The 57,671-nt window shown below is 44.3% G+C and carries 38 protein-coding genes and 1 riboswitch (1 of these 39 running past the window's edge); of the genes, 8 read left to right on the top strand and 30 right to left on the bottom strand.

The features are described 5' to 3' along the window. From M2444_RS26560 to M2444_RS26575, 4 genes are all read left to right on the top strand, one after another. Positions 1–1,230: DUF6385 domain-containing protein (locus M2444_RS26560; protein ID WP_280788475.1), on the top strand; the 1,230-nt coding region annotated here is incomplete at its 5' end. A 153-nt stretch (positions 1,231–1,383) separates the two neighbouring features. Further along, positions 1,384–3,426, top strand: coding sequence for a glycosyltransferase family 2 protein (locus M2444_RS26565; RefSeq protein WP_280788476.1), 2,043 nt, complete (start codon positions 1,384–1,386; stop codon positions 3,424–3,426). Then, positions 3,423–4,844 carry a tetratricopeptide repeat-containing glycosyltransferase family 2 protein gene (locus tag M2444_RS26570; protein WP_094878570.1) on the top strand — a complete coding sequence of 474 codons (1,422 nt, stop codon included), beginning with the start codon at positions 3,423–3,425 and terminating at the stop codon, positions 4,842–4,844. The genes M2444_RS26565 and M2444_RS26570 overlap by 4 nt, the downstream gene beginning before the upstream one ends. 14 nt (positions 4,845–4,858) lie before the next feature. Continuing rightward, entirely contained in the window at positions 4,859–6,808 is a 1,950-nt protein-coding gene (locus tag M2444_RS26575) for a glycosyltransferase (protein ID WP_280788477.1), read from the top strand. 26 nt (positions 6,809–6,834) lie between these two features. On the opposite strand, the gene M2444_RS26580 is transcribed toward M2444_RS26575, so the two are convergent. The 8 genes from M2444_RS26580 to M2444_RS26615 form a co-directional block, all read right to left on the bottom strand. Next, the gene (locus tag M2444_RS26580) at positions 6,835–7,566 is read right to left on the bottom strand and encodes a glycosyltransferase (RefSeq protein WP_280788478.1); all 732 of its coding nucleotides are present in this window, start codon (positions 7,564–7,566) and stop codon (positions 6,835–6,837) included. Further along, complete coding sequence (locus M2444_RS26585) at positions 7,563–8,765, bottom strand: hypothetical protein (RefSeq protein WP_280788479.1); 1,203 nt, start codon at positions 8,763–8,765, stop codon at positions 7,563–7,565. Before M2444_RS26585 ends, M2444_RS26580 begins: the two co-directional genes overlap by 4 nt. After that, positions 8,762–10,216: a glycosyltransferase family protein gene (locus M2444_RS26590; protein ID WP_280788480.1), complete on the bottom strand. Its 1,455-nt coding sequence runs from the start codon at positions 10,214–10,216 to the stop codon at positions 8,762–8,764. Before M2444_RS26590 ends, M2444_RS26585 begins: the two co-directional genes overlap by 4 nt. 69 nt (positions 10,217–10,285) lie before the next feature. Further along, positions 10,286–11,368 carry a sporulation protein YunB gene (gene yunB, locus M2444_RS26595; RefSeq protein WP_373455851.1) on the bottom strand — a complete coding sequence of 361 codons (1,083 nt, stop codon included), beginning with the start codon at positions 11,366–11,368 and terminating at the stop codon, positions 10,286–10,288. A 145-nt stretch (positions 11,369–11,513) separates the two neighbouring features. Further along, entirely contained in the window at positions 11,514–12,125 is a 612-nt protein-coding gene (locus M2444_RS26600; protein WP_094873936.1) for a TVP38/TMEM64 family protein, read from the bottom strand. Between the two features lie 264 nt (positions 12,126–12,389). Further along, positions 12,390–13,259: a glycine betaine ABC transporter substrate-binding protein gene (locus M2444_RS26605; RefSeq protein ID WP_094873938.1), complete on the bottom strand. Its 870-nt coding sequence runs from the start codon at positions 13,257–13,259 to the stop codon at positions 12,390–12,392. Positions 13,260–13,273: 14 nt separating this feature from the next. Further along, positions 13,274–14,107, bottom strand: coding sequence for an ABC transporter permease (locus tag M2444_RS26610; RefSeq protein WP_280788481.1), 834 nt, complete (start codon positions 14,105–14,107; stop codon positions 13,274–13,276). Then, positions 14,107–15,303, bottom strand: a complete 1,197-nt coding sequence (locus tag M2444_RS26615) for a quaternary amine ABC transporter ATP-binding protein (RefSeq protein ID WP_042191675.1) — start codon at positions 15,301–15,303, stop codon at positions 14,107–14,109. The genes M2444_RS26610 and M2444_RS26615 overlap by 1 nt, the downstream gene beginning before the upstream one ends. 259 nt (positions 15,304–15,562) lie before the next feature. Between M2444_RS26615 and M2444_RS26620 the strand changes: the two genes are divergently transcribed. Beyond that, positions 15,563–16,123 (top strand): GbsR/MarR family transcriptional regulator, encoded by a 561-nt coding sequence (locus tag M2444_RS26620; protein WP_094878565.1) that lies wholly within the window; start codon positions 15,563–15,565, stop codon positions 16,121–16,123. 61 nt (positions 16,124–16,184) lie between these two features. On the opposite strand, the gene M2444_RS26625 is transcribed toward M2444_RS26620, so the two are convergent. Then, positions 16,185–21,080 (bottom strand): carbohydrate binding domain-containing protein, encoded by a 4,896-nt coding sequence (locus M2444_RS26625; RefSeq protein ID WP_280788482.1) that lies wholly within the window; start codon positions 21,078–21,080, stop codon positions 16,185–16,187. 307 nt (positions 21,081–21,387) lie between these two features. On the opposite strand from M2444_RS26625, the gene M2444_RS26630 reads away from it, so the two are divergent. Beyond that, positions 21,388–22,404 (top strand): LacI family DNA-binding transcriptional regulator, encoded by a 1,017-nt coding sequence (locus M2444_RS26630; protein WP_094873942.1) that lies wholly within the window; start codon positions 21,388–21,390, stop codon positions 22,402–22,404. Between the two features lie 114 nt (positions 22,405–22,518). On the opposite strand, the gene M2444_RS26635 is transcribed toward M2444_RS26630, so the two are convergent. The 4 genes from M2444_RS26635 to M2444_RS26650 form a co-directional block, all read right to left on the bottom strand. Then, positions 22,519–29,766, bottom strand: coding sequence for an S-layer homology domain-containing protein (locus tag M2444_RS26635; protein ID WP_280788483.1), 7,248 nt, complete (start codon positions 29,764–29,766; stop codon positions 22,519–22,521). A 457-nt stretch (positions 29,767–30,223) separates the two neighbouring features. Continuing rightward, positions 30,224–31,234, bottom strand: coding sequence for a ketoacyl-ACP synthase III (locus M2444_RS26640; RefSeq protein WP_280788484.1), 1,011 nt, complete (start codon positions 31,232–31,234; stop codon positions 30,224–30,226). A gap of 132 nt (positions 31,235–31,366) precedes the next feature. Further along, positions 31,367–32,080, bottom strand: a complete 714-nt coding sequence (locus M2444_RS26645) for a DUF3153 domain-containing protein (RefSeq protein ID WP_094873948.1) — start codon at positions 32,078–32,080, stop codon at positions 31,367–31,369. A 213-nt stretch (positions 32,081–32,293) separates the two neighbouring features. Then, positions 32,294–33,691, bottom strand: coding sequence for an MATE family efflux transporter (locus M2444_RS26650; RefSeq protein ID WP_280788485.1), 1,398 nt, complete (start codon positions 33,689–33,691; stop codon positions 32,294–32,296). 160 nt (positions 33,692–33,851) lie between these two features. Between M2444_RS26650 and M2444_RS26655 the strand changes: the two genes are divergently transcribed. Together M2444_RS26655 and M2444_RS26660 are read left to right on the top strand one after the other, a co-directional pair. Next, positions 33,852–34,733 (top strand): helix-turn-helix transcriptional regulator, encoded by an 882-nt coding sequence (locus M2444_RS26655; RefSeq protein WP_094878665.1) that lies wholly within the window; start codon positions 33,852–33,854, stop codon positions 34,731–34,733. 232 nt (positions 34,734–34,965) lie between these two features. After that, complete coding sequence (locus M2444_RS26660; RefSeq protein ID WP_280788486.1) at positions 34,966–37,005, top strand: exosporium glycoprotein BclB-related protein; 2,040 nt, start codon at positions 34,966–34,968, stop codon at positions 37,003–37,005. Between the two features lie 144 nt (positions 37,006–37,149). Here M2444_RS26660 and M2444_RS26665 read toward each other — a convergent pair whose 3' ends face one another. The 17 genes from M2444_RS26665 to M2444_RS26745 form a co-directional block, all read right to left on the bottom strand. After that, entirely contained in the window at positions 37,150–38,262 is a 1,113-nt protein-coding gene (locus M2444_RS26665; protein ID WP_094877095.1) for a cysteine desulfurase family protein, read from the bottom strand. A gap of 51 nt (positions 38,263–38,313) precedes the next feature. Further along, positions 38,314–39,351 (bottom strand): tRNA 2-selenouridine(34) synthase MnmH, encoded by a 1,038-nt coding sequence (mnmH, locus tag M2444_RS26670; RefSeq protein ID WP_094877096.1) that lies wholly within the window; start codon positions 39,349–39,351, stop codon positions 38,314–38,316. Positions 39,352–39,408: 57 nt separating this feature from the next. After that, a complete protein-coding gene (gene selD / locus M2444_RS26675; RefSeq protein WP_094871799.1) occupies positions 39,409–40,467 on the bottom strand; it encodes a selenide, water dikinase SelD in 1,059 nt (352 codons plus the stop codon). 247 nt (positions 40,468–40,714) lie between these two features. Further along, complete coding sequence (locus M2444_RS26680; protein ID WP_179281653.1) at positions 40,715–41,524, bottom strand: alpha/beta fold hydrolase; 810 nt, start codon at positions 41,522–41,524, stop codon at positions 40,715–40,717. A 105-nt stretch (positions 41,525–41,629) separates the two neighbouring features. Further along, a riboswitch (cyclic di-AMP (ydaO/yuaA leader) is annotated at positions 41,630–41,815 on the bottom strand. A 221-nt stretch (positions 41,816–42,036) separates the two neighbouring features. Beyond that, positions 42,037–42,210: a hypothetical protein gene (locus M2444_RS26685; protein WP_179283680.1), complete on the bottom strand. Its 174-nt coding sequence runs from the start codon at positions 42,208–42,210 to the stop codon at positions 42,037–42,039. A gap of 84 nt (positions 42,211–42,294) precedes the next feature. Beyond that, positions 42,295–43,089 (bottom strand): Nif3-like dinuclear metal center hexameric protein, encoded by a 795-nt coding sequence (locus M2444_RS26690; protein ID WP_280788487.1) that lies wholly within the window; start codon positions 43,087–43,089, stop codon positions 42,295–42,297. Positions 43,090–43,200: 111 nt separating this feature from the next. After that, the gene (locus M2444_RS26695; protein ID WP_094877098.1) at positions 43,201–44,220 is read right to left on the bottom strand and encodes an endo-1,4-beta-xylanase; all 1,020 of its coding nucleotides are present in this window, start codon (positions 44,218–44,220) and stop codon (positions 43,201–43,203) included. A gap of 45 nt (positions 44,221–44,265) precedes the next feature. Next, positions 44,266–45,798 (bottom strand): glycoside hydrolase family 43 protein, encoded by a 1,533-nt coding sequence (locus M2444_RS26700; protein WP_094877099.1) that lies wholly within the window; start codon positions 45,796–45,798, stop codon positions 44,266–44,268. A gap of 47 nt (positions 45,799–45,845) precedes the next feature. Next, positions 45,846–46,748 carry a carbohydrate ABC transporter permease gene (locus tag M2444_RS26705; protein WP_094877124.1) on the bottom strand — a complete coding sequence of 301 codons (903 nt, stop codon included), beginning with the start codon at positions 46,746–46,748 and terminating at the stop codon, positions 45,846–45,848. Between the two features lie 59 nt (positions 46,749–46,807). After that, complete coding sequence (locus tag M2444_RS26710; protein WP_094877100.1) at positions 46,808–47,776, bottom strand: ABC transporter permease; 969 nt, start codon at positions 47,774–47,776, stop codon at positions 46,808–46,810. An 88-nt stretch (positions 47,777–47,864) separates the two neighbouring features. After that, complete coding sequence (locus M2444_RS26715) at positions 47,865–49,568, bottom strand: type 2 periplasmic-binding domain-containing protein (RefSeq protein ID WP_094877101.1); 1,704 nt, start codon at positions 49,566–49,568, stop codon at positions 47,865–47,867. A gap of 115 nt (positions 49,569–49,683) precedes the next feature. Then, positions 49,684–51,222: a response regulator transcription factor gene (locus M2444_RS26720; RefSeq protein WP_280788488.1), complete on the bottom strand. Its 1,539-nt coding sequence runs from the start codon at positions 51,220–51,222 to the stop codon at positions 49,684–49,686. Positions 51,223–51,237: 15 nt separating this feature from the next. Beyond that, complete coding sequence (locus tag M2444_RS26725) at positions 51,238–53,043, bottom strand: sensor histidine kinase (protein ID WP_280788489.1); 1,806 nt, start codon at positions 53,041–53,043, stop codon at positions 51,238–51,240. Between the two features lie 25 nt (positions 53,044–53,068). Beyond that, the gene (locus M2444_RS26730; protein ID WP_094877103.1) at positions 53,069–54,601 is read right to left on the bottom strand and encodes a response regulator; all 1,533 of its coding nucleotides are present in this window, start codon (positions 54,599–54,601) and stop codon (positions 53,069–53,071) included. Positions 54,602–54,797: 196 nt separating this feature from the next. Then, positions 54,798–55,859, bottom strand: a complete 1,062-nt coding sequence (locus M2444_RS26735) for a bifunctional transcriptional activator/DNA repair enzyme AdaA (protein ID WP_280788490.1) — start codon at positions 55,857–55,859, stop codon at positions 54,798–54,800. Between the two features lie 18 nt (positions 55,860–55,877). Continuing rightward, on the bottom strand, positions 55,878–56,657 hold the full coding sequence (locus M2444_RS26740) for an isocitrate lyase/PEP mutase family protein (RefSeq protein WP_280788491.1): 780 nt from the start codon (positions 56,655–56,657) through the stop codon (positions 55,878–55,880). 172 nt (positions 56,658–56,829) lie between these two features. Continuing rightward, positions 56,830–57,671: the 3' portion of an EamA family transporter gene (locus M2444_RS26745; RefSeq protein WP_280788513.1), read on the bottom strand. 73 nt of this gene lie beyond the right edge of the window; the window shows 842 of its 915 coding nt (coding positions 74–915); its start codon lies off the right edge, out of view; the stop codon is at positions 56,830–56,832.

Here is a 57,671-nt window from a genome sequence, read left to right on the forward strand (position 1 = left end):
GCAGGTACAGTCACAAACATTCTTAACGGCACCATTACTAGCGTGCTTGGCGCTACAATCACTGCGGGTACTTTGTCCTCAGCAGGTACAGTCACCAACATTCTTAACGGCACTATTACCAGCGTGCTTGGCGCTACGATCACAGCCGGTACAATCACTAGTGTGCTCGGCGCTACGATCACCGCAGGTACATTATCATCCGCCGGTACAGTTACAAACATCTTAAACGGCACCATTACCAGCGTACTCGGTGCTACAATTACTGCCGGTACTCTCTCTTCCGCAGGTACCATTACCAACATTCTTGAGGGTACCATCACCAGCGTGCTTGGCGCTACAATCACAGCCGGTACAATCACTAGTGTGCTCGGCGCTACGATCACCGCAGGTACATTATCATCCGCCGGTACGGTCACCAACATCTTAAACGGCACCATTACCAGCGTACTCGGTGCTACAATTACTGCCGGTACTCTCTCTTCTGCAGGTACGGTCACCAACATCTTAAACGGCACCATTACCAGCGTACTCGGTGCTACAATTACTGCCGGTACTCTCTCTTCCGCAGGTACGGTCACCAACATCTTAAACGGCACCATTACCAGCGTACTTGGCGCTACGATCACCGCAGGTACATTATCATCCGCTGGTACAGTTACAAACATCTTAAACGGCACCATTACCAGCGTACTCGGTGCTACAATTACTGCCGGTACTCTGTCTTCCGCAGGTACGGTCACCAACATCTTAAACGGCACCATTACCAGCGTACTTGGCGCTACAATCACAGCGGGTACTCTCTCTTCCGCAGGTACGGTCACCAACATCCTTAACGGAACTATCACCAGCGTACTCGGCGCTACAATTACTGCCGGTACACTAAGTAGTGTGACTTCTATATCCCAACGCAGCTTTATTGAACAGACGACTACAGGCATTGCGACCGCTAATACCTATACCCCTCTACCGGCCGTTACTACGAGCGTGCTGGGAACGTATTCCTTCTTCATTAACAATACTGGGGCAAATCCAGTCAACACACGTGTGGAAATCAGTGCTGATGGAGCGAACTATTTTGTCGATACCACGGGGGATAATCCTTTAGCAGCAGGTTCTATCGATGTCATAGTGCCAGCCAGATTCCTGAAATATACCCGCCTATCCTACCAATCAGCTAATTCAGGCTCTGCATCCACGATCAATGTAAGTTTCAATGCTCAGGGCACGTAATCCAGATGACCATCATATGTTGTAACAAGAAAGAGTACATGGATATCCATGTGCTTTTTCTTTAACTATAAGGACACCGAAGGCGTTTATGCTTGTGTCAGCAGCTATACATATGTGCATCAACCACATAATGCCTTCCAAGGAGGAACAATCGTGAATAATATTACGCTTGGCGTCCACCTCATCGTAAAAGATGAAGCTGATCTCCTGCCTCACTGTCTCGCAAGCGTAGCTGGTGCTGATGAAATTGTGATGATCGATACGGGTTCTACTGACGAATCCATAGCTATTGCCGAAGCACACGGGGCTAGAGTCTTCCAACGGGAATGGACAGACGATTTCGCAGCTGCTCGGAATGAAGGGCTCGTTCATGCCTCAACGAATTGGATTCTTATCCTCGATGCCGATGAGTGCTTACAAACCCCACTTACAGAACTCCGCAGCCTTCTACAGAATACACAAGCTCAGGCTTTTACAGTAAACATTGATAATTGGGTAGGTGTACGACCTGAAGATAAGGTAAAACACAGTGCAGTTCGCTTATTCCGAAATGGACAGGGTTATCAATATAGCGGAAGAATTCATGAGGGAATTGACACTTCAATCCTTAGCAAACATAACCTCTCGGCAATTGAGCACAGTCCACTTGAGATTATACACTTTGGATATTTACCTGAAATCATGACACAAAAAGATAAAATCAATCGAAATAGGCACCTGCTGCTCCTCGCTTTAACCGAATATCCGGACGATCCTTTCCACTCCTATAATTTGGCAGTAAACTGCTGTCAGGAAGGTCGTCTTCAGGAAGCTGAGACGTTGCTTCGCCAAGGCCTTCACCATGTAGCACTTGAAGCCTCCTATCGTCCTACGATGATTAGGGATCTTTGCAAAATCTATCATGCGCAAGGAAAAATGAATGCGATTGACCCCTTGCTGATGATTGAACTGGAGCGTTATGGTGACTACCCTGATCTACATTTTTTATTAGGCCAATCTTTAGAGAGCCAAGGACTTTGGGAACGAGCGCTATTAGCTTATCAACATGCAGAGTCCATTCCTGCACATGAGATACTTAGCGGAAAATATGTCTGTGAGCAAGGAATGAGCACCTTTCGCCCCCTATACCGGATGGGTTTAATCTCACAGCGGCTTGGTCTTCTTGAGGATGCTGCAAGATTTTTTCATCGTGCACTTCAACACCATTCTTTATATACGCCTGCCTTGCAGGGAATTGCTGCTGCTTTTCAACGTCTAGCTGTACCCGATGAGGAAATCGCCACTTTACTGATCCAACTTGTTCCCCCAACTACTTCAGTCCGCAGATCCGCGATCATTGACAGTTTATATGAGATAAATGCTTATGAAACCATAACCACCTTATCCCGAGATATTTTTCCATTGGAATTGGATACTGCATATGCAATCATCTCTTCACTCATCATCACCGGCAAATTAGAAGACGCGAGTACAGCTATTGGGCAGATGACCTCACTAGTTTCCCAAGATCACCTTGGTTTAGAGCATCAAAAGCAGTGGTATACTCTTTGGGCCATTTGCCAATGGGAACGATATGGGGAATTTAAAAAGAACTTGCTCAACCATACATCAGGTGAACTTCGTTCTGGACTGGAATACATTGAGCGGTCCCAACGCCAACAAGTGGCATATCCGGTAGAAAAAGAGGTAGATCCCTTATATTCCTCATTCCTTTCCGACCTCATCGGGCAATCCGTAAAGCTGCATCAGCTCACACTTAGTCATACTTTAGTAGACCTGTTCCCTGCTTATCGATCTGAATTTGCCACAGCATTATATAAAGAAGGAGATTGGCAGGCTGCAGGAGAGGAATTTATTGTACTTGTTCGTGATAAGATCGCCGATGCAAACGTGCTTTTTTATATTGGTGAGATGATCTTTGACAAAGGGCATTATTCCGAGGCCAGTGAATGGTTTCAGCAAGCGCTGGAACAAGAGCCTGAGCATGAATCCGCAAGGATCGGCTTATCCCTCTGTTATCTTCAGCAAGCGAAGCTGAGTATGGAAGATGCTCTACAAAATTTAAATGATGCCCATGCTCATGGCCCATTGCAAGAGGATATCGGAGCTATCCTTAAATCCATTACCTTGCTGAATCGTACATCTTGGCACACTCAGTGGAGCTTACGTCAGAGCGAAGGGAGATCTTCCCTATGAACCATTCAAGAAGAAAGCCGCTAATTTCCTTATGCATGATCGTTAAGAACGAAGGAGATAGCTTGAGCCAATGTTTAAAAAGCGTACGGGGAGTCGTCGATGAGATCATTGTAGTCGATACTGGATCCACCGATGCTTCGGTTCAAATTGCCCTAAACTTCGGGGCTAAAATCATACAGCACCCTTGGAGCGGCGACTTTGCTGCTGCCCGCAACGCAGGTCTCCAGCAGGCCCATGGACAATGGATTCTCGTTCTAGATGGAGATGAGGAATTAAGTGAGGAGAGCAAGGGAGAATTACTGCTATGTGCTGAGCATATGGAGTACGAGGCATTTTTCCTACGCATTCATAATCATAAAGGGCTAACCCCCACTTCACAAACGATCACCGTCAATCCGATTATTCGGATGTTTCGTAATCGTCCTAAGTACCGGTTTAGCGGTATCATCCACGAACAGATTGCTGAGGCTATCATAACAGCTACACCCCAGGCACCGATGCATCTGACCACTGTTGTCATCCATCATTATGGTTACGCAGAAGGGGTAGTGATCAAGAAAGATAAAATCAAACGTAATGTCGAGCTGCTGAAAGAACAGCTAAGGTTAAATCCTAAAGATCCTTTCCACCATTTTAATATGGCTGTTGAGTATATGCGTCTTGGGGAGTATCACCCTGCTCTAAATCATATCCAACAATCACTAGAAGAGGCACCGCCTGATACAAGTTACATCCACCTGCTGCACAAATATGAAATTCGCTCGCTTGCAGAATTAAAAGATTTCCCTGGGGCGCTCGCAGCCTGTGATCGTGGAATGAGCGCACATCCGGATTATCCAGACTTAGCCCATCTCAAAGGGGCCCTGCTATTACAATTAGGAGCTTTTGCGGATGCCAAGGTAGCGTTGTTACAAGCTCTGGTCATCGGAGCTGCTCCTCCTGGCTACCATACTGAGGCTGGATTTGGTTCATATTTAACCTATTATATGCTGGGTCAATTATGTGAAGAGATAGGTGATGAGACCGAAGCTATTGCTTGTTACACCAAAACCGCACAGCTTCATCCCGAACCGACTCCCGTCATTACCCGGCTACTACGAGCCCTGAAATGTGCAGGCCGCGAGAGTGAAATTTACGGTTGGTTCCTCGCTCATCTGCCAGACTACACAGTGACTAAGAACAGGATTCTCCTAGAATTATTACAGAGTGAGGGATGTAATGAAGCAGCTGCACAGCTGATAAATGCCACAGAGCAGCCCATTTCTATAGAAGCGGCATTTAATCAAGCATCTGAGCAGGGGCGTTCACAGATTTTGTTAGCGGATCGTCTGCTTGCTTCCTTGTCCTCTTCTGCTACCTATTCTCCAGCAGTCAAAAGAGCACGCCTATCGCTTCCGCTACACAAAGTTTCAGAATAGGAGGGACGTTTCCTATGACTATACCCGAGATCACACTTTGTATGATCGTTAAGAATGAGGCGAACCACTTGGAGAAATGCCTGTCCTCTGTGCAAGGAATCGTATCAGAAATCATCATTGTAGATACCGGGTCTGAGGATAATAGCAGAGACATAGCACTTAAGTTCGGTGCAAAGATCATCGATATGACTTGGGAGAATGATTTCTCGAAAGCACGAAACCTAAGTCTGAAGCATGCAACTTCCCCTTGGATTCTGGTACTTGATGCCGATGAGGCTGTAGATCATTGGAGGAAGGAGCAGCTCCAGCACCTGCTGGACGCAGCGCATATCCACGGATATTGGCTACCCATTATCCACTATACCGGTGACGCCCCTGAAGCGGATTTTGTTACCGATCATGTCTGCCGCCTGTTCAGAAACGATAGAAGAATCATCTTTCGTGGAATCATTCATGAGGAGACGGCCAGCAGCATTTGGGAGCTTCCTGCAGGGGAGATTGCTTACGCTGAATTGCGTATTTATCACTATGGTTATTTAGAAGATGAACTGCAGCGCAAAAATAAATATCAGCGCAATTTAGCTCTCATCAATAGTGGTCTGCAGCTTCAACCGAACCATCTAATTCTTCGTTATGCGCTAGGGGTAGAGCATTATCAACAGGAACAATATCATACAGCTGCAGATGTACTTCTTCCATTACTCGCTGATGTTTCAACCCAATCCGGGTATGCCTCCGATATTTATCTAAAGACTGCCTATGCTTTACAACGATGTAACAGGCAGCAGGAATCTGCGGAAGTCTTTCATGCGGGGAGCTTATTGTTTCCCGATTTCACTGATTTATTAGAGGGCTATGCTGCTTTATTACTCGAACAAGGACAGCTAAGCCAAGCTAGACACTTCTTGCAGCAAGCACTGAAGAGTGGGGATACAGCACTTTCATATCCATCTTCTTCGGGAAGTGGAACGTATCGAACAGAACTACTAGCGGGCAGAGTATGCGAGAAGTTATTTCTATATCCAAATGCGCGGAAACACTACGAGGCTGCTATACAGTTTAAACCAGATTATACGGATGCGTGGAAACAGCTTGTCCCACTAAGCCTGCTATCTGGAGAGAGGTTAAGTATGATCGCATTGACCCGCTATCATATCCACACTCTCTCACCAATTACTTTAGGCTATCTCGTGCCCGCGGCGCTCAATGCTCGTGATTTTGAATGGCTGACCACTCTCTCTTTTGCTTCGCAGCTACCGCTAACCGTTCAAACCATTGTGCAGGCTTTCTTTGCTTGTACTCAGCAGCAAGAGGAGGAACACACCCTCGCCCCCCTTGAGCAGCTCCTTCATAATCCATCTCTTCTTTCCGAACATTCATCAATACTCGGTTATCTCTGGGCTTTGTCTTGCCGTGCTGGAGATAATGAATCAGCCAAGAAGTGGGTTGTCTCCATATTACCATACAGACCAGGGATCCTAACGATTCATCATATTTTAACAAGTCGTTCTGACATTAAGCCTTCTCTTCCTGATCTGAGCTATGCTACACAATTGCTGCTTCAGGTCGGTGCTTGGGACAGTGTATTAACGCTCTATCGTCATTCAGAGGGATCTTCCTTCCAATGGTGCAAACTGCCGCAGCCCTTATTCTATGGATTGCTTGAGGCTCCTATCCCCGTAAAGAAACAGTGGTGTTCCATCTATCTCAGTCAACCCCCTCATTATAATGCTTCGACGGACTGCGCCGAATGGCTATTATATGTGGCAATGGCTTGCTCCTGTGGGGAAACTCCAAAGATCGCTTTATCAGATGAAATGGCTGTGCGCAGAAATGGAGGAACTACCGCTGCAGTGGGACTCTCATACTATAAGCTTATGCTCGCTGCAAAAGCTTCCCCCCATGGAATACCCTCAGGTCATATCCCATGGGGGGTGCTCGTCAGATCTGCCAGTCAGATCTAACCGACTGGCAGATTCGGATTTCAGAGCTATTCTTTCCATTCAATCAAATGGGGCTGCTCATCTAGAATGGACTGGTACTGCTCCAGACTCCCCCAGCGCCCCTCTGGATCAAGCTCCATATAACGCGAATATTTAAGTCGAAGCTCTTCCGGGGAAACTGCCCATCCATAATGCTTCACTCGCAGTTCGGCAAGAAAACCCGGCAATACCGAGTAAGAAAGCGGCAGCCTAGGAACATGATGATCCATTTTCGGGAAGAAATAATGAAAATTCGGCAAGTATCGGACAAGTGTACGAGTATGCTTCGTATGGATATTCCAATGTTCATCTTCACGATAATGGGTGGTGCCACCCCAAAAATCAAATAGCCGGAAGGATACCCAGTCATACACATCCTGATCAATCAGCCGTCTCATCTCCCGTTTAGCTGCCTCTTCATAGAACTCATCAGCGTCTACAGACAGGAGCCAATCCGGATTCGTAGACACCGCTAAATCCCATAACAGCTGTCTTAACTCCCACTCACGATTAAACAAGGAGGTCTCCAGTGTCACAAGCTTCGTAACCTTGGCAAAAGAACGACATAACTGTGCCGTATGATCTGTACTTCCATCATCAACAACTACAATATCATCCACAAACTCACTCAGTTCTTCAAGTACCTGCTCCAGATACCTTCCAGCTTCGTTACGAACCTGCATCATAGCGGTCAAGCGGTTACCTGCTGTTTTGCGGAGAGGCCATTTATGACTACTCATCCCTCCACTCTCCTTTTCAATCGTTTTACGGCCTCTTCTAGATCTGCCATCTCTGATAAAAGCGGCCACGCCTGATTGTCTTGCCCTGCCGCATTCAAGAAGCTGCGCATAGCCTCATGTCGTCTGCCATGTAGCAAGTGTATTGTGCCTTCTATAATCCCATCAACATTCCCCTCCAAATCTTGCTGAAGCTCTAGCGCTTTCTCCCATTGGAAGGTCCGAATATAATTCTGAATCAATAACCTCTTCGCCTCTGAGGTGGTAAGCGAACTCAGAATCCGTATTGCCTCAGCTTCATCCTCATTTAAGCGAAACAGCTCTGCCCGGACAAGTTCGTACTGCCCGGAGTGAAGCCAGCCCTGCAGCCTTTCCGCATCCTGCTTCTCCTCAGCTGTAACTGCCGTAATCGTATATTGTTGAACAGCTGTTTCCAAATCCCCAGTCTTACCCTCTATAGCCGAAAAAAAGCGAAAATGTGAATGAAGGCAATCTAAATATTCATACAGCACCATGAGCTCAAAGGATTGCGCCAGATAGCGGTTTGCTACGGAATCCCCCAACAAGTACAGATAGGAAGCTGCCAAGTAATGCACAACAGGTTGACTGGGCAGCTTAGCACACATGGAAATGTAATAGTCCGCCCGCAACTCAAGCTGTATAGTAACCCAATCGGCAGGTGATCTCGCTGAATCCTGACGCAAGTTCGCAATTGCCTTTCTCCACAGCACCTCATAATCCGTAAGAAAATACAGCCGATCTCCCTGAAAGGTAACTCCATAGGATTCTTGCTGATCCCCGGCGAGATAGAGCACATCTTCCCTGCGCAAGCTCTGCTCTAGATATATCCGTTCAGATCGGGTGGCTACAAGGTCAGCCTTTGCGCCAAGCAAACTGCTGTATTTATCCCATAACCACTTCTTTTCTTCTTCCGGACAGCGTTCTAGCAGAGCCACTACATAAGCTGCCTGCAAAGAGAGAACCTCTGTGAGCCAATAAGGAGAAGAGACAAGAATCGTGTATTGCTTCATGTTCAAAGAATAAATATCTGCAGCCGCAACTGCCCTAATCTGATTGTTAGTCTGCTGCTCACTAGTCATTCGTCCAGCAAAGCAGACCCCTTCCCTATCGGGAAGAAGCTCTAGCAATCTTTTATATTCGTAGTCCTCCCAAGAACCTCCGCTTAGAATTAAATATTTCATGGGTGTGCCTCCTTGGAATCGGACAAATCCCCAATATAGCCAATTACCAGAGAGGCATTAGGGTGCAGCAGCAATTGACGGGAAGTAAACTTCCCATTGCTAATCATCCCAGGTAGGATCCCTCCTTTGTAAGCAACACGTTCAAGAGGTAGAGCGAGCGCTGAATCTCCCCCTGCAAGCAAATGAACCCCAGCTTCTTCCATTTCAGCCGATAAACTTACGATCAGATCTGCGGATCCTTGAGTTATGGCCTTCACTACCCGCTCAACATAACGTTTCTCATATTGGATAGAAGTGGACAAATACAGAATGATCTCGCTCTCATATAATGCAGATGCGTTCTTTAACGCCCGTTGCCATACATCCTCACCATGAACTGTTATCATTACATCATGTTCGCTAACCGGTAACTCAAGCGTAGCGTCCACCAAAGTATCTCTAATCCAAATCCAGCGAATATACTTGTAGCTCTGCTGCTCCCGTACAGCTACCCATCGCTCCTTCAGCTCATCACAATCCCAAGCTTCATCACAATAAACTATGGCCGTTACCAACGGAGATGCTAAGGGAATCCTGCCCAATGGTATAACCGGCTGTGGAAATTTTAAGGACTCAGTATAGGGTACTAAAAGTCCTTCGTTCTCTATCCCGCTTTCAAGTGCCCATTTCTTGTAGTAAGTCTGCCAGCCGTCCGTTTGTTTGGATTCGTCCTTCGTTCTAAGGTATTTATCCAGTGACTGAATAGCATGAACATACACAGCTTCACTCAGTGCCAGTTTCACTCCAACCTGCCGCGCCCTAAGACACCAGTCAGCTATCATGAGATGCCGTGCTTGAAGCGAAGTGTCAAAACCGCCAATTCGCTGAACCAATTCCTTAGAGAATAAAAGACAAGATCCGGTTAGCACTTCCACCTCGTGCCATTCGCCTTGATACCGCCCAAGGCTGTAGCTTACATGCTCCGTTAATTCATGATGAGTACCAAAGTGAAGCCGTTTCTTCCCTTCACCCTTTTCGGTAGAAGAACGCGGAGCAATGACTCTTACGGATGCATCATCAACGGAAGCCCACATTAACTCGCTTAACCAGCCAGGCGATACCATAATCGAATCTTCAAGCAGAATAGCAAAGGTGGTCTCAATATGGGCCAGAGCTAGGTTGGGCATATACTCCTCCTTCTCATAAGGTAGGAAGAGCACTGGTTCCTCCGGCGAGAACTGTCCTGCTAATACCTCCATGGGGAAGTCGGGAGACATTGAAACAGCAATAATGCGCACAGCCACTCCCGAGTGAAGCAGCAGCAGGGGTAAACAGACCGTAGCACATTCCATACGGCTAAGCTCAACTACAATAGAAATCCCATCTTCACTAGGCAAGGGTAGAAGTCCGGCACGTTCAAGGAAACCGTATCTCCCTGCCAAGCGTTCCATATTCAGCGATTCATGTGACATTAGGACTCACGCTCCATTTATTTAAAGCAATTCTACCTATAGTCTATGAGCGGTTAAGCATGATATCCCTTAATTTCCTCCATTTACGCCTTTGCCGCCTTCTTCTGTATGAGCTGCGCCTGTATTTGAAGAATTGGGTGCAGCTGGCGATGAATTGCTATCCTCTTTGCTATTCCCAGTAGTATCCTTGCTCTGATCTGATACTCCATTTTTATCTCCACTTACAGACGGTGCAGGAATAGCAATTCCTGGAGCACTGCTGCCATTAGCACCGACAGGCTGACCCTGATTATCGTAGTAATACATTGGCACGTCTCCGACGACCATCAGATATGACACTGGAATTTCCGTATCCACTACCTGGGGTTCCATGTCAAAAGGAATAACCACCGCTACCTCCGTAACAATATGGATATAGACCTCAACTAAAATCATATTGATTCCGGCATTTTGCTGGCGAGTGCTGAGTTCAACCTTAACAGCACCTTGCGGTTCAATCTTGATCGGAATATCAGGCCCATAAGAGGCGATGAGAGGACTACCTAGTGCCTGACCGAGCGGAATATATTCTGTCTGATTATGCAAATCCTGCAACGTGGTCTGGATTACCTCTGCTGCTTGTGAAGTAATACGCATATGCTCCGCATAGTTCAACATAAAGCCTGATATTTTCCCGTTCTTATCGGTCTTCCAATCAATCAGTTCCTCTGCATTTCCTCCGTTCGCAACTTGTGAAGTAATCGCTTTATTTATCGACTCAGTTGCGATTTGCTTCACACGAATTTGCGCTAAATGCAAAATAGGTGGCTTCATGTGCAGCTCCACGTATCGCAGTGCCTGTAGCACAAGCACAATCAATACTAAGGATGCAATCAGCCAAAATTTACGCCGGCTTCTTGGCTTACGCGTGTTTCCACCGGTAACGTTCATCTTTCTTTCTGCCCTACTCGATGAGCTCATATGACTTCTACTTCGCTTAGCTTCAAAGCGTGCACTCTGTGGTCTAGCCGCTGCCCTACTAGGTTTTGACTTGAACGCGGAGCTTCTTCCAGAGAACCTCGGCGTCCCGCCCCCATTTATTTTTGGCAGCCGAAACTGACCTAGATCAGGTAATCTTAGCCCTCGGTTCCCCCATTTTCTTAATCTCCCCATTGCGATAGTCCCTCCCGCCTTACGTAGAGGTCAAGCCACCTCCACTTAGTTTAAGGTATTCGCAAAGAAGACAAAAAAGAAGAACGTTCCCTCCGGCAGATAATGCCAAAGAAACGTTCTTCATTCATTTGATGATTAATTAGTATTAGTGCATTCTACTCCGTTTATCTTCCTGCAAATGGTCCCAGTGCCGCCGTATAAAGATCCCGATTAGAATAGCGATAAACACGGCATACCAAGTAATATATCCATTCCATTCTTCCCTAGGGACGATTAAGCTTGAGCCGATCGTACCGAATAGCCAAATGTAAGACAGATTCCCAAGCACGGTCCCCCAAACAAAGGATGAGGCTTTTATCGGTGAAACAGCGGACATAAAGTTGATTACATTGTTCGGAATAATAGGAATCGTACGTAGAAGTACCAACGTCCAGATTCCATATCGATCCAAGTAACGCTGCCATTTGTCATACCTTTTCAGCTTGGACCTCCATTTTCGATCAAACCAATTGTAAAGGTAACGTCGAATGAGGAAGTACATCAGTATTCCACCCAGATTACAAGCGAGCCAACTGATTATCATACCTCCAATAACGTTAAATACAGACACATGGAGTACAATCAAAATTACGAACGGAAAAAATCCTAATATACTCTGCAATAGCGCCAATGGAATCGTCACAAATAAAATAGAGGGTCCACTAAGGCCAAGCGTTTGCAGCAGCCAATCTATCCAGGTATTTATGGTCTCTGTCATGAAGCAGTCTCCTCTCTTGACTCCTTGCAGCAGCTGCCTCCTGATTTACTTCGCTAAAGCATAAGTGTGAGCATTAAAATATAAGCAAAGTATAGATATCCCTTTTATTACTTTGCTTATATTCTCAAGAAAAACACCCCTTCCGGGGTGTTTTATTGAATGAGTTTGCTTATGAAGTGCATTTGTAAAGAACAGTGGTTAGCGTACAAGTTACACTTTTGTAATCCATTGATTCTTCACATCATACCACAGAATTCTATCTACTTACAATTCTACACCTTGAATCCACGCATTCACTTTATCGGGGTTGTTTTCTACCCAAGTTTTAGCAGCTTCTTCTGGTGATTTCCCACCTTGAACCTCAACCATTACTTTCGCCATATCTTCTGCTGTCCACTCAAATTGATCCAAGAACTTATAGACATTCGGCATGTCTTCTTTCAGACCTTGACGAACCATCGTATGGATTTGCTCATCCGCACCATATACACCTTTTGGATCTTCCAGATATTTCAGGTCCATATTGGCGAACATCCAGTGTGGTGTCCAACCCGTAACAACGATAGGCTCGTTGTTGTCATAGGCTTTTTGCAGCTCTTGAGCCATCGCTGCTGATGAACTTTCAAGAAGGGTATAATCAGTAAGGCCATATTCAGCTATAGCCTTTTCTGTTGTTGTCATAATACCAGCACCCGGCTCAATCCCGATAATTCGATTGTTCAATTTACCAGCTAGGTCACTGTTTTTCAAATCTTCAATAGAATTAATATCCATGTACGCTGGAACCGCTAAACCAACCTTGGTTCCGTTCAGATTTGGACCCAAATCTTCCATTTTCGCACCATACTTTTCTAAATAAGCAGCATGCGTGCTTGGCAGCCAGGCTGCAACCATTCCATCTGCACTACCGTCAGCAACTCCTGCCCACATTGGACCTGCATCTACCTGCAGCATTTCAACAGTAGCTCCAAGCTTAGTTTCAAGTACTTCCTTTACTACATAAGTACTCGCAATTTCCGAATCCCATGCTACATAAGCCAGTTTTACTTTCTCGTTGCTTGAGGATGAACATCCAGCAATCACAGTAATCATCATAATCACTAACAGGAATAACCCTATATTTTTTTTCTTCATTCTTTTTTAAACCCCTATCTCTGTTTTGGTTTTAGTGCGTTCTGCGTTAAACGGTCGAGTAGAATAGCTATAATAACAATAGCGATCCCCGCCTCGAACCCATCTCCTGTCTTAGCCTGCGATACCGCACGGTATACATAGGCTCCTACACCTTGCGCACCAATCATAGATGAGATGACAACCATCGAGAGTGATAACATAATCGTCTGATTGACGCCTGCCATAATCGTTGGCAGTGCAATCGGCAGCTGCAATTTAACCAGCTTCTGAGTTGGTGTTGAACCAAAAGCATCGGCTGCTTCCACTAACTCCTCTGAAACTTGACGAATACCGAGATTGGTCAAACGAATTGTCGGTGGAATCGCAAAGATGATCGATGCAATTACACCTGGAACTACACCAAGTGAGAAAAAAGATACCGCTGGCAATAAATACACAAATGCCGGCATCGTCTGCATAAAATCCAAAATAGGCGTAACTGTATTTCTAACCGCATTTCTCTGCGCACACAAAATACCAATCGGTACGCCGATTACCACAGCCAATATCGAGGCAGTTAGAACAAGGGCTAAAGATTGCATCGAAGGTCCCCATAATCCGAGATTATCGATTAAGAGCAGTCCGATTATCGCAAATAAAGCCATGCGCCATTTCCCAATCCAATAAGATAAAGCTGCAATAAGTACGATAAGCACTAATGCAGGCAGGAAGGTCAGCGCACCTTCAATTGCAGAAACCATCCCACCGATTATCGTAGCGATAAAGTCAAACAAGGGGCCACAATACGTAGTTAGCCAGTTTTCCAACCACTCGAGGGCCTTTCCTAAAGGCAGTTTTGGAATGTCCATTAAGATCCTTCTCCTTCCGGTACCGCGTTACCCGCGAGTGCGGAAAGAACGGCTCCCTTAATCACAATACCCTTTAATTTATCCGCTTCATCTACGACGGCTACAGGCAAATGTGTCTCAGATATTAGTTCAAAGAAATCATTGAGCAGCGTTTCTGGATATACACGAGGGATCTCCCGCCGTGTAACCTCTAGGATGGATTTATTATCCTTTAGTGCCTGTGCTGCGTCCTCAGCTGTAATAACACCCAAGAGCTTGTTTTCTTTGTCTACCACATACAGGCTGAATATACCGCTGTCGCGCATCAGTTGAAGTGCTACACGTGGTCCGCGCTCAGGTCTAACCGTTTCCGGTTGCCGCATCACATGAGCTGCAGTTAGCACCTTGGACAAGTCCACATCCTCCACGAACCGCTCTACATATTTATTGGCAGGTTGAATGAGAATCTCCTCCGGTGTACCAATCTGCACGATAACACCGTCTTTCATCAGTGCAATCCGATCACCAATCCGCAGGGCTTCGTCTAGATCATGAGTGATGAACACAATCGTCTTCTTCACTCTGGACTGCAATTCCAGCAGCTCCTGCTGCATGTCTTTACGGATCAGCGGATCCAGTGCACTAAAGGCTTCGTCCATGAGCAGGATATCAGGGTCATTAGCAAGTCCTCTTGCTAATCCTACACGCTGCTGCATCCCTCCGCTGAGTTGATCCGGTCGATGATTCTCCCAGCCCTTTAAACCAACGAGATGCAATGCTTCCATGGCCCGTTCAGTTCTCTTCTTTTTATCTACGCCCTGAACCTCAAGTCCGTATTCCGCATTCTCCAATACCGTCCGGTGTGGAAACAATGCGAACTTCTGGAACACCATGCCGATGTTCTTGCGCCGAAATTGCCGAAGCTCCTCCGGATTCATTTTAACGACGTCTTTTCCTTTAAAAAGGACTTGTCCCCCTGTAGGCTCAATCAAACGGTTCAACAAACGAACCAACGTTGACTTACCGCTGCCGGACAATCCCATAATGACGAATATTTCTCCTTCTTCAATGCTGAATTCGGCTTTGTTGACTCCGACCGTCAACTTTAATTCCTGAGCGATCTTTTCCTTCGACCACCCTTGCTCTAATAATGGAATCGCCTTTCCCGCATCATGACCGAATACTTTGGTTAGCTTTTTCACCTCTATAATAGCCATGCCGTCCTCCTTCTCCCGAAAATATATCCGGGTTTAGTTCACTTATAGTAGTGTACCGGACTATTGAAAATTCATGCAAACACCATATACGGATAAAATTTAGTGTACAGTTTTAACTTTACGTACTTTATGTATAGAATACTCTGTTTTACACCAAATTCCTTTCTTCATGATTTCTTTACTTATGGAGGGGGATTTGATTACAATACATTGTATAAGGTTGCAGCAGTCTATCGACCTATTCCTCAGGAGGGACATCATGAACGATTTAGAAGGGTTAACACCCGAACAAATAGAGAAGATTAGTAAGGCCCGTGAACGCGTGATAGACTCTATCGGTAAAAATATGGATCTATACGGCATCACTTTATCCATTGGGCATTTATACGGTTATATGTATTTCAATCAAGGTCCAGTGACATTGGACGAACTTAGCAAAACAATGGGAATGAGCAAAACGTCCATGAGTACGGGAGTCCGTACCCTCCTAGATCTGAAAATGATCGATAAAGTTTGGGGGAGAGGGACTCGCAAAGACCTGTTCACCACTGTACCTGACTGGCATCAGAACTTCAGTGATTACTTCTCTATTAAATGGAGAAAAGCCGTCGAAGGAAATATGATTTCACTAGCGAAATCACTTGCAGAAATTAACGATATGAAAAAAGAGTTTAGTGACGATAGTAAACTTATGCAGCTCTTAAATACAGATGAAGAGAAGATTACCGAATCCATTAATTACTACCGCTGGTTGCTAAAATTAATAGAATCTTTTGAGAATGGTAAGATCTTCGAATTTATCCCTAAAGAAGAATCTTAATTCCAAGCCAAAAAAAACGACAGTGCTCCTGTAAAAAGGAAAACACTGCCGTTTTTTTCGTTTAACTTTCGATTAAGCTTACATCATCCAAATAAATCGTGCTGCCCGCACCAATTTCACTATTCGTCTCCGTACTGTTCCCATCAATAAGCCCTAGTAAAAATACCAGATGAACCCCTGCGTCTGTCGCACCGTTCATGGTAAATGTGTAGCTGAATTCTTTCATGTTCTGGGTCAAGGCTATAAGCTCAGCCTCCATATATTTGGTGTAGTCCCCGCCTTTATGCTCCACAGCTCCCTGAATATTACGGTTTACCGTAGAACGGGCCTTAAACTTCAAGGTGTACGTCTTTCCCTGAATAAGCTTCAGGTTTTCGTAATCCACTTGTGCGCTGTAGGCAGCTTGCCCTGTGCCCGTCAGGTCTATCGCAAATTCGCCATCTTTTACAGCAGCAGATCCGGTTCCATCAAAATACTGGCTCCACCCTTTTGAATCCACATCAAAGCTTCCATTATCCAGCGTGCCGCTTGGGGGTGTCACTGGCGGACCACCTTGTACTTCCCGGACCACAATATCGTCAAAAGAAATCGTATGTGGCGTACTGTTAGCCGTAGGATCAGTGCCCTGCGATTTGCCAATCAGATAATTCAGCTTCAGCGGATTGCTGTTAGACACCGTAAATTGTGCGCCATACGTTGCCCAATCGGCAGTAATATCAAACTTTGCTTGAGCGGAAGCTGCAGAAGTATTGGAGTATTCCAGGATGATTTGCCGAGGAACCGTTGATTTTGCCTTAAAACTCACCTCATACGTTTTTCCGCCTTCCAGCGGGATACCCTCTTGGTAAAATTGTGTATGCCATGCCTCCCATCCTGCCGACGTAATCAAGATTTCTGCCACGCCATCCTTCACATCAAATGCCGAAACACCACCTTCTCCAGACCATGTAGACCAACCCGTCTTATCGCTACCAAACGAACCATTGATGACCAGATTGTTATCATTAGCAAGTATTGTCTGAAGCACATATCCGTTTGCGTAATGGTCAGCTTCTACTGTGATGGTATAGTTGCCCTCGGATGGAAATACTGCTGCATCGATTGTGATTTTCCCAGGTTCAATGGTGTATTGTTCAGTTTCAAGTGTTGTACCATTAACCTTCACTGCAACAATTTTCTTTCTCCAATCCTCATGGTCTATGAAGGTTAGCTCAATCGGCTGCGAAACTCTGTTGTTTGAACTATCGCTTATCAATTCCTGAGGTTTTGCTGGTGCATTTTTAATTTCAAATTTCACATTATCGATAATAATATCATGGCTTTGAGGAATACTATTTCCCTCAACCTTTCCAAGCAGGAATTTAAGAGACAGTGTATCTTTACTGCCTTGACGGAATTCGAATTTGTAATGAGTTGTTGCTGGTGTGAGCTCTACAATATTTGTAAATGAAGCCTGATAAGATGCATTTTCAACATTTACTCCGATTTTCCGGGCTATGGTTGAACTGGCATCAAACTCTAGCACATAATCTATTCCGCTTGCAGCTTTCAAGTTATTTTGAAACAACATCACGGAATAGGGCTGACTACCCGTATTCGTAATGTTAAACTTCGCTGTTCCATCTGTAGCAGTAGCAGTGCTCTGTCCGCCCTGCTCCGTCAACAGCCGATCCCAGGCAAGAAATTCAGCGTTGAATTCACCATTCACCAGCGGATAGTAAACAAGTGATGGATCATAATAAAAGCTCGTGCGCAGCAACTTGAAGTTATCCAAGATGACGGTATCCGCAGCACCATTCAGAATTAATATGAATTGTCCCTCATGATCCGTTGCACCTGCAAGGTTAGTGAAGCTGGCTTTTATTTCTTGTTCACCTTGGGCTAAGTTAACCGATTGCTGCGCATGTACGCTGCCGTCTTTTCCAAGAAGCTGAACTGTGGCTGTACGTGCAGAGGATACTGCAGCATTAAAGGCAAGTTCATAGTCTTGGCCTTGTATAAGCTGAATTCCCTTCTGAAGCAATCGGACTTCGCCACTTTCGCTGCCGCCAATTTTCACATTCAGCTTGCCTTTGTCATCTACTTTAGCCGCGGCCGTTGCACCTTTGGCTGTTTCTACGTGCCAATAGCTCATCCGATTCGGCTCACCAAGATCGAAAGTGCCATTGTACAGATGATTACCGCTACCGAGCGGTGTCTTTATTCCGTCATGGTCAAAAGGAATACGATCTACCTCTTCCAGACGGACATTTCCGAGCCAGACTGGTGAAGCATTAGTACCCATGTTGAACTCTATCCGTGTTGCAATATCAGAGTTTTCTTTCATTTGAAACATCGTTTCGAAATGGGTCATCTCGGAAGTCAGCTCTGCCTTAAGCGCTGGAGAATAAGCGGCAAAGCCCCGTGATTCTCCCCCCGTTAGTTTAACGCTAATATTACGTGATACGTCTGTTTTCGCATCGAAGCTGAGCTTATAGAATCTGCCTTTAGCAACGGATACGATCGCTTGAGGTTGAACGGAATACACATTGCCTCCAGCATTACTGATATTTACCTTTACGAAGTTGTGCCCCCCAATCGGCACAGTAGATACTGTAGCATCGGCTCCTGGTTCTTTAAACAAAACCCAATGTGAAGTATTCGGTATTCCCATTCCATTATCTCCCGGAACCTGCTCCGTGAAGTTGTTGTTATAGACAAGATTGCCATCAGGAAGTGCAAGCTTTGAGCCTTCTAAGTAAGCTTCCTTCTCCAGCGTTACGGGTATCGGCTCACGATACTCACGGCCTGTCAGTTCATAGACTCTGACATAATCAACCTGCATTGACTTTGGAAACACAGTCTCAGGTGTTGGGTCGCCATCGAAGTTGCCGCCAACAGCCAGATTTAACAGCAGGTGGAACTCTTGATTGAATGGTGCTGGATAAGCATTATTCGCAGGCTGGCCATTGCTGATGCTGTACCAGTCATTTTTGGTCAAGAACAGCTCACCATCTACATACCAGCGAATTTCTCCCGGTTCCCACTCAATGGAGTACGTATGGAATTGTTCTATTGTGGAACCTTCCGGGAACACATACTCTTTACCAGAGTACACATTGTTAGGCCACTCGCCGCCGTAATGAATAGTACCCGCTACCGTATTAGGACGGCTGCCCCAGCCCTCCATAATATCAAGCTCACCAGAGGAAGCCCAATTTCCGTACTCGTAGTTCTCGGGCAGCATCCAGATCGCCGGCCAGTACCCTTTTCCGGTAGGTGCTTTAGCTCGAATCTCGAATTTCCCATATTTCTTGCTGAACAGACCTTTTGTCTTAAGTCGCGCAGAAGTGTACTCTTTGCCACTTACTGCTTCTTTATGCGCCGTAATCACTAAATTACCATCTTGTACCTTTGCGTTCTTCTCATCACTTGTATACCATTGCTTCTCGTTGTTACCCCAACCTGGATTGTTAAATTGCGAACCATCTCCAAGGTCATAGGTCCATTTCGTAGGATCAATGGTCCCTTCATTGAATTCATCTCCCCAAACCAGCGTCCACGGATCATTGGTTGGTGTTGGACCTACATTACCAGAATTGCTTGGAGCAGAAGTTGCTACTGGTAATGTCGTTTTCCCAGTGTTTCCTTTTTGTACTGGTGAGCCGCCAATCGTTACTCCATCGGCTTTGTTATCTATTGAGGTTACGCTTCCGCTGCCTTGAATCACTGTGCCTCCGGCACTTGCAGTCAGGATTAACGCAGACACATATGCATTATTCTCCAGAGTCAATTGAGTTGGGCTGCCCACCGTAAGACTGGCAATAGTTCCTGAGATTCTTAGCAAAGAGCCGCTGACTACTGAGTCTGCCGAGCGAACCGCTCCAAATATCCCTCGAAGTGAGATATTATGAGGAACGACGTTCATCTCAATATCCCCAAAGCCTGCTCCCGTAAGATCGCTGCTCTCTTCCAAGATAGCCCCGGATTGCAGCTGCACAGTATCCACAGTTGTTGAACCGCTGGCATAAATTCGAACCTTGCCGTTAGGTTTGGCTACTTGAAGCGGCCCAATAGAAGCATTGTGTAAGCCAATACTTTGCTCACCGCCACCTCGTACAAACGTAGTCCCTGTTACCTTAACACCTTCAAGCTTCGCATTCCCTTCGGCAATCCCCTCCGTTAAATAAAGATTGCCTTGGATGACAGTATCTTTAAGAACCACATCGGCATGATTAATGATTACATTGCCCTTTACTGTTCCAAGCGAAGTCTCTCCAGATTTTAAGATGAGTCCCGAAACCATTCGATCAGCAAGCTGAGCAAGCTCTGCACGTGTAATTCCGCCCTCAGGCTTAAACAAACCTCCAGGATAACCTTTAATAAAGCCAGCACTCGATAGGGCTGCTATCGCTTTCGCAGTTTCATCACTGATTCCGTTCAAATCAGTGAATCCTGCTGTGCTACTTTTGTCCGTATTGAAACGAAACACTTTCTCCAAGGATAACGCCGCCTCAGCACGCGAGAGTGCATGGGAAGGATAAATATTGTTATTCTTATCACTGCTCAAATATCCAGCTGCAATCCCTTTGGCAATATCACTCTTATACCAGTCTGTAGCCAGCACATCCGCTGGAAGCTTATCCGATTGCTCCTGATAATTAAATATACGATTCATAATTGCCGCGAACTCTGCCTTTGTGACTTCCTTGCCCGGTTGAAACGATCCGTCGTCATATCCACTTATAATCCCATTTGCGCTCCAACGCTGTAATGGACCTGCAGCCCAATGGCTTGGAGATACATCCGTAAACGCTTTCAATACATCGATTGTTTCATTTTCCACTTTCGTTACCGCTGAATCAGGTGAGTTTCCCTTTAATGGCTCTGCCGCTGAAGCATTCATGCTCCCAACCGGTGATAGCAGCCCGGTGACAAGGAGCATAGCAGCTATTGCTGCCGTGAAATTCCTCTTCATCCTAAACATCACTCCTCGAATTTCGTAATATTCGTAATTCAAGCGAAGAATCGAAATCGGTTTCGACAATGTTATTGTTGCTTAGATTTCCATATTTGTAAAGATATAATTTTGAATTTTTTTACATTATTTTTTTCGGAATATATCTCAGGATTAAAATATCCGTTTGACTTGTTTCGGCAATAAGAATAGACTTAAAATAACTGTTTTACTCTTCACTCCATTCAAAAAAACTCATAAATAACCGCTCTACCACAGTCTTTCCCCCATATTCCAACTATTAAGCGGAGGGTGGCTTATATTACATATGAATATCAAAATGATTGCCGAAATGGCAGGCGTTTCTGTCTCGACCGTTTCGAAAATTATGAATAATTACAGCGATGTTTCGGAAAAGACCAAGAAAAGAGTCCTGGAGATCATCGAGCAAACTGGATATTCACCATCCAACTCCGCCAAGACACTTGCAACCAAAAAATCAAATCTGATCGGTGTGATTTTTGCAGGTGAGCTTAATGTAGAATTTACGCACCCTTTTTTCGTCGAGGTATTAAATTCCTTCAAGAAACAAATGGGTGTACTGGGATACGATCTCATCTTCTTTTCAAACGAAAAATTTATTAGCAGCGGAGATTACTTCGCGCGCGCTGTTCATTTTAATGTGGATGGCTGTGTCATTATATCTGGACAGAAGATGGAGCCAACGATCCACGATCTGGACATGAGCAGTATCCCTTGTATCGGGGTAGATCTCGAACTAAAAGGGAAGAAGTCAGGCTTTGTTATGTCAGATAACTTCCAAATATCCTCTAAGGTCGTGGAGCATTTTTACCTCCTTGGTTATAGGGAGCTTGGTTTTATAGGAAGTGCTGCGGATTCAGAAATATCCAATCTACGGGAAGCAGGATATACCAAAGCTATCGAAAGTTTCGGTCTCCCTTTGAACCGGCGTTGGTTTGTACATGGCGACGATTTCTTTGAGTCCAGCGGATATACGGCTATGCAACAATTAATTCAAAGCGGCAGTTTACCAAAGGCCATTTTTGCTGCCTCTGATTTGCTGGCTTTAGGAGCCATCCGTGCATTAAAAGAACATGACCTCCGTGTCCCTGAGGATATCGCCATCATCGGCTGCGATGACATCGAAGCCTGCAAATATACTACACCAAGACTGTCTACCATCCGTCAGAACAAACAACGACTTGGCATCCTCGCTGCCCATATGCTCTATGACTTGATTAACAATCAGTCAGGTGGCGGTTCTTTTGTTGTGGAGCCAGTACTTGTTGTGCGCGAGTCCTGCGGAAGCCAATTGAAATCTTAGGGTATAACACGAATAAATCCCCTCAAGGTTTACAATGCCTCAGACCTCGATAAGAGGTCTAAGGCATTGTCTAACTTGAGGGGATTTTTCATTTAGGGAGCTTACCATTTCATTTTAGAATTTCGCAAGTAGATTTGAAATACTCTGAGCTGCCTCGGCACGGGTTGTCATCGATTGCGGAAGGAAGTTACCATCCTGATGACCCGACAGAAGCTTAGCTTCTAGCGCACCTTGTACATAGGTTACCGCCCAAGAACTAACTTTAGAGCTGTCCTTAGTCGCATGGAATGAACTTACTTCCGGCTTAACGCCCGTACGATATGCATAGGCTCTTACCAGCATAGCCGCCATTTCCTCGCGGGTAATCTGTTGATTCGGGTCAAAACGATCCTCGGATACGCCTTGAATAATACCTGCTTCAAAGGTTGCATTGACCGCCTCTTCATACCACGATCCAGCGTCTACATCTTGGAATGAAGTCGGACGACTCGCAGTTAAGGAAAGCGCTCTGCTGAGGAGAGCTGCATATTCCGCTCTTGTGATGGAACCCGATGGGTTAAACATAGAGTCAGATTCTCCCTTCACAATTTGTTTAGCAGATAGTTCCTGAATGGTCTTGTATGCCCAGTGACTTTCAGGTACATCTCGATAGTTGCTTTGGAACGAAAGAACTACGTATTGGCTAAAATGATTCAAATCTACGGTAAGACTGGTTTTGGACGGATTCATCGTCCCACCTAGATAGGTAAAGTTCTCATTGTCCTCAATACGGTAAATACCAGCTAGAGCTGGATTGGTTCCATTCAGAATCGGTAGTGTTATCTTCACGGGTATAGGGAATTGCTTCAGTGAATATTTATTACCAGACTCATCTGACATGATTAATGAGAAGTCCATGATGTCACCAACCCGTGAATACGGTGGAGTTATTGTTAGTTGATTTGATTGAATAGCTTCCATCTTCAAAAGTATTGTTGCTGTCTTCGCAGTTGATGGCAGAAGCTCACGAAGCTCGTTCAATACTTTGGAGGACATAATGGCACGAACCCCATTCACTTGTATCTCTAGATCCCTATTGCCGATCTGATCAAGTTGATCGATCGGAATCATTACTTGATTCTTATCTTCTTGAAGGTGTAAGATGATGTTTCCTTCAGCACTCTTCGTTAAGAGTTCATCTGGGATAACAACCGCCCCTGCGGGCAGCTCCGGCTTCACCACCACTGGCGGCGTAACGCTTGATCCTGGGTTCCCCCCACCCGTTGGTGGTGTTGTCGACGTATCATTTTCGCGCATAACAGTAATTGTATAAATCTGTTTGGTTCCATCTTGAGCTGTCACAGTTACGGTGATCATATTAGTGCCGACATGTAAATCTCCACTACCTGTAATCTTAACTACGCTAGTCGGATCGTATGCCGTATAGGTAATATCCGTTACCGAAGTACTATAGGGAACCGTTACGTTATAGTTCAACGTACTAGGTGCAAAAGCTGGCAGAGTTTCCCCATTCATTCGTAGATCGGACAGCAGAATTTGGTTAGGTAAGGATTCTGACTCACGGATGACGATAATCGTATACATATTCGAGCTGCCGTCTGGAGCTTGAACATGCACTTCCACAAGATTCTCGCCTACTTGCAGAGATTTACCACCCATGACATGAACACTTAGCAAAGGATCTGCCACCTTATAAGTAACCTCTGCGACCGAAACATTATTAGGTACACGAACCGAATAATTCATTTGATCCGGTGTGAAGCCTATCAACGATTGACCGTTTATCTGAAGATCTTCTAGTGTTGCCTGAGAGATCTGTTCTTCTTTAGTTGCAGTGGTCAAATTCGGCATCGTTTCATGCCCTTTCGCATCTGCAATCATCGCTTGCGTAATTTGTACAGCAGTAGCCTTTTCTTGCGGTGTTACTTCTAGCTTAACAATAGGAGCATTTGCTTGAATGCCATTTGTTGACGTTAGAATGATTCTTGTCGCTCCATTAACCGTCTCTTTACGAACCATCTTAACACCTGGTTGAGCCGGTTCAATCGATGAGAAGTTAAGGGTACTAGCGTCTATGTTCAAATCGATGGCTGTCACATCTGAAATAGCATTGTTGATCGATACTTCATAACCTTTGAGCTGTTGTGTAGCAGCATCCACTACTTTCGTGAATTGTAAATCTGCAGCACCCGATTGTTTCTGCTCGGTCTGCGGTATGAACATACCGTCAATGACATGAGAATCTCCAATAGCCGGATTCAAGCCAAGTGCAGTTAGCACCGTTGCAGCCAAGTCTCTTGTATTCCCACCTTGCAATAATTTTTCCTTTCCTGCTTCGGTGGCTACCGTTCTACCATTCGCTGCGAAGAAGATTGTGGTGGCAAGGGGCTCATCTTGGCCGTGACTTGTTGCCATACCCAAAGTTCCGTCTGCATTCTCTTTGCCCCCACCATGGTCAGGCAGCATGAGGATAAGCGTGTCTTCCAGCAAATCATTGTTCTTTAAAGCATCATAAATAGTCTGGACATTCTTGTCCGTCTTCTTTAGTTGTTCATAGTACGCCTTCGTATAGAACCCTTCACCGTGGCCAGCCCCATCCATATCATCCAATTGGAAGAAAATTAACGAGGTATCTTTCGCTTTGCCGCTAGCTGCGTATTGCGTGAATGCCGCTACATCCTCTTCATCCCCCAAGGAATAGCCTTCAACACCAACAGAAGGTTCAATATGCCCCTGAACAATGTTGCTCCATGTAGAGAACACCGTTTGTTTCGTAGCAGGTAATGCCTCTCTTATTTTTTTGAATACCGTTGGGTAGTCCCATGATTCACTGTACGTGTAGGCTGCGGTATCGTCATTATATAGACCATGCTTCTCATAACCAACACCATTAATCATCGAGCCCCAGTTTGGAGACGAGCTGGATGGTAACGTGGTTTTGGCCGTATAGCTAATGGCTCCATGCTCGATAATATTGCGAATGGCTGGAATTTGCAGACGATCGCCTACCTTTTCTTTCTTGGAGCTAGGTGTCTCCCAATAAGGAGCATCTTTTGAGACGGATACACCTCCACCATCAATCCCGATAACTACTACACGTTTATAGGGCTGGTATTGGACCTCGGCTGCAATATCTGTTAACTCTTTATCCGAAATGCCTTTCGCAAGTGCAAGGTCACCTATCGTAACATAACCATCTTCATTAAGATCTTCGGAAGCTTTGGCATGGATCTGAATAACGGCAGGCACCGATTCAAATGCCTTAATCGTTAGTTTTGTTGATCCGGTATAGAAATCTGCATGCTTTACTTCGATGATACCTTGGCCGGAAGCACCAAGCGTATTGAATTTAAGCTCCGAAATTCTGGATTTCGCATACTCCAGCGGATTCTCGATGTTATAGACATTACCCCCTGGCAGTTCTAGTCTAACGATACCAAGGGTCGAATTGTCTGTCTTCGTTGCGCGAGATGCGCTGACAAATTCGAATTGTGCTGGATCATAGGCTATCTCAACGACAGCTTTGTCCACTTTAGTCGTCATATCAGGTGTACGCAGATCTAGGTTATATCGGAATTGCGTACCTTGAATCGTGTGCTTAGCTCCGATCAGATTTAATGAACCTGAAAAATCCTCAATGGAAGCAAGCGGCGGAGCACTGTTATACATATTAGAAACTTCCTGAGCGGTTAATGCTCTTCCATACATATGAAGCTCATCAAGCTGTACTTGCAGCGCATTGCTGTAATTGCCTGTACCATCATTTCCGATCATGGTTGACAATCCTGTATCCAGCGTACCCTTTCGACCTGCAATCGTCATGGTACTTGCGATCCCCTGATAGTTCGAGCCATTAACTTTGGTCACATTTACAGGAACACCATCTTTATAAAAATCAACTCGCCCTGAAGCACGATCATGCGATATGGCTATATGATGCCAAGTACCATCTACAACATTTGGAATTTGGGCATCTGCACGCGATTCGCCGGATGTATTGAAGTTCCATTGAAGTGCACTTCCCTTCAGCGCTAAGGCATAACCTACATTTGCACCAGAATCCCAATTCTTATTGGATAGAATCGCAGGGTCTCCTGAGACAGAAGGTGTTTTAACCCAAAATGCGAACGAGAAGTTCTTGTCCTTGCCGAATTGCAGACTTGTTGGTTTGCCAAGATCAACATATTGCAGCGCTGAACTCTTGGAATCGATACTCAAGGCTTGTCCGACGCGACCTTTCACGAACTGTGGATCTTTAACCGGTGTTGCCGGTATAGCATTTACAGATTGATCCTCCAAATTATTCTCGAAGGACATCTGTAGAAGTGTGTCCGCAGAGAATACTGAGCTACCGGTAAAATCGATTTCACTCATACTGGTGAATAAAGCGGTTGGGTTATAGGTGCTCGTGACAACAAATTTCACATATCTGCCTTGTATCGCTTTATCCAGCCTATTGAAATCTTGATAGCTCGTGCCTTTCCAGGTTTTCTGGAATGTGCCGCTCGCTTTATTCGCCGGATTACTCAGGTACACCGGATCGGTCAAATCCGATAATTGATCCGAGGCGTAGAGTTCAAAATCCTTTGGAAATTCCAGAGCCGTCTGACTTAAGCGGCTAGTGCGCCCAATACCAGTTAAGTTCTTACTACCCTTCATGTCGATAATCACCCAATGTGGAAATGAAGCGACAGGCTCCTGCCATTTGGAATGCCAAATCGTAGCCGTATCATTATCAAGGATGTTCGCAGCATTGGCATTTTCATTGTCCGCATAAGAACTAAAGGAGTCGATAGTGAATGCGTTCTTAGGAATAAAGGAATATATTGCTGCCTGTTGTATTTTTTTATAGACCCACTGAAGCCCGACATAAGCAAGGTCAATTTGGGTTGGGCTATTACTTGCCGTCAGTTGTCTGGCTTTCTGAAGTTGGCTTGCAAGCTCGCCCAGCTGGTCTTTCGGGTAAGATACACCACTGACTTTATCGCTGTTCTGTTGAAAGGATGCAGCGTCATGAATTAATGTAGTGAGCTGTTCAAAGGTAAAAAGCTGAACACCCTTATAGGAATCCGACAATGCTTTGTTTTCCGTGGCTGTGAGAGATCTCTTCCAAATTCTCAGATCATCTATGGTAATCGTTGCTCCGCCATTTCCTTTGTTGCCATCCACACCAATCAGCGTGTTAAAGGTTGTATCTACACTTTGAGTACCAAGCGAGGCAATACTCCCCGATGCCTTCTCCGTCCCATCTACATAAACTTTTGCTAAGTTGTTTGTTCTGTCCGCTGTAATGGTAAAGAGATGCCACTCCATTCCTACACTTGATGCTGTAATATCCGCTCTTTTCGTTCCATCACTAATATTTAAGGTCATACCATTGGTGGAGGCAGGTCCAATATACCAGCCTAGGTTACTGCCACTATTCCAGTTTTTATTGGAAAGGATAGTCTGATCCCCGGAAAGATTGCCTTTGTGCCAGAAAGACACGGTGAAGCTTCCTGCTCCGAATTTCAAATCATCACGCTTGCCCAAATCAATATAATTACTATTACCCGCTGCAATGAGCACAGCTTTATTGGCTTTACCATCGACATACGTTACATTGCCTGCTAGACTTGCTAGCCCTGTCACGTCTTTAGCTTCATCGGATAGGTTACCATCCAATTTCATATCGACAACTAGATCCTTCCACATGGTCGATGGATCAATTGGCGTCAGTTCAGGTCCTTCATTGCCGGCTGTGAACGATTGCTCTAGCGTTGCAGAGCGATTCCCGTAGGCATCCACAGCTGTCACTTGAACAATGTATGAAGTTTGAGGCGCAAGTCCTTCGAGTGGAATATTCATTGCATTCGGAATCGGGGAAAAGTAATAGTCAGAGAATACATTTACAGATTTGCTGCTGACTCCAGACCTTTTATCGATGACATTGATTTCATAATGATGCATAGATTGATCATCTTTCGCTTGCTTAAAGAAAAGTAAAGGTACCGTATCCTGATTCGTTATGTCGAGTTCACTATTGAATACAGGAGCAACCTTATTACGGTTAGCCGTAGTGTACTTGAAATTGCTCTTAATCGCTTCATTCGTCGAGCCTTTTAGCTGAATGACCCACTTGTCTCCAGCAACTGTACCCGAACTGTTGAATGGAGGCTGCGGCTCAGCCGTCCATTTGCCGTCAGTGTAGATATCTCCAGGATCTGCGTTAAGTGCAATCCGATCCACTTCAACCCGATCCGCATACACCTCAACGAAGTCGGCCTGACTGACCGGAAATTCAAAACGTCCTTCAAGTCCCTTCTTAGTCACTTGGGAGTACCCGCGATCGGATTCAATGTAAGACATGGAGCCAAGGTTAACTGAAGTGAAATCCTTCTGGTAAATGGAGCGATCATCACTAATATTCAGATGGGAGTGTCCTGAGAAGGTAATTACTTGAGGATAGTCTTTGAGATCGGAATAAAGATTAGGATTCGATGCCTGCTGCCCATCCATTACCGTATTCGATATAGGCTGGTGTACATTCACGAAGATGGGGGTATTCTGATTCTTCGGATCAGCTGTGAGTTCTGCAAGTCTACCCTTTAACCAATTACGCTGGCCTGTATCTGAGTTGTAGTTGTTCCCGTTTAAAAATATGAAATGATAGCCACCGATTTCAGATTCATAGTAGCCATTCGGCTGGCTTGTGAACCAGTCCGCAGGATAATGTTCGTTGACTTTAGCAACGGTGGAATCGTGGTTGCCTATAGCCATCCGGATTTGGGTGTTATTCCACTGCTTTCTAGCTAAATTTTGCTCAAAAATTTCTCGAACCATCACATGATCATTGGGCTTGTCATTCCCATTATCATTAATCATATCGCCAACGACGAGTATTGCATCCGGGTTCGGGAAAATCGACCCTATCGTATCAAAGAATTGGGTATAACGGGCATCCGCTGAAGCATGTGAGCCTACATGTACGTCTGACATCGCTACAAACTGGAGCAAGGGCTTTTCTTTGGTCTTGATGATATAAGAGAAGGTTACTCCCTTACTTGCCACGCCATTTTTGATCGCAATGGCTGACAAATTCGTTGTTTTGGAAATTAGGATCGGCCCGTTATATTTCAAACTATTTATATCCGGAAGCGTGCCGTCGAGTGTATAGTAAACGTCAGCATTCTGCGTTGCAGTTGTAAGGTGGATCGTCTGCGCTTCTTCATATCGGCCGGTGGGTACAGAAGTCTTTGGTTGATCTACAGATAGAATCTCAGATTCTTCAGCTGCAAACACAGGGGTGATATTCGGCATTGTGGAACAAATCACTGTGAGTGCCAGTAATAATGCAACAAATTTCCTACCTTTTCTGAACAAAATCATCTCTCCCAAGCATTATTTTATAGTTTTGAATAACATGAGAACTCACCATCGACAGAAGAGCTAGCTACCCTATCCCGGATATATTCGATAACGCCTCCTTTCTTCATCCGATTCAAAGTACATCCCATACTATTATTTGGTAGCCTGGGGTCTGCTGTGTATATTGTAGGTATGGATTATTTGCATAACATTAAATATCTGTAAAATTCAAAAGATGCATCCAAAGACTGTGATATGGGTCAAAGCGCCTAACTCAATCCAAAAAGTTGCCTATTAAATGAACAACATCTGCATACTATCAGACCGATATGATCATAACAGTAGCCAAATTCATGCATAATATATGCCAAAAATACTTTAGTAATAAAATAAAAAAGACCATTCCTCGGAAAAATACCGAGAAACGGTCGCATGTTTACAATCTTCTATACTTTATGTTTACCTGAACAACTCACAATGAAGTTGGCTCCCCTACCCGCTCATCTAAGCTCAGCTCTACCAGTTGACCCGCCTGGGTCAATCCCGCGCCAAAGCCATACATTAGAATCTTTTGCCCATTCTTTACTTTGCCCTCACGTATCCCCAAATCAAGAGCTAAAGGAATTGTAGCGGCAGAAGTATTGCCATAATTCACAAGACTATGCAGCACTTGCTCCATCGGATAGTTCAATCGCTCGCAAATCGGCTCAATCATCCGCATATTCGCGCTGTGTGGAATAAACCAGTCGACTTGTTCCAGACCCACTGCTGCCTTTTCAAGCAACTGCTTTATACCAAGAGGGACGGTTCTAACCGCCCAGCGAAACACCTCGCGCCCGTTCTGTACCAGCATCTGTGTGTCTACCAGTTCAATATTGTTAACCGTATGGGCTAGACCTGTGCGATACACATGATGCCCCCCGCTGCCATCAGTAGCTAGCTGAAAGCCTAAAAATCCCGTCGATTCCTTATCACTCTCCACAAGCACTGCCCCAGCTCCATCACCAAAAAGAATACATGTACTGCGATCAGTGTAATCGGTAATCTTGGAGATCGTATCCGCACCAATCACTAGAACCTTACGGTGCATCCCTGAAGCGACATAGCTATGAGCCGTATGAAGCCCATATACAAAACCTGCACAGGCTGCGCTCAAATCTATAGCTCCAGCAGTCTGTGGAATATTTAAACGGTCTTGAATCAAAGAAGCTACAGAGGGAAAGGAAAAATCAGGTGTACTAGTAGCTACCAAGACCATGTCGACATCCTGAACGCTTTTTCCATAACGTTTCATTAGGTCCTGTACTGCAGCTACACATAAATCACTTGTGTATTCATCCTCTCGACTAATTCTGCGTTCACGAATTCCAGTCCGCTGAACAATCCACTCATTATTAGTATCCACCATCTGCTCAAGATCGGCATTCGTCAATCTTTTTGCCGGGACATAAGTTCCGATAGCTGTAATTTTTGCACCTGTCATTCCAATCACCTCTTCAATTAGTATCTGATATTAGTACTTGGTACTAATTATAACTCTACACCTGCTATAAAGTAAAGAAAGCCGGTAAAGCAGCATGGCTTCCCGGCACTATCAATACGTATCTCGACTCACTTAAGCACGATTTACTTTACGGTGTTTTCTTTTTCTGACGAACAATAGAATTGCAGCAATGATCACCACTACTAGGATGATTATCACGATCACAATATTCCATACGTTCGGCACATAAACCTGCATTTTGATTGGCTCTGTATCCCCAAGCGTAACATTCCAACTAAGTGTTCTGCCTTCATCAACAGCTGCATTATTATCACCAATTAGATCTATTGGCAACGTTAGTTTAAAATCAAATGCCAAGTTTTTCAGCACCGCCCGAATAATCGGCTTCGATAAACTCAATGTTCCCATGTTATCCATAATGGTATCCATATAGCTATTAAATTGAGGCTGTGCCTCAACATCATACGTGGTATATAACAAATTCTTTTTAGTAACGAGCTGTAGATCCACAATATCCAACCCCATAGAGGTTGAACCTATATCCTCAAATGAAGCGTAATTTTTCTGGATTTCATAGACTGTAGACTTACCTTCTTGTCGTTTTTCTAGCTGAATCCCATCCTCCTTCAATTTATCTGTCAGACTCTTCTCCATTTTATCGCTGATCAATGCCTCTGTTCGGGAATCCAATTTCACATTCATTGCTAAATCTACGCTTTTATTCTTATTCACCGTGACGTGAACTGTACCATTAGAACATCCCGATATTAATATCATCATTAAGAGCAGTACTAGGATCGTCAAGCCTCTCCATTTTAACGGCATTTTTCTCAAACCCTTCAATAGTATGTATTCCTAAAACAGCTACCCATGCTCTAAAGGCTAACTCATTTATCCCTTTGAATCAAACTTAATATAAATTAATCCTATATATTCTCAGAAAAAAGAGGTTATCTCAAAGTAATAAGTTCTACTCATAAGATCACCTCTTTCTCCAAAAAACCACAGGCAACTCGCTTTCTGTGTTCTATTCATTCCTTAAATGCTAAGGGAGGTCCTTCTTTTACTCCCTCTGTGAATAGATGCATTCTCTTCGTTTTTTAAAATATCCGCCTGACGGAGAACTTTCCTACCTCTCCAGCGCATTAGAACAAGCATCCCCCGCACAAACTCATCAGCAATCATACAGCAGTAGATCCCTGTGAGCCCCCAGCCTAAGCTGATTCCAAACCAATAGGAACAACCAACTCCAATAATGGACATAGACACGATAGAAGTATACATCGTATAACGGGTATCACCGATGGCGTTCAGCGCATTACCCATGCCCATGTTCAGCATTTTGCAAGGCTGCAGTAGGAGATTTAGAGCCAGTAGAGAAATCCCAATCGCAATAATCCGCGGGTCGGAAGTGAAATAACCTAGTAGATTCCTGCCGAAAAGAAATAGCAGTAACATGTTCGCTGATACAATAGCCAAGCCGATATACAGCGTGCGATATGCACTACGATAAGCCTCCTTCAGCTTCCCTGCCCCGAACAAATGCGCGATCTGTATCTGTCCAGCCAGAGCGATTGCATAACCTAACGTGAAGCAAAAGGATTCTAAGGTATTGAGATAAGTCCGTGCGGCTAACGCTTCTGCCCCCAGTACGGCTAGAAAGGAATAGACAATCAACTGCGAGAACACCCAGCAGGAAGAATTAATTCCAAGTGGCCAAGCAATCTTTATAATTTCCTTGAATAGCTTGCCGTTGAATATACGGAAATCCCTAAGTTTAATCTTAATCTCGAAGGAACCTCTAAACATGGTATACAGCATGATCACTCCGACCAGTCTACTGATAATACTTGAGATTGCGATTCCCGCAAGCCCTAGCTGTGGCAGACCGAACATCCCGAATATAAAGGTATAGTTCAGAATAATGTGAATGACATTTATGATGACCCCTGTGTACATTGGACCTTTGGTGTTCCCTGTATTACGAATCGCTGTTCCAAGGGAAGCAATCATCCCCACCAAAAATAGACCGCCACCGACATACGAGATATAAATATTGGACAGTGATAATAGCTCAGGCGAAATATTTAGAATCCCCGCTATTGGACCCGCATAGAAGAACAGGATGATACTCACGACAATACCAAGAATGAGACTAACCGATACGCCCATAATTGCAATCGTACGTGCTTCGCTGAAACGTTTTGAACCCATTCTTTGCGCGATCAGGATTCCAGCCCCGCCCGCAAAGGTGGTAAAAAGTGTGGTCAACGCACCGAACAATTGATTGGAAATGCCGACTACGGCGACTGCATCGTCTGAAATACGGCTGACCATGAGTGTATCCACCGTACCTAGCAGGGTCTGTAGAAACACCTCTATAAATATAGGCCAAGCCAATACCCATAGTCCAAAGCCCTGTCTTTCTTTTTTCACTAAATAAACCTCCCCTTAAACCAAACATGCATACTGGGCCTAAGAAACAGCATATTGTTTCTTTAGGTCAGACTAAATTATAGATGATATACTTTTGGTGATGGTACAGATTTCAAACCAATAATTTCATTATTTCAACCTCATAAAAGGAGATCTCTCCATGAACATTATTAATTTCACCGTCCCGCCAATGCTCTATTATATCGTAAGTGGATTGCACACCTTCTCACCAGGGCATTACCACATGAGCCGCCACAATATAGAGGTATTTGACTTGCTTGTAGTCAAGCAGGGCTGCCTATATATGAATGAAGGAGGTCTCACCTTTCAGGTAGGCGCAGGTCAGGCACTGCTTCTTCGTCCAGATAGCCATCATTTCAGTACGGATAGTTGCAAGGAACACACCTCTTATTATTGGCTGCATTTTCAGACAGTGGGCGATTGGAATATTTCCGAGGCTACAGCTTCAACACCAGAGACAGAACATACCAAAGTGGAGCATCCTCTTCATTCAGACGAATTTAATATACGTACCTTTACCTTACAACTGCCCCAATATACTTCTCTGCTACAACCGTCCAAGATGGAAGAACTGCTCTCGCAGCTGAATCAACTAGCGCCTAATTCCCATTTGAGCGATACTCCATTTCAGCAGCAGTTGCTATTTCAAGAGGTTCTCCAGCAATTATCTACCTCTATGCGCCATGAGCGTCCCTCTCCCTCCAAAATATGTGCAGAGCAAGCTGCCTCCTATTTGCGCAGTCATTTCCGTGAGCGCATCACAGCACAGCAGCTAGGGGAGAACCTGAACTTTCATCCTGTATATATTGCTCGTTGCATGAAAAAGGAATATGGCTGTGCACCAATGGATTACCTGCTGCACTACCGAATTCAGCAGAGTAAGCTGTTGCTGATGCAGACCAGTTACACGATTGCCCGGATCGCCGAGGAGGTTGGCTTCAATCAAGCGCCTTATTTCAGCTCCAGCTTCGTCCGTATTGAAGGAACCACTCCACGGGAATTCCGCCAACGTTTCTCGTAATTGCCCTTCAATATAAAAGAATCGCTCTTATGAAGATCGATGTTAATTAACTACTCTATCAAAAAGGCAGCTACCATATTAGCAGTGGCTTGCCTTTTTGATGTAGGTTCATGTGTATCGACTTCCAGAGCGATTACTGTAACAACTTCCATTTCTCTGAATATGCTGATTGGGCAGGTTCCCAATTTTTAAAGGAATGAAGAGGAGAAGCTCAAGGAGGAGATACAGTAACATGTCGGAACATAATCATAGACCCTTTAAAGGTGACGCTATCCTAAACAAGCAAGGAAGAATAAGCAGTCCTATTAGAAAAAGGGAGTGTGCCGCTCTATTAAAAATAGTCACTGAGCTCTCTGCAGTGGTACCTCCCGCGCTTACGAATCCCACAACACTTCATATTACGAATCTTCAAAGAGTGTTAAGAGAACTCATGGAATTCTTGCATGACGCTAAGATATGCAGCCCTTTTAGAACGGAGCTTCTTTCTGTAGTAGAAATAACCATTGTTTCTACTGAAGTCAGTCCCTTCTCAGTCGTAAGCGTTGGCACCAATCTTCAACAGCTGTTAGCCGAGTTATTATCTTTTATTCTCGCTACGAAGATTGACGCTCATTGCAAAGATCAGTTGGTCATTCAAATCAGACATATTCAGGCTTCTATTTCACAAGCACTTGGCTTACCTATTAAGGGTGCGACGGGGCCACAGGGTCCTCAGGGACTCCAAGGTCCTCAAGGTCCTCAAGGTCCTCAAGGACTCCAGGGTCCTCAAGGATCTACTGGTGCAGGACTGCAAGGTATTGTAGTCTTCAATCCCGCACAAAGTCCTTCTTATCCAGCGGGTCAAGTAGTAACCTTTAATGGCAGCACTTATATAGCTACTGTTGCTGGACCCAAAGGAACACCAGGTAGTTCGTCAGATTATTTATTAATTGCTGGTGGAGCGACAGGCGCGACGGGAGCGCAAGGAGCACCAGGACCTCAGGGACCTCAGGGATCTCAGGGACTTCAAGGACCTCAAGGGCCTCAAGGAGCACAAGGAGCACAAGGAGCGCAAGGAATACAGGGACCGACAGGTCCTGGAGCAGGGGCAACTGGACCGACGGGTGCGACGGGTACGGCCGGGCTTGCGGGGTCGACTGGCGCTACGGGTACGGCCGGGCTTGCGGGGTCGACTGGCGCGACGGGCACGGCCGGGCTGGTTGGACCGACAGGCGTGACGGGTACGGCTGGGCTCGCGGGGCCAACGGGTGCGACGGGTACGGCTGGGCTTGCGGGAGCTACGGGTGCGACGGGTACGGCTGGGCTTGCGGGAGCTACGGGTGCGACGGGTACGGCTGGGCTTGCGGGAGCTACGGGTGCGACGGGTACGGCTGGGCTGGTTGGACCGACAGGCGCGACGGGTACGGCTGGGCTTGCGGGGCCGACAGGCGCGACGGGTACGGCTGGACTTGCTGGGCCAACGGGTGCGACGGGTACGGCTGGACTTGCTGGGCCAACGGGTGCGACGGGTACGGCTGGGCTTGCGGGAGCTACAGGTGCGACGGGTACGGCTGGGCTTGCGGGAGCTACGGGTGCGACGGGTACGGCTGGGCTTGCGGGAGCTACAGGTGCGACGGGTACGGCTGGGCTTGCGGGAGCTACAGGTGCTACCGGTACGGCTGGGCTTGCGGGAGCTACGGGTGCGACGGGTACGGCTGGGCTTGCGGGAGCTACGGGTGTTACCGGGGTTACTGGCGTTACTGGTGCAACCGGGGCTGGTGCAATCATTCCGTTGGCTTCCGGTGGACCTATTATTATGACTACGATTTTAGGTGGTTTGGTTGGAACAACAAGCCTTGTTGGCTTCGGAAGTTCAGCCACAGGCATTTCTCTTGTTGGCGGGAATATAGATTTGACAGGTACAGTTCTTGGACCTCTTATCAACTTTGCATTCTCGACTCCGCGTGCTGGAGTGATAACATCCCTTGCTGCTTACTTCAGTAATACCATAGCTCTATCACTTATTGGTACTACTGTAACTGTGACAGCACAATTGTACCAATCTGCCACACCAAATAACACATTCACTCCTATTCCTGGAGCAATAGTACCACTGCCACCTATCACAGGCGCTATTACTCTAGGCACGTTTGTCAGCGGAGTTACAAATGGTATCGATTTTGCTGTAACACCGCAGACACGTCTGCTTATGGTATTCTCAGCTACTGCCACAGGTCTCACCCTTGTAAATACAGTCACTGGTTATGCAAGTGCTGGCTTTACAATTGTATAATCGCTAAAATCAATAAAAGCATCTGCCTATCCTTTTGAAGGAGTGACAGATGCTTTTTTTAAAACTATACGATATGCAGATTCAACTTCTAGATTTTCCGGAATCACACAAGCGCCATTAGCTACTCCACCACTGGCAATCTATTCACAACAAATATCCTTTCAGCTTACCGATAACCTCATCGATCTCCGTTTTCGTCGTATACCGTCCCACACTAAAACGAACCGCTCCCTGCCCAATACTTGCTGAGACATTCATTGCCTTTAGAACAGGCGAAATCAATGTTTCTCCAGAATGACAAGCTGAGCCTGTTGAGGCAGCCACATCTTCTAGCGAAGCAATCACTTCGTGACCCACAGCTCCTAGAAAGCTAATGTTAAGTGTGTTGGGCAATCGTTTATGCCTATGACCGTTCAGGTGAATTCTGTCGCCAAAAACCTCCTGCAATCGGTCATAGAAATAATCCGCAATCTTTTTCACACGTTCTCTGGAAGCAGAGTCCGAAGCAAGCTCACAGGCTTTTCCTAATCCAATAATGTAAGGTGTGTTTTCGGTACCTGCTCGTCTTCCCTGCTCATGACCTGCCCCATGAATCAATGGTTCGATGTGAATGCCCTCTCGGATGTACAGTGCTCCAATCCCTTTTGGCGCATATAATTTATGACCTGCCAGCGTTAGAAAATCCACCGCTAACTCAGCCACATCGAGTACTACTTTTCCAGCGGACTGTGAAGCATCGGTATGTACAAGAACACCTCGTTCGTGGCAGACCTCGGCTATTTCTTTGATCGGCTGAATCGTGCCCGTTTCGTTGTTAGAGTGCATAATGGAGACTAGTATAGTTTGGTCTGTAAGCTGCTTTTTCACATCGTCTACCTGCACCATTCCATACGCGTCAACAGGTACATAGGTAATCGTGTAGCCCAACTGCTCCAGATACTGACACGGTTTAATTACCGCAGGATGCTCCACAGCAGACACAATAATGTGATTGCCTTTATGTCGATAGGTTTGGGCGACTCCCTTGATGACGGTATTATTCGATTCACTACCCCCACTGGTGAAAAGCACCTCTCCCGGCGCACAATTCAGGAAATTAGCCACCTGTGTTCTCGCTTGCTCGATTCCGAGTTTAGCTTCTTGCCCCAAAGAATGACTGCTTGAAGGATTGCCAAAATGACCATAAAGATAAGGAATCATAACCTCTGCTACTTCCTTATCTACAGGTGTTGTAGCGTTATAGTCTAAATAGATCATTTGTACTGAGCCTCCTCTAAACCCCTCATACATCACGATACATAAAGCTTATTAAGCCTGATTATTTTTCAAAAAAGAACGCACCGCAACCTCAGCTTCATCTAAATTGTTCACCTTAAAGGTAACTCTCTCAATGCCTTCATACTGAGTAGACGTGTAATCGTATTTAGGATCATAGTAGTATTCTAACAGCAGCGCCACAGCTTCCCCGAACAAATCGGCTTGCAAGCACCGTTCGATTTCCGCCGCAATGGGGATATGAATTCGGGATTTGATACTTCGAAAGGCTGAAATACACTGTTCTTTATATTCTTCTGGACGATAATCCTTAAGGATTTGCTGCACTCTAGCTTGCAAAGGCAGTTCAATCCAAATCTGCGTTGCGGTCTCTTTTTGCTCGGTCATAAATGGAGGCATTACGACCTTCCCAATCTTCTTGCTCTCTGCTTCAAACAGTACATAAGGAGCATCCTCAAGCTTAATTAATTCTTCCAAAAGAAGACTATCGAACGTTTTCTGATTATTTGCCTGAAGTCCGATCTCGCCAAAGATAGAACCGCGGTGACCCGCCATTCCTTCCAAATCCAGAACGGGGTAGCCTTGCGCTTTCAGGCGGTGCAGCAGGTTTGTTTTGCCTGTCCCCGTATTTCCATGAATTACATAAGGCTTCGCCTTGAATTCAAAGGACTCCAGTTCATCGAGTACCCATTTACGGTAAGCTTTATAGCCGCCAATCAATCGGTAAGCGTGAATATCCATTAAAGAAAGTACGGTCGCAGTTGTACGGCTGCGCATACCTCCCCTCCAGCAGAATACAGCCTTGTCCCCTTGAATCTCAGCAAATTCTTTGACAAAGGAAGGTAGCTTCGCCGCAGCAATCTCCAAACCGCGTTCTTTCGCAGCCTGCACACTTGTCTGTTTATACAGCGTACCTACTTCAGCTCGTTCCTCATCGTCAAAAAAAGGAATGTTCAAGCTCTCTGGCAATGTCGCATCTTTATATTCAGAAGGAGATCGAACGTCGATAACGGTGATCTGCTTCTTATTCTTTAACACTCTTAGTTCTTCCAGTGTAATATCCTGAAACAATGCGCTCTCTCCTCTGGTGGCTAACTTCTTAGGTCGCCTCTAAGCTGAACTCCATCGTTATTGCGCAGCTATAACTGCAATCTGACCCGGATGTTCTTTCGTGACCTCTCCTATCAATGCCGCTTCTACACCTGCATCTACTAACTCTTTTAGCAAATCCTCACTTTGTTCAGGAGCAACAGAGATTAGCAATCCACCAGAAGTCACAGCATCACACAGAATATAGCGGCTTAATTGATCCATCTCCTCCGGATAAAGAATACTGCCCTCCAAATGGGCAAAGTTATTTTTAGTGCCACCTGGAACAAAGCCCTGCTCCGCGAGCTCTCTTACTCTTGGCAGCATCGGTACATCCCCTTGACGAATAATCAGTCCGTGATTACTTCCCTTTGCCATTTCCGAGGCATGTCCCAGCAGCCCAAATCCGGTAACATCTGTACAAGCATGTACATCATAGGGCTCCATGACTTCAGCCGCTTTTTTATTTAGTGTAGACATGACTGTCGTAAGGCGTGTAGTTTCTTCTGGGGATAGCTGATCCTTTTTAATAGAAGTCGTTAAGATGCCCACACCGATAGGTTTGGTCAAAATCAGCTTGTCTCCTACCTGCGCACCTGCATTCGTTCTTACTTTGTCCGGATGCACAAGGCCCGTAACAGCCAATCCAAATTTAGGCTCTTTATCGTCGATCGAATGTCCGCCCACAAGCGTTGCTCCTGCTTCCTGCACTTTATCCGCTGCACCGCGCAAAATGTCACCGAGAATGCTTTTGTCCAGAACAGAAATAGGGAAGGCCACAATATTAAGCACCGTAAGCGGCTTACCGCCCATAGCATAAATATCACTTAATGCATTGGCTGCTGCAATTTGCCCAAAGGAATAAGGGTCGTCCACGATCGGCGTGAAAAAATCAACAGTCTGCACTAATGCTAGATCATCACTTAATCGATATACTCCAGCGTCATCACTGGTATCCAGACCTACAAGTAGATCCGGATTTGGAACGGTTGGTGGCAGACTGCGAATAACCTGCATGAGATCAGCAGGACCAATTTTGCAGCCGCAGCCCCCTTTTGAAGATAATGAGGTCAATTTTATGGTTTCGGCTTGAGACATCATGACTCAGCTCCTTTAAATAGTTAATGTCGAATATCTTTAATCTTACATCAGTAGACAGCATTGTACAAAATACAAAGCTACTAAAAAAGCTGGCTCACACGTAGCATTCACTACCCTTGAGTCAGCCTTTGGTTCGAAATCCAATTCTTTAGGGAAATCTGCCCTACAGCTCTAATGAAATAGGAGTGTCCCGCATAATTTCAATGGCTGCGGGAGCACTCCTTCTTTTCTCAATTTCATAGGATCAGCTAATCTGCTGAGTGCCCTGCTGCTTCTCCAAAAAACGTTGAAGAATCGCATTAAACTGCTCCGGCTGACACAGATTACTCGGATCTAATGCATTCGGGATAATCGCCAACTGCGCATGCGGCAATTGAGACACCATTTCCTTCATACAATTCACTCCAAATTCATTAAAGTCCCCTACAATACATAAAGCGGGACGGTTAAAAGCTTTTAAGCATCTGGTGTAATCCACATGGCTCGTGGCCAGCCTTTGCCGATATAACTCCCGTGGACGTTTGTCCAGCAGCCCTCTTCTAATCTCATTGTAGGCGAGACTCCAGCGCTCTCGGTACATCATCCGAATCGAAGGCAGCACCAGCTCGCTTGGGAGGTAATACATTAGCAAGCTGCAATACGCTGCCATAAGCTGTATTTTCCCTACAAGGGTTGATCCGTGGCTCCTACAGAAGCTATCCGCGACCACGATTGCTTTTACACGCTCAGGATATTGTTTGGCAATATGTTGCACGACTAAACCGCCATAGGCGATCCCAACAAAAACTGCTTCACGAACCCCCAGGTCATTTAACAGCATAATCAGATCCAGACATTGCGTTTCAATAATCTCATTAGGGGCCTCCAGGAGTTCACCTGACTTGCCATTCCCCCGTAAATCGCACAAAATCACTTTATATTTATCGGAAAAGTACTCCAGTTGTGGTTTGAACATACTGTGTGTTAATCCATGTCCATGGATAAACACAACCGGAGTGCCAGTTCCATTGATTTCGTAATAGAGCGAAGTTCCGTTCAGTTTAGCGATAGGCAAAGGTAACACCTCTTTCATAATAAATTCTACGACTGTATCTGCTTATAAACGCAGCAAAAAACCACAGAGGGATTCTCTGTGGCTATTCATCACTAAACACGCCATTCATCCTCTCTCCATACGCTTACGAGGTTAGCTGTCGGATTCGGGCAGTGAGAGTTGCCCTACCTGCAAGGTTGCATGTTATGCACCCGGAACAGGATTCACCCCATAACTAGTACCGATTGTTACACTGGTTCCCAGTTGTTGGTTCCCCCGCTTTCCTTAACGGAAATTAAGCGGACTTCATATGTAATTGTCAGTTATGTGATGAATCATACTCCGTGTAAGGTTTCTTGTAAAGTTGAGCTGTGGGCAAAATAATGTTGAAAGCCATGCTTTTCATTTCATATTGAGCATACACTTCGTTTTCTCTTTCTTTTGCTCTTGTTTACTCAATATATCTAGAAAAAGCCGAGCGGACATCAGAGATCAATCCCTGAACTACTCGGCTTCTTTATACAATCATATGGCTACAACAGATTGGCGTTTTTCAATGCATGCTCCCAGCTCGGAAAAAAGAACAGCGCACTTCTCATTAGATCAGGGTCGCTTTGCTTCACTTGCTTTTTGCTGATCGAGCTTCCATCGGTTTGAAGCTTTTTGATACGAGTTAACACTTCATCAGCCTCCAAAGGAATTTCCATTGAAACACTCCTTTCTCAGTGACCTGGTTTCCCATCATTTTCTCCATAATATGCAAATTTATTCTTCATTTCCATTTCGATGGACTACACTAGCTGATAGATCGGTTGTTCAGCAATAAAATAAGTAGGAATTATTCGATATTTCTGTGCCAGAACTTCAGCTAAATATTTCATTCCTGGAGCTTCACTTTCCGCATGACCTAACATAATCAGCGCTTTTGATCTGCCTTGATGGACTGCATCCCTCACATATTCTGGAGTTTCCCATTCCGGGCCCTCGCCAGCAATGATTAAATCAAGATTGTGCTGATTAAAAAGAGGAATAGCCATCGTCCCACCTCCTCGGTAACCTACTAATATCCCCACATGTCTGCATGTCTGTGATAGATCGCCGGCAACGCGTACGTAGGGGATGCCTAGCTTTCTTTTTATATACTGAGCCGCTTCACTTACCGTCATAGCTGGAATCGATAGGATTGTAGCAGTGGGTTGCTGCTCAACCACATAGGCTGACCATTCAAGCTCTCGTAGCAAGCCCACCATGATCCCATCCGGTTGATGCCGATGCCAATAATCATGATAACGAAAAATAGCCAGTTCAGAACGCTCAATCAAACTCCGTTTCGCGCGATACACAGGGTCATCCTCTAACCACTCGCTGGGATCATGATGACTGTAAAACACACCTTCGTGTGTAATTAACAAATTGGCGTTCATAGCAATCGCTCGTTCCACAACATATTGCGTAGCGCAAAATGCCGTAACCATCCCTGTAATCACCATTTCTGGATTCCCCGGCTTTAGAGTATCTACAGTTCCATCTATCTGTTCCACAGTTCCCATTAAATCTTCCAGAATCATTCTAATTGTCACGCTCACTTTAATCCGCCCTTTGAGATCTATTCTACTAATCTATCAACGTATAAATAACCCGCCCTTAATCGATATAAGGACGGGTTCACAGTTCATCATTTGAGCAGCTTGCCCACTCTATGATTTCATTTCAGAGGCGATCATTCGATGGAAAGCTGGCTTCGGCTTATGCCCTTCATCGAATAGGAACGGCCAGTTCTTCCGTCCACGAACAGGGAAATCATCCAGCCAAGTATAGTCATCTGCTGCTCCCCAGAACGTGACCGAGCTAATCACGTCACGGTATTCTTTCAGCAGGGCAAACATCGCTTCATATCGTTTGGCCTGCAGTTCAAGCATATCAGTTGGTGCAGCCCTTAGATCCTTACGTTTGTCATCGAAACGGAACATGGATACATCCAGCTCTGTCAGTTGGAGCTGAAGTCCTAAGGATGCATATTTCTCAATAGCTGCACGGATATCATCTAGACTAGGATCGTATAAATTCCAGTGTGCCTGCAATCCGACGCCATGGATCGGCACATCCTGTTCCAGCAGTGACTTCACCAGTTCATAGATTTTGTCACGTTTTAATGGATGGGATTCATTGTAGTCGTTGTAGAATAATAATGCCTTAGGATCAGCTTCATGGGCGAATTCAAACGCTTTGGCGATAAAATCCGGGCCCACAATGTCGAGCCACTTCGAATGGCGAAGAAGCTCTTCACCTTCATCGGCTATAACTTCATTGACAACATCCCAAGCATAAATATCTTCCTTATAACGCCCTACTACGGTCTGAATATGTGATTTAACTCGTGAGAGCAAAGTCTCTTTACTTACAGATCCACCGTTCTTATCCTCAAACAGCCAATCTGTAGTTTGGTTATGCCAGATCAAGGTATGTCCACGCATCGCCATATCATATTTCCGGGCGAAGGCAACCAGCTGGTCTGCCTCCTTAAAATTATAAATGTTCTCAAGCGGATGCAGACTCTCAAACTTCATCTCATTTTCAGCGGTGATACTATTGAAATGATAGGCAAGTAACTGCTCCTGTGATTGGATCGTCAATGGGTTGACGGCTGCGCCAATTTTGAAATCCTTAGCGAACACTGTCTTTAGTGCAGGCTCTGTAAAATCACTAGCTTGTCTCAACAAGTTCCCTCCTAACAAACGCAATTATATTCCGTATTCGACTTATTAAGACCGATAATCAAACCAATCAAAGTAGGCAGGTAGCTCAGCCACTTGACCATGACCTGACGCATATAAGCCGATAAGAACACCCGTAAATCCATTTCCTTTTACAGCTTGAGGAGATAATGGGTAGGCTAGAGCCTTAGATAGCTCAATCCACTCCTGCCCATCCAAAGCGTACAATAAGGTATATTCGGTTAGCTCCGCTCGAATTTTCAAATAAAGATGTCCAGCTGTCGTTGGAACCTCTGCCGCCACCTGTGTTATTCCATCAACGGTTAAACAAGCTACGATTACTCTTTGTCCATTTCTTTGCGATAGAGCAATCTCATAATGTGCATTCTCATCCAATCTCGCGCAAAGCCCAGCCTCGTCACCGTCCCTACTTGGGTTAAACTCCAGTAGTGTGCTCCATTCTGCTGAAGTATGCTGCTGTCTTCTACCTATAAAAGCTACCTGTCCGATATCACTAAGACCTTCAGGTTGACCCCGAAGAGACAGCCATCCCGGACGTTCCTCTAAAGACCAGCTTGCCTCAGCAGGATTACGGAGAAAGGCTAATGACAAGGGTAAGACTTCGTCATCAAAGTCATATCTTCCGCTTGAAGCAGGTTTAGGAGAGGAGCCGGGAACCCGCGGCACCTTCATTTCCAATCCTACAATATCTTCATTATTATCAATCATTGGCCATCCGTCTTCATTCCACGTTACAGGGGCAAGAAAGGTCTCCCGCCCAAGTACGGTATACTTGGATTCCACTAGTCTTACGCCAAGAAACACGGCCCACCAATCCCCGTTCTGATCTTCAATCAGATCGGCATGCCCTAAATATTGAATGGGACTCTCGGTTTGACTATGCGTTAATATTGGATGTGGTAATCGTTCGAACGGTCCATATGGAGAGGAGCTGCGGCCAACGATCTCCCGATGCTCCTTCGCCGTTCCTCCTGAAGCCGTCATGATATAATACATTCCATTTATTCGGTACAAATGTGGTCCTTCCGTCCAAGGTCCACCATCCCCAGTCCAGATAACAACAGGTTCTGTTAATGCTGCTCCCGTAGCAATATCTATCTCATATTGGATGGCATGGGAGTCATAATCTGCTCCCTGCTGGGTGGTTACATATACCTTTCCATCCTCATCAAACATTAGAGAAGGGTCAATGCCCCCATAAGGAATAACAATTGGATCGGACCACGGACCCGCCGGGTCCGTAGCCGTAACATAGAAGTTCCCCTTCCCGTGTACCTCGGTCGTTATCATATAGAAGGTTCCGTCATGATAACGAATGGTTGGTGCAAATATTCCACCAGAGCTCTTGCTTTTACGTGTATCTAGCTGACTTATACGATCCAGTACATGACCCATTTGTGTCCAGTGAATTAAATCCTGACTATGAAAAATAGGTACGCCAGGAAAATACTCGAAAGAGCTGCAAACTAAATAGTAGTCATCTCCTGCCCGAGTGATGCTTGGATCGGGATAGAAGCCCGGAAGTATTGGATTCGTGTATGTGATTGAAGATTGGGTCATGTTTTAACAAACAACCTTCCTATTCCTTAATAGTGATTGCAAGCTCCTTATTCCTTCACGCTTCCTACGTTCATACCAACTACAAAGTACTTTTGCATGAATGGATAGACTAGCAAAATTGGAACCGAAGCAACAATAGTAACCGCTGCCCTTATGGAAATTGGGGTAACCTGGTCTCTTACCGAATCCGCAGTCATTCCTGCCCCGTTGGCTACACTAGGGTTACCATTTGCATTCATACTAGAGGAGATCAACTTCATCAATTCATACTGCAATGTGCTCAAGTGTTGGCGGGAAGAGGTGTAGATAAAAGCATCAAACCATGCGTTCCAGGCACCTACCGCCACAAAAAGGGCGATTGTAGCAAGCACAGGTTTACACAAAGGTAAAACTACTTTCATAAAGATCTTGAATTCCCCAGCACCGTCGATTCTTGCAGATTCCATAAGACTTTCATGCAAGCCACCAATATAAGTGCGAATGACGATCATATTAAATGCACTTACCATAGACGGTATTACATATACCCAAAACGAATTAAGCAAATGAAGATCCTTAATCAGGAAATAATTTGGAATCAGACCCGCATTAAAGTACATAGTAAGGACAAATACAAAGGTAATCTGCTTGCGGAAAACATATTCTTTCCGGCTTAACGTATAGGCAAGCATCGTGGTCAAAAATAGATTCAGGACCGTAGATAACACTGTTCGTGCTACCGAAATCCAAAAAGCAGGAATAATTGTACCAGAGGCAAAGACGGCTTTGTAGTTTTGTATGGTCCACTCTCTGGGCCATAGATAAATGCCGCCGCGAATAGTATCATTTCCGGCATTCAAGGAGACTGCTATAGTATTTAGGAACGGATATAAGGTAACTATAACTAGGCATACCATAAAAATAGTATTAAAGGTGCCGAACACTACTGGTTCGATTCCCATATTTCTCATACGTTTTCCAACATTGTTCTTTGGAGATCTTTGAGGTATCAATTGAGTTTTTTCCATGATTATAACAGCCTCTCTTCCCCTAGCCGCTTCGCAGTCCAGTTAGCAAATAGCAGCAATGTTACACTTACGACTGTTTTAAATATGCCACCCGCAGTGGCTAAGGAATAATTCCCTTGCCCAATTCCGTATTTCAATACAAATACATCTATCGTTTCCGACCAGTCTATAGTAAGCCCGTTCCCTAACAAGTACGGAACCTCAAATCCAACGTCCAGTACATGCCCTATGGACATTATCATCAGGATTACAATGGTTGGTTTAATTCCCGGCAAGGTAACATTGGACATTTTTTTGTACCGGTTAGCCCCATCAATCTCAGCAGCCTCATATAAAGCTGGATCTATAGAAGCAATTGCAGCCAAGTAGATGATTGTACTCCATCCAACCTCTTTCCAAACGGTTGAAGCACCCACAATACCCCAGAAATACTTCCCTTCACTCAACCAAAGGATCGGTGAATCGATAAGATGTAATTTCATGAGAACGATGTTGACAATCCCGTCGTTAACCGAGAGGGAGACACCTACAATCCCTGTTACAATAATCCAAGAGAGAAAGTGAGGCAAGTAGGATATGGTCTGCACTGTTCTTTTCCAAAATACATTTTTGATTTCATTAAGAAGTAAGGCCAATGTTATCGCGGTTATAAATCCTAAAAAGAAATTAATTAATCCCATACCCAGTGTATTTCGTAGTACCCTTAAAAAAGTATCGTCCGTAAATAGAAACTTGAAGTGCTTTAGACCAACCCATGTCTGTTCGCCAAAAGCCTTAGCTGGTTTATAATCCTGAAAAGCCATCGTCCATCCCCAAACAGGGACATAAGCAAATAGTATAATATACAGCATCAATGGAACTGACATCCAAATCAGCTGTTTCTGATTCTTAATCAAGGTCATCGTAATCGGTTGCTTCTTTTTTCTTTTAGGATGCCGGTTAACCTTTTTTCCCGTTAGAATCTCATCCATATATAGTTTCTCCCCACATCATCCAGATATTTCAGAAAGTGGCTGGCTTTAAAAAGCCACCACTTTCTGATTTTTAAGCAAGATCTAACTATTTAACACTCCAAGTATCAAATCTCCATTTAAGCTGTTCATTGATTCTGTCTTCGTAGGCTTTAATATTCGTTTTATGAAGTTCTCCAACAAATTCAGTCCAAACTTTATCGAAATTGGAAGGACTAGCCAAAATCGCTTTTGGCAGGAACTTGGTTTTCAAATCACCCATCTTCGTATCGGCAATTTTCGCATCAGAATTTTCAACAAGATCTATGGACCATGCAGGGTAAGCTACTGGGTTCGGTCCAGGCTTACTGAAGAAATCCACATAACTGTTGAAGCCATAAGCATCAAGGATTTCTTTATCATACGCTTTCAACCCTGCCTTGTACTCTTCTGGTTGTGCTGCGGCATCCGTTGAGTTACCATCTGCAAAGTATCCTTGCAATTTCGGAGCGGTAGCGTACCAAGCTTCTGCTTTGTTGCTAAGCTTCCATGTAGCATCAGCTGCATGGTCCCGTTGCTCTTGATTTCTCATAAAGCGACCATTTTCCACTTGATAATCTTCGCCTTCAATACCCCAGGTAAAGATTTTTTGCCAATCTTCCTCAATTAAGGTATCCATAAGTTTAATGATTTTCACTGGATCTTTAGCATTAACAGTGATCCCAAAACCATTATTCAAGTTAAGTGCAGGGCGATCTAGATAGTAGTCTTTGGTGTTCGTATCATACACAAGAGGAAGTCCAACATAAGTTCTTTCATCTTTCTTTTGTGTGGTAAGAGAATCTTCAGCCTTTTGAAAGTTCCAGTGCTGATCAAACATTCCCAGAACGGCACCGCTGGACAATTTAGCTAAGTATTGGTCATAATCCATTGTAAATGCTTCTTGGTCAATAATGCCCAATGCATTCATTTCATTAAGCTTCTTATAGTACTGCTTTGCATAGTCTTTATCTGCAAAGATTTCTGCTACGTTATCCTTAACTACTACTCCGCCATCATTAGGATGCCCGATCAGATGCTGAGGAGCGTTAAACAATCCCCAGTTTCTCCAATCTTTGTTATGAATCTCAAACCCAACTGTTGGCTGTCCATCAATGGTTGGATTTTTCTCTTTATATTTAACGATAAGATCGAAATACTCGTCCAAAGTTTTAATCTTTGGATAACCGGCATCTTTAAGTATAGCTTTCTGAATCCAGAAAGCTGGGCCAGAGTAATAGGTTGAATTCACATCACCGTTATACGCACCATAGTTTGGAAGTGTATAGATATGTCCATCATTAGGATCCTTCATCATGTTCCAGTAAGCTGCGTAATGCGCTTTCAAATTCGGAGCGTATTCTTCAATCAAGTCTTCGAGAGGAATAAATGCGCCTGCTGCCGTCAGTTGGGTATTAGAACTCATCAGATCCGGATAATCCGAACCGGCAATCATAACGCCAAGCTTCTGTTTAAGGTCTCCTGCCAAGAATTCAAAATTAAATGATGCGCCTGTCTTTTCTTTAATCATCTTGTAAATTTTGTTATCTGGTGTTGGTTGCTGACCTGCTTCTCCAAGAAAGATACTAACCTCAAAAGGCTCTATCTTCTTGTCATCGGTTCCAGCTGCATTTGCAGCTGCTGTTTCTGCTGGCTTGTTTTCTCCCTTAGCAGTATTACCGCTGTTATTTCCACCGCACCCTGCTAGGGTAAAACTTAGGGATAATACAGCAATCAAACTAAGCTTGAACTTTGATATTGACTTGCCCCCCATAAAGCACCTCCATATTTTGTTGGTGTAGCAACATTGTAAGCCCTTACAAGTTAAATTATAGAGGTGATGGTGCCACTGATAATACGCCAGAACTAAAGGTGTACCCCCAAAAAGTTTAGGTATTCTGATGTTTAAATTCATTAGGGCTCATACGCATCTTTTTTTCAAATTGTTTCAGGAACTGACTATAATTGGAATACCCCACTTTTTCAGCGATCTCACTGTTTTTCAGCTTGCCATGTTGAAGTAAACGTGTGGACTCCTTAATCCGGAGGTCATGCAGCTGCTCATTGAAATTAATTCCATTCTTCTTGATCAATAATTGTCCTAGATACACTGGATGCAGGAAGAATACCTCTGACAGCTTCTTAATCGTAAGGTTTTCACGATAATGTTCTTCAATATAGTTGTTAATTTCCTGTACAATTCCCTGCGATCTTTGGCTTTGTTCTTGTAGAAGAATATCAATACTCGCTTCCCCGCATGCTAGTAAATTACGCATTAAATCGTTCAACTTCATCATAGAGTCCCGCATTTCAGGGATTGTGATTTGGGTTAACAAGGATGATACCTGAACTTCACTAGCTCCAGAAGTGAACTCAACAATCTTATACATAATATGAATAACGATCTTCTTCACAACCTCTGGAGCAATGCGCATCTCACGAAAACTACGGGAAGCCAAGCCCACAGCTTGTTTAAAGCCTTTTTTGTCTAATGTGTTAATAGGCCTCATTAAGTCATCCATCAGCCCAATTTGATCATAATGATAGCTGAATGGGCTATCCTTGGTTCCCTGATAGCTTAAGAACCCCGAATGATCAGAATTATAAAAATAAAACATTAACGTTTCTTTTGCCGTTCGGTAGCTATTCGCAAGTTGAAATAAGGAGCCTTCACTAGCCCCTACTGCAATATACATGGCTTGCTTAGGTTGTTTATTCAGTAAGGGAGCTACTATATCATATATTGCAGCACCCTCATCAGACTCCGAAGGATATCCGTATACGATGCCGAAGCAATACGCCTCCAGATCCATCAGAAACATCGCCTCCGTATTCGTTAGGAGAGCTACTGCCTTCTCTCTTATTTCCGTATACATCTTCGGGTCTGTCTGTAGTAAACAAATATTCCAAAGGCTTTTTTCTTCCGATAAACGGGTAAGTACGGTAACATCCGATTTATCTTCCACTTTCTCATTCAGAATTCGCTTCAGAAGAGAGACAACTTCCTCTGAGGTTGCCATTTGGTTTAAGCTTCGCTTTTGAGACTCCTCTTCTAATTCCTGATAGATCTCCTTCAGTTCTTCTGCCGCCTCTTCTTCAAAAAGCGGCTTCATCAGATAATGATTAATGCCATATCTTATAGCTGTCTTAGCATATTCAAACTCACTATAACCGCTCAGTATGGCAAATTTAATCTTCTTTGTCTCCTCTTGCTGCCAGGCTGCAACCATCTCCAGGCCATTCATCAGCGGCATATTTACATCTGTAATGACAAGATCCGGCAAAAGCTGCTTTATTAACTGTAAGCCCTCTTTGCCATTACTGGAGGTTCCACACACCTCAAAGCCAAGTGCCTGCCAGTCTATCCATATTTGCATCCCCTCAAGAGCGCTAGGTTCATCATCGATCAACAATACTTTGTATTTCATAGGCTCCCTCACCTTCTAGCTATTTTTTCGTTCCAGGAGCTTTAGCGGAATGCCAAACGTGACAACAGTCCCTTCATTTGGGACACTGTTAATTTCAAAGCGAACCTGATCATCATAATATAACTCCAGTCTCCGATACACGTTACGAATTCCGATATTCGTCCCTGAAGAGGCTTCTTCATTTTGAACATTAAATAATATTTCTTTAAGCTGGCTTGGTTCGATCCCTTTGCCATTATCTGAAATCGTAACTTGCAAACGGCCGTCCACGATTTCCGTTTTTACTCTAATGATGCCGAGTCCTTCTATGGCCTGCAGGCCATGTTTGCAGGAATTTTCTACTAACGGTTGCATGCTTAGCTTTGGAATTTTATATTGCAGCGACTGCTCATCGATCTCGAATTGATATTCAAATTTATCCCTGAACCGGAATTTCTCAATTTTTAAATACATCTCAATAAAGGTCATTTCTTCTTCCAATGTAACGAGATCTTCCTTCCAACTCAGCAGTCTTCTAAGTAATTTTGATAAGCTCTTAATAATATCTGTAACATCCGAGTAATTGTTTTTGGTACAGACAACCAGAATGGCATTTAACGTATTAAATAAAAAATGAGGGTTCATCTGACTTTGCAAAAAATTCAATTCAGCCCTTACCCTTTCCATTTCCAGACTATTCTTCTGAATCTCCAGCTTGTAGACATCATTGATCAGAGAATTAATTCTAGTAGTCATCATATTAAAATTCCGTATCAAACCACCAATCTCGTCTTGTCCTTCATCGATTTGAATCAAATCGAACTTCTCATTCGTTACTTTCTGCATATGCCTAGACAGCCGCTTTACTCGATAATTGTAGGATCTTAACATCACATATAAAAAGATTGTTGTGAGCAAAGTGACAATAGATGCCAAAATACCTGCATAAATCCTGATCTCCATTATCGCTTGAACAATTCGCTCACCTTGTGTAATTCCTATTAATCGCCAGCCTTTAATATAACTAGCACCACCAATAGATACAATATGGAGATCTTCCTTACGCTCAACATCCTGCAGCTTAAACACAGGATAAGGGTCCCTCGTACCTCTCTGATATCCACTCTGTGCAGACATAACAATTTCGTCCTGCTCATTCACGAGATAAAGGCTTAAATAGTCCCTTTCTCTAATAATTACGTCATAAATTTTGCTAAGATCCAAATCAATCCGAATCAGCTTTGTATATTCATTCAATGAACTGTACGCATCCATTTGCTCAATTACACTGAAATAAGGAGCCGTGGAGGCCATATTAGGTACCTCACTCATATGATAGGCTGCAAGAAGAACATGTTTATTAGCAGCCTGTGTTTGCTTATACCATTCGCTCTCCTTTACCTTGTCAGTGATGACCTGATAATTACTGCCCGAAACAATAGAGTCATTATTCGTAAATACGGTAATTCGTTCAATTTGATTGTTGACCGGCATATAACCGTTCATCCGACCCCTAAGATGTTGATCGAAAGTATCATAAAATTCAATAGAGTTGTCATATTTTCGCTCAAGCCACTCATACAGATTCTTATCGGAAGACAGCGCGTAACTGACGGCTACTCCTCCCTCAATAAAATCATGGATATCCTTTCTTGCTCTCTCTAATGAGATCTCTAGATTCTGCTGCTCTCTTGATTTGATCAGGTCCGAGATCCGATCCAAAAAAACTAGGTTGATGATAATAATAGGGAGTAGAACGCCTATAACGTAAATGAGGGAAAATTTATAGTTCAGTGGAATGTCATTCACTACTTTTCTAAATCTGAATTTTCTTCTCTCCATACGAAACACCTTGCTTCCCCAAAAGCTATTGATTTTTATTTTCATTTTTATAAACAGAGGGTACTACCCCTGCAATCAACTTGAATTTATCTATAAAATAGTCTGTATTTGAGAAGCCCACCTGCACAGCGATATCCGATATTTTCAACTGCGTTCGTTTAAGCAGACTTTTGGCTTCCTCAATCCTTTTACCATTTAAATATTCACAAAAGCCCTGACCCGTTTGTTTCCTGAACAGCTGTCCCAAATAGGTAGAATTGATATGAAATTGTCGTGCTAAATCCTGAAGCTTCAGCTTATTCCGATATTCACAATCCACATACTGAATCACCTTGTAAATCGTATTTTGTTCATTCTGCTGCTCTAGATCAGATAGATAGACCGTCGCCAGCATACACAGGCTTTGAACATAGCGGCTTAATACCAAATAGTCATTTAGTTCGCCTAGATTTCCATACTCTTGCTGTAGCTTTATCATCATCGTATCAGGGGCACCATTCATTTGAGCTATCAGTGTACAGATCGTTAGCTCCAAATGAGCCACTTGAGCTTGCACGACCTCGATCGTCAACAGATTCTCTACGAAAGAAGCGAACGTTTCTTTTATACATGGCTGTATCTGCTCTACATCATTCGCTAGTACCTTATCCAGCAGCAGTTTGAAGTGATCCTCATGGTGTTCCTTCTTCTTTAGGGTCCTAAGCTCACAATAATAAAAGATCCCATTCTTCTGCTGATGTTTTTTTCGTTTCCATACATCAAGAGCTTGCGTATAGATTTCTCGAATCGAGCAGATCCCAATCATTCTAGTACTAATTGCTAGGAGGACCGGTTCATGAAATTGTTCAGTGATATCCGACCGAATTTGGTTGATGATCGCATCCAGACTCTCATTATCAATAGAAGCAGATTCAAGGATGATACCTGTTCTTCCCGATCGATCTTGAAAGAAATTAGTACATTCCTTAGGAAAATAGTCGACGATACGTGGATGGAATGGATTCATAGACGTGGCTGGTTCGATAAGGATACACATTAACTCTGCATTTGCATGAAGCTTCAACGTGGTCTGGGTTAGAAGCTCTAAATTTTCGTTATACTCGCCTTGAATTAGGCGGTTGACGATATTGTTTACAATAAAGAATTGTTTCTTATCAAACTCTTCCTTGGAAGCGATTTCATTTCGGATTACAGGCGTAATCCTGCTTAATAAGGACTCTATTTCATCATCATCAATAGGTTTTAATAAATAGTCATTCACTCGTTGTTGCAATGCCGTACGTGCATATTTAAAGTCGTCATACCCGGTCAACACCACAAATTTCGGGGGCATTGTCATGACTTCATTCAACTGTGCGATTAGCTCTAGTCCGTTTATAACCGGCATATTAATGTCCGTTAAGACCAATTCCGGTTTATATTCTTGTATAAGTTTCATCGCTTCTGAGCCATTTTGAGCTTCAGCACACACTTCAAAACCGTATTTACCCCAGTCTATCATCGTTCTCAGCCCTTCAAGTACCCAGGGCTCATCATCTACGATCAGAACCTTCAACATAATCTTCGCTCCAATCTTCTTAAACTATGGCTGCGTTTTCTTATAAAAATATATATTATGCTATCATAATTGGATATTCTTGTGAATTAATAAATTTCCCTTCTTTTGCTTGGACTAGTATTATTCCCCTTATAAAAACAACAAAAAAACGATGTACCCAGACTTCAGACACATCGAAAAAGTACACTTTTAGTTGCTATTCTACCTTTGAACTAAGGTTGTTCTCATGATGGATTAACCATTCTTTTCTTGCGATCCCGCCGCCATATCCCCCTGATTCACCGTTGCTGTTTATCACCCGATGACACGGAACTAAGATTGATAATTGGTTCGCTCCATTAGCTCTGGCTACAGCACGACACGCCGCAGGATTGCCAATATTCTCTGCAAGCTCCTTGTAAGAGACCGTTTGTCCTACAGGAATTCTCCGAAGTTCATTCCATACCTTTTGCTGAAAATCAGAGCCAATATAACGAATCGGCGTTCTGAATTCTGTAAGTTTTCCTTCGAAATAAAGATTTAATTCCTCCTCAATCTGCGCTAGTACGGGTACATTTTCAGGCAAAATAGTTGCATTTAAGCGGGTGCGTAGTTTCTTAATTTCGTTCTCAAGCCCTTTTCGATCCACAAATTCCAGCAGTAAAAGACACTCTTCATCTGAGATCGCAAGCATAGACCCTAAGATCGTTTCTATCCAGGTACAATACAATACTTTAATCTGCTTGGAATGATTGGGGACAGTCCCCATCGTTCGTGAAAAAGCATCCCTAAACCCATTACTCGAATCGTACCCGCTGTCCAGTTGTGCGTTAATAATTGAATCCCCATTCCTGATATGTTTGAACGCCAGCCCTAAACGTCTGGAACGTGCATATTCAATAAATGTCATTCCGAATTGCTTCTTAAATTGCCGGCGTGCTGTATTTGCACTCATGGACAGCTCATCAAAATCTTTATCTGTCCATTTTCTTTCCGGATTAAGCTCAATAGCTTCAACAAGAAGCTTAACCTCTGAAGACATTTTCGTGGGATTGGACAAAGGCTGGCATCTTTTACAAGGTCTATACGACGCTAACAAAGCTTCTTTGGCTGTTGCAAAAAACTCGCAATTTTCTTTATATGGCTTTTTAGCGGGACAAGTTGGCCTGCACATGATCCCTGTTGTCCTCACGCCTACGAAAAATACGCCTTCATAATTGGAGTTTTTTTCGACTAACATCTCATAATATTTATCGATTTGCTGTTTATTAGTGATCATAGTGTCGTTAGCTCATTTCTAAATAATGTGCGCGGATAGCTGCAGAATGGTTCGAGCATCTTCTTGAAGATTATGCTGTGCCTGAAAGTAACTATACGGTCCATAGCTAATTCTTTTTACACCCAGCTCCTGTAATTCAGCATTTGAAATCATTCCGTCCATCACCATGACATTTACAGGCAGTGGTGACTGCTGCACAAAATGTTCTATCAGAATTCGATCGGTAAGCCCCGGAATAAAAATCCCATCCGCTCCAGCAGCAGCGTAAGCACAGGTACGCTCTATTGCTTCATTCACTAAATCCAAAGAATGCTTCCTATTTTTGAAAAAGAGATCGGTTCTGGCATTCATAAATACACTCTTTTGAAGTTTGGCTGCCACTTGCTTTATAGTTCGAATACGATGACTTTGTTCCTCGATTGCCCATAATTCATCGTCCGGATGATTCACCTTTTGATCCTCGAAATTGATCCCACAGATGTCTAGCTGGAATAATTGTTCCATGTTATTGGCTAAGGACTCTACATCTACAGCATACCCACCCTCAATATCTACCGTCAATGGCACCGATACATGTTCTGCTATTCTTGAAACATACCACAGTAGCTGCTCTAATGAAAACTGTTCACCATCCGAATATCCCCATGCGTCTGCCATAGCGAAGCTACTTGTGGCTATAGCCTGTGAACCCGCTTGTTCTATCGCTTTAGCTGAGGCTACATCCCAGCAGTTATACAGGATTAGCGGATTTTCTTGATCGTGTAAAGACTTAAAATAGTCATAGTCGTTTCGGTTCATCAGTGGTCATCTCCATTAAATAGAATAGCACCACTATATAATAGCCGTTGATCCGCCATACCAGAAAAATTAACACCAATCTTTTTCTGCAAAAAAAAACACCGATTGATGATCTCATCCTATAAGGACCTGATCATATCTTCGATGCTAGTTTACAGTTTAAAGTTCTGCCTTACGGAGTGACGGTTTTGGAGGATCGTTTGGGTGACTTTTTCCCTGTTCGCATCGGTATGATTTGTGGTGCAGCAATGCCGATCAGAACAACGAAAATTCCAACCCAGCGAAGTAGAGATACCTCTTCTTGCAGGACTAACACGGAGGCTACTACAGCTGCCGGTAACTCCGCCGCACCAAGAATCGTTCCCAGACCTGATCCCAGCTTCGGAACACCGATAGAAAAGAAAAGTACAGGAATAACTATACCAAGCAACCCCAAAGGAAGACCATACTTCCAAAGTCCGTCTGTAAGTGCTCCGTCATAAATAAAGGAAGGGGAAAAAACAACCATAATAATAATCATTGCACTTGTAGTCATATACAAGCTTTTATTCACAGCAGGTACCTGCGTAGCCACTCTCCCACTGACAAAAATATAAAAGGCAAACGACACCGCAGACATCAAACCGAAAACAATACCACTCGTAGTCATTTCGCCTACACTAGGTTCTAGAATCCCCCCAGCTAATATGGTTCCTATCAAAAGGATAACCATTGAAATTATTTTCTCTCGACTAGGCCATTTTCTATCTACAACAGCCTCCAGAATCACACCAATCCAAGTAAATTGGAATAAGAGAACAATCGCAATCGAAGCAGGTAATTGTTCAACGGCAAACCCATAGAAAATACCCGTCATACTAATGGTAATCCCCGCGCCTAATAACGAAGCACCGACCTTTAATCCGAGTTTTTTTCGGGAAAATAAAACAACTAACAAGAGCAGCATGCACCATCCAAAAAAGTATTGCGACCCGACCAGTTGCTGCATTCTAAATCCATCGTTCATTCCAAGCT

It is taken from the genome of Paenibacillus sp. PastF-3 (genome assembly GCF_029893135.1).
Classification (GTDB): Bacteria; Bacillota; Bacilli; order Paenibacillales; family Paenibacillaceae; genus Paenibacillus_AQ; species Paenibacillus_AQ nitricinens.

Excerpts from the sequence above, each read along its gene's own strand:
- M2444_RS26715 (WP_094877101.1), bottom strand. The coding sequence starts at position 49,568 with ATGGGGGGCAAGTCAATATCAAAGTTCAAGCTTAGTTTGATTGCTGTA.
- M2444_RS26740 (WP_280788491.1), bottom strand. The coding sequence starts at position 56,657 with ATGAACCGAAACGACTATGACTATTTTAAGTCTTTACACGATCAAGAA.
- M2444_RS26590 (WP_280788480.1), bottom strand. The coding sequence starts at position 10,216 with ATGTCACATGAATCGCTGAATATGGAACGCTTGGCAGGGAGATACGGT.
- M2444_RS26705 (WP_094877124.1), bottom strand. The coding sequence starts at position 46,748 with ATGAGAAATATGGGAATCGAACCAGTAGTGTTCGGCACCTTTAATACT.
- M2444_RS26570 (WP_094878570.1), top strand. The coding sequence starts at position 3,423 with ATGAACCATTCAAGAAGAAAGCCGCTAATTTCCTTATGCATGATCGTT.
- M2444_RS26610 (WP_280788481.1), bottom strand. The coding sequence starts at position 14,107 with ATGGACATTCCAAAACTGCCTTTAGGAAAGGCCCTCGAGTGGTTGGAA.
- M2444_RS26720 (WP_280788488.1), bottom strand. The coding sequence starts at position 51,222 with ATGAAATACAAAGTATTGTTGATCGATGATGAACCTAGCGCTCTTGAG.
- M2444_RS26630 (WP_094873942.1), top strand. The coding sequence starts at position 21,388 with ATGAATATCAAAATGATTGCCGAAATGGCAGGCGTTTCTGTCTCGACC.
- M2444_RS26665 (WP_094877095.1), bottom strand. The coding sequence starts at position 38,262 with ATGATCTATTTAGACTATAACGCTACAACACCTGTAGATAAGGAAGTA.
- M2444_RS26660 (WP_280788486.1), top strand. The coding sequence starts at position 34,966 with ATGTCGGAACATAATCATAGACCCTTTAAAGGTGACGCTATCCTAAAC.
- M2444_RS26730 (WP_094877103.1), bottom strand. The coding sequence starts at position 54,601 with ATGTTGAAGGTTCTGATCGTAGATGATGAGCCCTGGGTACTTGAAGGG.
- M2444_RS26655 (WP_094878665.1), top strand. The coding sequence starts at position 33,852 with ATGAACATTATTAATTTCACCGTCCCGCCAATGCTCTATTATATCGTA.
- yunB (WP_373455851.1), bottom strand. The coding sequence starts at position 11,368 with ATGGGGAGATTAAGAAAATGGGGGAACCGAGGGCTAAGATTACCTGAT.
- M2444_RS26575 (WP_280788477.1), top strand. The coding sequence starts at position 4,859 with ATGACTATACCCGAGATCACACTTTGTATGATCGTTAAGAATGAGGCG.
- M2444_RS26710 (WP_094877100.1), bottom strand. The coding sequence starts at position 47,776 with ATGGATGAGATTCTAACGGGAAAAAAGGTTAACCGGCATCCTAAAAGA.
- M2444_RS26605 (WP_094873938.1), bottom strand. The coding sequence starts at position 13,259 with ATGAAGAAAAAAAATATAGGGTTATTCCTGTTAGTGATTATGATGATT.
- M2444_RS26620 (WP_094878565.1), top strand. The coding sequence starts at position 15,563 with ATGAACGATTTAGAAGGGTTAACACCCGAACAAATAGAGAAGATTAGT.
- M2444_RS26725 (WP_280788489.1), bottom strand. The coding sequence starts at position 53,043 with ATGGAGAGAAGAAAATTCAGATTTAGAAAAGTAGTGAATGACATTCCA.
- M2444_RS26580 (WP_280788478.1), bottom strand. The coding sequence starts at position 7,566 with ATGAGTAGTCATAAATGGCCTCTCCGCAAAACAGCAGGTAACCGCTTG.
- M2444_RS26685 (WP_179283680.1), bottom strand. The coding sequence starts at position 42,210 with ATGGAAATTCCTTTGGAGGCTGATGAAGTGTTAACTCGTATCAAAAAG.
- selD (WP_094871799.1), bottom strand. The coding sequence starts at position 40,467 with ATGTCTCAAGCCGAAACCATAAAATTGACCTCATTATCTTCAAAAGGG.
- M2444_RS26735 (WP_280788490.1), bottom strand. The coding sequence starts at position 55,859 with ATGATCACTAATAAACAGCAAATCGATAAATATTATGAGATGTTAGTC.
- M2444_RS26625 (WP_280788482.1), bottom strand. The coding sequence starts at position 21,080 with ATGAAGAGGAATTTCACGGCAGCAATAGCTGCTATGCTCCTTGTCACC.
- M2444_RS26615 (WP_042191675.1), bottom strand. The coding sequence starts at position 15,303 with ATGGCTATTATAGAGGTGAAAAAGCTAACCAAAGTATTCGGTCATGAT.
- M2444_RS26585 (WP_280788479.1), bottom strand. The coding sequence starts at position 8,765 with ATGAAATATTTAATTCTAAGCGGAGGTTCTTGGGAGGACTACGAATAT.
- M2444_RS26700 (WP_094877099.1), bottom strand. The coding sequence starts at position 45,798 with ATGACCCAATCTTCAATCACATACACGAATCCAATACTTCCGGGCTTC.
- M2444_RS26645 (WP_094873948.1), bottom strand. The coding sequence starts at position 32,080 with ATGCCGTTAAAATGGAGAGGCTTGACGATCCTAGTACTGCTCTTAATG.
- M2444_RS26600 (WP_094873936.1), bottom strand. The coding sequence starts at position 12,125 with ATGACAGAGACCATAAATACCTGGATAGATTGGCTGCTGCAAACGCTT.
- M2444_RS26640 (WP_280788484.1), bottom strand. The coding sequence starts at position 31,234 with ATGACAGGTGCAAAAATTACAGCTATCGGAACTTATGTCCCGGCAAAA.